This is a genomic window from Desulfoluna sp. CLI2B, assembly GCF_056847375.1.
The window spans coordinates 4,163,748-4,221,418 of sequence record NZ_CP186557.1 but is presented as its reverse complement, the minus strand read 5'-3'; the positions used below and the strand labels follow the sequence as shown (position 1 = coordinate 4,221,418).

General features: G+C 55.8%; 44 protein-coding genes, 2 tRNA genes and 1 pseudogene (2 of these 47 cut by a window edge). 25 read left to right on the top strand and 22 right to left on the bottom strand.

Features of this window, described 5'->3' with window-relative positions; translation table 11 throughout:
• From ACOYW2_RS19675 to ACOYW2_RS19660, 4 genes are all read left to right on the top strand, one after another.
• Positions 1–1,323 carry the 3' portion of an asparagine synthase-related protein gene (locus ACOYW2_RS19675; protein ID WP_482767672.1) on the top strand. It extends 264 nt beyond the left edge of the window, so only the last 1,323 of its 1,587 coding nucleotides appear in the window; the start codon falls outside the window, past its left edge; the stop codon is at positions 1,321–1,323.
• A 31-nt stretch (positions 1,324–1,354) separates the two neighbouring features.
• Positions 1,355–1,810 carry a hypothetical protein gene (locus ACOYW2_RS19670; RefSeq protein ID WP_482767671.1) on the top strand — a complete coding sequence of 152 codons (456 nt, stop codon included), beginning with the start codon at positions 1,355–1,357 and terminating at the stop codon, positions 1,808–1,810.
• Between the two features lie 405 nt (positions 1,811–2,215).
• Positions 2,216–3,214, top strand: coding sequence for an exo-rhamnogalacturonan lyase family protein (locus ACOYW2_RS19665; RefSeq protein WP_482767670.1), 999 nt, complete (start codon positions 2,216–2,218; stop codon positions 3,212–3,214).
• Between the two features lie 29 nt (positions 3,215–3,243).
• Entirely contained in the window at positions 3,244–4,800 is a 1,557-nt protein-coding gene (locus ACOYW2_RS19660; protein WP_482767669.1) for a hypothetical protein, read from the top strand.
• Positions 4,801–4,870: 70 nt separating this feature from the next.
• On the opposite strand, the gene ACOYW2_RS19655 is transcribed toward ACOYW2_RS19660, so the two are convergent.
• Positions 4,871–5,584 (bottom strand): CPBP family glutamic-type intramembrane protease, encoded by a 714-nt coding sequence (locus ACOYW2_RS19655; protein WP_482767668.1) that lies wholly within the window; start codon positions 5,582–5,584, stop codon positions 4,871–4,873.
• A 193-nt stretch (positions 5,585–5,777) separates the two neighbouring features.
• The gene (locus tag ACOYW2_RS19650) at positions 5,778–6,497 is read right to left on the bottom strand and encodes a PEP-CTERM sorting domain-containing protein (protein ID WP_482419643.1); all 720 of its coding nucleotides are present in this window, start codon (positions 6,495–6,497) and stop codon (positions 5,778–5,780) included.
• Between the two features lie 749 nt (positions 6,498–7,246).
• On the opposite strand from ACOYW2_RS19650, the gene ACOYW2_RS19645 reads away from it, so the two are divergent.
• Together ACOYW2_RS19645 and ACOYW2_RS19640 are read left to right on the top strand one after the other, a co-directional pair.
• Positions 7,247–9,490, top strand: coding sequence for a tetratricopeptide repeat protein (locus tag ACOYW2_RS19645; protein ID WP_482767667.1), 2,244 nt, complete (start codon positions 7,247–7,249; stop codon positions 9,488–9,490).
• Between the two features lie 258 nt (positions 9,491–9,748).
• Positions 9,749–10,789, top strand: a complete 1,041-nt coding sequence (locus tag ACOYW2_RS19640) for a hypothetical protein (protein WP_482417707.1) — start codon at positions 9,749–9,751, stop codon at positions 10,787–10,789.
• Positions 10,790–11,113: 324 nt separating this feature from the next.
• Here ACOYW2_RS19640 and ACOYW2_RS19635 read toward each other — a convergent pair whose 3' ends face one another.
• The 3 genes and pseudogenes from ACOYW2_RS19635 to ACOYW2_RS19625 form a co-directional block, all read right to left on the bottom strand.
• Positions 11,114–12,589: an FG-GAP repeat domain-containing protein gene (locus tag ACOYW2_RS19635; RefSeq protein WP_482767666.1), complete on the bottom strand. Its 1,476-nt coding sequence runs from the start codon at positions 12,587–12,589 to the stop codon at positions 11,114–11,116.
• A 25-nt stretch (positions 12,590–12,614) separates the two neighbouring features.
• Positions 12,615–13,505, bottom strand: a pseudogene (locus ACOYW2_RS19630) (PKD domain-containing protein); the annotation flags it as partial.
• Positions 13,506–13,659: 154 nt separating this feature from the next.
• Positions 13,660–14,433, bottom strand: coding sequence for a hypothetical protein (locus tag ACOYW2_RS19625; protein WP_482767665.1), 774 nt, complete (start codon positions 14,431–14,433; stop codon positions 13,660–13,662).
• Between the two features lie 942 nt (positions 14,434–15,375).
• On the opposite strand from ACOYW2_RS19625, the gene hemW reads away from it, so the two are divergent.
• The gene (hemW, locus tag ACOYW2_RS19620) at positions 15,376–16,539 is read left to right on the top strand and encodes a radical SAM family heme chaperone HemW (protein WP_482767664.1); all 1,164 of its coding nucleotides are present in this window, start codon (positions 15,376–15,378) and stop codon (positions 16,537–16,539) included.
• 150 nt (positions 16,540–16,689) lie between these two features.
• Here hemW and ACOYW2_RS19615 read toward each other — a convergent pair whose 3' ends face one another.
• The 3 genes from ACOYW2_RS19615 to ACOYW2_RS19605 form a co-directional block, all read right to left on the bottom strand.
• A complete protein-coding gene (locus tag ACOYW2_RS19615) occupies positions 16,690–17,895 on the bottom strand; it encodes a DUF2333 family protein (RefSeq protein WP_482767663.1) in 1,206 nt (401 codons plus the stop codon).
• 246 nt (positions 17,896–18,141) lie between these two features.
• Positions 18,142–20,058, bottom strand: coding sequence for a selenocysteine-specific translation elongation factor (selB, locus tag ACOYW2_RS19610; RefSeq protein WP_482767662.1), 1,917 nt, complete (start codon positions 20,056–20,058; stop codon positions 18,142–18,144).
• Between the two features lie 29 nt (positions 20,059–20,087).
• Positions 20,088–20,261, bottom strand: a complete 174-nt coding sequence (locus ACOYW2_RS19605; protein ID WP_180139707.1) for a hypothetical protein — start codon at positions 20,259–20,261, stop codon at positions 20,088–20,090.
• A gap of 400 nt (positions 20,262–20,661) precedes the next feature.
• On the opposite strand from ACOYW2_RS19605, the gene ACOYW2_RS19600 reads away from it, so the two are divergent.
• The 7 genes from ACOYW2_RS19600 to ACOYW2_RS19570 all read left to right on the top strand — a co-directional run bounded on the left by ACOYW2_RS19600 (position 20,662) and on the right by ACOYW2_RS19570 (position 27,201).
• A tRNA-His gene (locus ACOYW2_RS19600) sits at positions 20,662–20,737 on the top strand.
• Positions 20,738–20,745: 8 nt separating this feature from the next.
• Positions 20,746–20,822 (top strand) — tRNA-Arg (locus tag ACOYW2_RS19595).
• A 323-nt stretch (positions 20,823–21,145) separates the two neighbouring features.
• Positions 21,146–22,501, top strand: coding sequence for a winged helix-turn-helix domain-containing protein (locus tag ACOYW2_RS19590; RefSeq protein ID WP_482767661.1), 1,356 nt, complete (start codon positions 21,146–21,148; stop codon positions 22,499–22,501).
• Positions 22,495–23,904: a LuxR C-terminal-related transcriptional regulator gene (locus ACOYW2_RS19585; RefSeq protein WP_482767660.1), complete on the top strand. Its 1,410-nt coding sequence runs from the start codon at positions 22,495–22,497 to the stop codon at positions 23,902–23,904. Before ACOYW2_RS19590 ends, ACOYW2_RS19585 begins: the two co-directional genes overlap by 7 nt.
• A 206-nt stretch (positions 23,905–24,110) precedes the next feature.
• Entirely contained in the window at positions 24,111–25,553 is a 1,443-nt protein-coding gene (locus ACOYW2_RS19580; RefSeq protein WP_482767659.1) for a reductive dehalogenase, read from the top strand.
• 15 nt (positions 25,554–25,568) lie between these two features.
• The gene (locus tag ACOYW2_RS19575) at positions 25,569–25,865 is read left to right on the top strand and encodes a hypothetical protein (RefSeq protein WP_482767658.1); all 297 of its coding nucleotides are present in this window, start codon (positions 25,569–25,571) and stop codon (positions 25,863–25,865) included.
• A gap of 403 nt (positions 25,866–26,268) precedes the next feature.
• Complete coding sequence (locus ACOYW2_RS19570; RefSeq protein ID WP_482767657.1) at positions 26,269–27,201, top strand: FMN-binding protein; 933 nt, start codon at positions 26,269–26,271, stop codon at positions 27,199–27,201.
• Between the two features lie 283 nt (positions 27,202–27,484).
• On the opposite strand, the gene ACOYW2_RS19565 is transcribed toward ACOYW2_RS19570, so the two are convergent.
• Positions 27,485–29,638, bottom strand: coding sequence for a hypothetical protein (locus ACOYW2_RS19565; RefSeq protein ID WP_482767656.1), 2,154 nt, complete (start codon positions 29,636–29,638; stop codon positions 27,485–27,487).
• Between the two features lie 38 nt (positions 29,639–29,676).
• Positions 29,677–30,717: a hypothetical protein gene (locus tag ACOYW2_RS19560; protein ID WP_482767655.1), complete on the bottom strand. Its 1,041-nt coding sequence runs from the start codon at positions 30,715–30,717 to the stop codon at positions 29,677–29,679.
• A 27-nt stretch (positions 30,718–30,744) separates the two neighbouring features.
• Here ACOYW2_RS19560 and ACOYW2_RS19555 point away from each other — a divergent pair, with 27 nt between their 5' ends.
• On the top strand, positions 30,745–30,999 hold the full coding sequence (locus ACOYW2_RS19555) for a hypothetical protein (protein ID WP_482767654.1): 255 nt from the start codon (positions 30,745–30,747) through the stop codon (positions 30,997–30,999).
• A gap of 243 nt (positions 31,000–31,242) precedes the next feature.
• Entirely contained in the window at positions 31,243–31,710 is a 468-nt protein-coding gene (locus ACOYW2_RS19550) for a hypothetical protein (RefSeq protein ID WP_482767653.1), read from the top strand.
• Positions 31,711–31,867: 157 nt separating this feature from the next.
• Here ACOYW2_RS19550 and ACOYW2_RS19545 read toward each other — a convergent pair whose 3' ends face one another.
• Genes ACOYW2_RS19545 through ACOYW2_RS19535 form a run of 3 tightly spaced genes read right to left on the bottom strand, consistent with a single transcriptional unit; the run spans position 31,868 to position 34,059 of the window.
• Positions 31,868–33,019, bottom strand: a complete 1,152-nt coding sequence (locus ACOYW2_RS19545; RefSeq protein WP_482417695.1) for a beta-ketoacyl-ACP synthase III — start codon at positions 33,017–33,019, stop codon at positions 31,868–31,870.
• Positions 33,016–33,291 (bottom strand): hypothetical protein, encoded by a 276-nt coding sequence (locus ACOYW2_RS19540; protein WP_482767652.1) that lies wholly within the window; start codon positions 33,289–33,291, stop codon positions 33,016–33,018. The genes ACOYW2_RS19545 and ACOYW2_RS19540 overlap by 4 nt, the downstream gene beginning before the upstream one ends.
• A 12-nt stretch (positions 33,292–33,303) precedes the next feature.
• On the bottom strand, positions 33,304–34,059 hold the full coding sequence (locus tag ACOYW2_RS19535; RefSeq protein ID WP_482419627.1) for a hypothetical protein: 756 nt from the start codon (positions 34,057–34,059) through the stop codon (positions 33,304–33,306).
• 2,037 nt (positions 34,060–36,096) lie between these two features.
• Here ACOYW2_RS19535 and ltrA point away from each other — a divergent pair.
• Positions 36,097–37,374: a group II intron reverse transcriptase/maturase gene (ltrA, locus tag ACOYW2_RS19530; RefSeq protein WP_482767651.1), complete on the top strand. Its 1,278-nt coding sequence runs from the start codon at positions 36,097–36,099 to the stop codon at positions 37,372–37,374.
• A 156-nt stretch (positions 37,375–37,530) separates the two neighbouring features.
• Here the strand turns inward: ltrA and ACOYW2_RS19525 are convergent, their stop codons facing one another.
• Both ACOYW2_RS19525 and ACOYW2_RS19520 read right to left on the bottom strand, forming a co-directional pair.
• Complete coding sequence (locus ACOYW2_RS19525) at positions 37,531–39,723, bottom strand: M14 family zinc carboxypeptidase (protein WP_482767650.1); 2,193 nt, start codon at positions 39,721–39,723, stop codon at positions 37,531–37,533.
• A 593-nt stretch (positions 39,724–40,316) separates the two neighbouring features.
• A complete protein-coding gene (locus ACOYW2_RS19520; protein WP_482767649.1) occupies positions 40,317–41,558 on the bottom strand; it encodes a hypothetical protein in 1,242 nt (413 codons plus the stop codon).
• On the opposite strand from ACOYW2_RS19520, the gene ACOYW2_RS19515 reads away from it, so the two are divergent.
• Entirely contained in the window at positions 41,542–41,682 is a 141-nt protein-coding gene (locus ACOYW2_RS19515; RefSeq protein ID WP_482767648.1) for a hypothetical protein, read from the top strand. The genes ACOYW2_RS19520 and ACOYW2_RS19515 overlap by 17 nt on opposite strands.
• Positions 41,683–41,733: 51 nt before the next feature.
• On the opposite strand, the gene ACOYW2_RS19510 is transcribed toward ACOYW2_RS19515, so the two are convergent.
• The 3 genes from ACOYW2_RS19510 to ACOYW2_RS19500 all read right to left on the bottom strand — a co-directional run bounded on the left by ACOYW2_RS19510 (position 41,734) and on the right by ACOYW2_RS19500 (position 44,713).
• Positions 41,734–43,014: a TRAP transporter large permease gene (locus ACOYW2_RS19510; RefSeq protein WP_482767647.1), complete on the bottom strand. Its 1,281-nt coding sequence runs from the start codon at positions 43,012–43,014 to the stop codon at positions 41,734–41,736.
• Positions 43,015–43,029: 15 nt separating this feature from the next.
• Positions 43,030–43,530 carry a TRAP transporter small permease gene (locus tag ACOYW2_RS19505; RefSeq protein ID WP_482767646.1) on the bottom strand — a complete coding sequence of 167 codons (501 nt, stop codon included), beginning with the start codon at positions 43,528–43,530 and terminating at the stop codon, positions 43,030–43,032.
• A gap of 190 nt (positions 43,531–43,720) precedes the next feature.
• Positions 43,721–44,713, bottom strand: coding sequence for a TRAP transporter substrate-binding protein (locus ACOYW2_RS19500; RefSeq protein ID WP_482767645.1), 993 nt, complete (start codon positions 44,711–44,713; stop codon positions 43,721–43,723).
• A gap of 710 nt (positions 44,714–45,423) precedes the next feature.
• Here ACOYW2_RS19500 and ACOYW2_RS19495 point away from each other — a divergent pair.
• From ACOYW2_RS19495 to ACOYW2_RS19475, 5 genes are all read left to right on the top strand, one after another.
• Positions 45,424–45,978 carry a hypothetical protein gene (locus tag ACOYW2_RS19495; RefSeq protein ID WP_482767644.1) on the top strand — a complete coding sequence of 185 codons (555 nt, stop codon included), beginning with the start codon at positions 45,424–45,426 and terminating at the stop codon, positions 45,976–45,978.
• Positions 45,935–46,774, top strand: a complete 840-nt coding sequence (locus tag ACOYW2_RS19490) for a HAMP domain-containing protein (protein ID WP_482767643.1) — start codon at positions 45,935–45,937, stop codon at positions 46,772–46,774. Before ACOYW2_RS19495 ends, ACOYW2_RS19490 begins: the two co-directional genes overlap by 44 nt.
• Before the next feature lie 9 nt (positions 46,775–46,783).
• Complete coding sequence (locus ACOYW2_RS19485; RefSeq protein WP_482767642.1) at positions 46,784–48,145, top strand: response regulator; 1,362 nt, start codon at positions 46,784–46,786, stop codon at positions 48,143–48,145.
• A 126-nt stretch (positions 48,146–48,271) separates the two neighbouring features.
• Complete coding sequence (locus ACOYW2_RS19480) at positions 48,272–49,252, top strand: response regulator (protein WP_482417688.1); 981 nt, start codon at positions 48,272–48,274, stop codon at positions 49,250–49,252.
• Positions 49,253–49,349: 97 nt separating this feature from the next.
• Positions 49,350–50,516 carry an ABC transporter substrate-binding protein gene (locus ACOYW2_RS19475; RefSeq protein ID WP_482767641.1) on the top strand — a complete coding sequence of 389 codons (1,167 nt, stop codon included), beginning with the start codon at positions 49,350–49,352 and terminating at the stop codon, positions 50,514–50,516.
• A 1,357-nt stretch (positions 50,517–51,873) separates the two neighbouring features.
• Here ACOYW2_RS19475 and ACOYW2_RS19470 read toward each other — a convergent pair.
• The 4 genes from ACOYW2_RS19470 to ACOYW2_RS19455 form a co-directional block, all read right to left on the bottom strand.
• Entirely contained in the window at positions 51,874–52,062 is a 189-nt protein-coding gene (locus ACOYW2_RS19470) for a hypothetical protein (protein WP_482771110.1), read from the bottom strand.
• A 47-nt stretch (positions 52,063–52,109) separates the two neighbouring features.
• Positions 52,110–52,616, bottom strand: a complete 507-nt coding sequence (locus tag ACOYW2_RS19465; protein ID WP_482767640.1) for a Fic family protein — start codon at positions 52,614–52,616, stop codon at positions 52,110–52,112.
• Positions 52,617–53,618: 1,002 nt separating this feature from the next.
• Entirely contained in the window at positions 53,619–53,753 is a 135-nt protein-coding gene (locus tag ACOYW2_RS19460) for a hypothetical protein (RefSeq protein ID WP_482771060.1), read from the bottom strand.
• Between the two features lie 387 nt (positions 53,754–54,140).
• Entirely contained in the window at positions 54,141–55,166 is a 1,026-nt protein-coding gene (locus tag ACOYW2_RS19455; RefSeq protein WP_180139892.1) for a sigma-54 interaction domain-containing protein, read from the bottom strand.
• A gap of 816 nt (positions 55,167–55,982) precedes the next feature.
• On the opposite strand from ACOYW2_RS19455, the gene ACOYW2_RS19450 reads away from it, so the two are divergent.
• On the top strand, positions 55,983–57,503 hold the full coding sequence (locus ACOYW2_RS19450) for a GumC family protein (RefSeq protein ID WP_482419612.1): 1,521 nt from the start codon (positions 55,983–55,985) through the stop codon (positions 57,501–57,503).
• A gap of 1 nt (position 57,504) precedes the next feature.
• Positions 57,505–57,671, top strand: partial view of a polysaccharide biosynthesis tyrosine autokinase gene (locus tag ACOYW2_RS19445; RefSeq protein ID WP_482767639.1) — the start only. 700 nt of this gene lie beyond the right edge of the window; 167 of the gene's 867 nt are visible here — the first part of the coding sequence; the start codon lies at positions 57,505–57,507; its stop codon lies off the right edge, out of view.

Here is a 57,671-nt window from a genome sequence, read left to right as displayed (position 1 = left end):
CTCTATTATGTCGCTCACAATGGCACGCTCTACTTTTCAAGCTCCCTTAAGGTGATGGAGGCGCTGGAAGAGATCCCCAAGGTCCTGAAATTCAGGCAGTGCATTGAAAAGTGTTCGCTGGGGTACACCCTTGGGGCCAACACCATCTATGAAGACATTCGCGTGTTGAGAGACGGTGAGCACCTCAAAGCCGAGGGCGATACATGGTCCACGAACCACTACTTTAAGTGGGGCTGCTCTTTTTTCATCACCCAAAAGGACGCCGGCCAGCTTCGAAAGGAGGTGTACGATGCTTTTTTTGAGGCAGTGAAAAAACGAGCAGTTCACAGGGATGAGGCCCTTGCCTTCTTGAGCGGCGGCCTGGACTCCAGATGCATTGTCGCTGTGCTGAGTGAGCTGAATAAAAAGGTCTATGCCATCAACAGCTATGCCGCACGCGATCAGGACAACGTGTTTGCCGAGATGTACGGAACCGCTGCCCGGGTGCATCGGTATGTCTCTACAAAACGGGAAGGACGGGTCGACAGCACGGAAAAGCTCCTGGCATCCACCATTGGCGAGGCAGAGGCGAGGGAGCACTGGGTTCAGAGACTTCCGGCAATTTTTTCCGGTGACGGGGGAAGCGTGGGGCTAGGGCATGTGTATATCGACTCCGCGTTGAATGCGCTGATGGAACGCGATGAGTCCGCAGGGATCGAGGCATATCTCCAAGGCAAGCAATTCCCCCTGGGCATATTGCGTAAAAAGCATAAAAAAGCCTTTGAGAACTCCTTGTACGAAAGTGTCTCCAGGGAGTTTGGCGAACTCAAACAGGTGGATCCGTCCAGGCGACTCTATGTTTTTCTCATGAGAAATGACCAGCGGTGTCACCTGCACGGCTACTTCGATAATATCGATGTGTACCAGAAAGAGATGCTGCTTCCCTTCTTTGACAGCGACTTTTTGGCCCTCATTGCCCGGGCACCAGTGGATGATTTTCTCTACCACACGTTCTACCATGAATGGCTCCGGCTGTTTCCGGCCCACGTTACCGCCGTCCCGTGGCAGACATACCCGGGGCATGTGCCCTGCGATGTCCGGTTCGAAAAAGAGCTTTCGGACCAGTGGGAGCAGAAAGCACGGGGCCGTGCCCTGGGGCACTCCCTGTCACTGCTCTCCCCCCGCAAGGCCTCCTCCAGGCTGGATGCCTTTGTGCCGAAATACAAGCGATTCAGTGTGCCTCTCCTGCAGGCTGTTGCGTCTCAGCGTTACGGGTATTTATCAGATATATTTCGGGATCTGTCGCTCATGTGTGCCAGGGCCACGGAAATCGATTTGTCGTAATATTTATCTTAATACACTAAGAAAGGAACCCATGATGAGTTACGATTTTGTTGTTCGGAATTGTGTTGGAACCGACAAGTATGAAAGCTGTATCGAAATTTCTGGGCCTCAAGGTGTGGAGAGGTTTTGTTTCGGGTATGTTGTAGATAAGTTCTCATGGCCAATGTTTTTCAATAACGACGGCGTGCTTTTTGGTGCAGCGGAGGCAACGTCGGATCCGTTTTTCTTCGCTCTCGTTTATGGCCTGGGAGGGTGGCAGGGGCCGTTTACTGGTGGCAATGGTACGCACTGGGTCAGCAGCAACAAGGCCATGATGAGTTTGGGGTGGACAGAGTATCCGTTTCCTGAGGAGTCAAACGGGTTCGGGCAGTGTAAGCTGACTGCATTGGACCTCGACTCTTCGGGTGTTGCAAGTGCCCTCATTGAATACGAATGGGAGGGGGGCACCAGTCATTCCGTCCATAAGAAGTGGGCCACCAGGGTGTAACGAGATCATGATGATACAGGAATTTTGATTTTCGAGTGGGACGGCCGGGTGGCCAAGTTTTTCCGACCGTCCCATAAGTGGGAATTTATTCCCCTTGTACTTGAGTCTTTTTGGGAGCATCGTTTTGATGTCAAGTCAGCGACTATTTTGGATTGTACCTCTTTTTCTGGCTGTATGCCTCATGCCCCTTACGGGGCATGGATTTTTGGAGAAGCCGATTCCCGTCACGGTCCATGAGTTGCTTCCGGAAGGTGTGTCGGGCCTTGATCGGGCAAACGAAGTCGTCTCCTTCGGCATACCGCTCATGGACTCGGATGGGATCAAAGACATCGGGGGTCTTGGCCTTACCGGGGCCTCCCATTATCAGTTTCGTCCCCTGCACAGATACGGAAACGGGAACATCCAATGGGTGTTAAGTGTACAGCCGCCGGAGGATCTGGGGCCAATCACCCAGGCACTGCACAGGGGACGGGAAACAGCAAGGGGCCGAACCTGGCTCGGGATACAGGGGCAACGATCACGGTGGATACGGGAGCCGCTGTCTTTACGGTAAAAAAAGCCCATTTCAATGTCTTTGACTCGGTGCGAAACGGGGACTTTGATTATGTAAAGGGGACTGGGGCCATCACAGCCCGGAGCGGAACCAGGACCTATGCCTCCAATCGCGACCCCATGTCCACGGCCGTAATCGAAGAAAACGGTCCCGTGAAAGCCGTGGTAAGGTGCGATGGCCACCTGAAAGATGAAAGCGGCGACTGGCTGTTCGGGTATACGCTGCGAATCTACTTTTATCGGGGGGCCGGGCGTACACGCCTTGATCTGATCCTCAAAAATGCCTCCTATGCATCGTACTCCATGAAAGTTTTTGAGTCGGTGCAGGTAGAGATTCCCACGACGCTCACCTCACCGGACTTTATTTTTTCAACAGGCGCCGATGAAGAGACGGGTGGTTCCGTAGACGGTTCCGCCACCTTGTATCAGGGGTTCAGTAATTACAAGTACGTTGAGTATATGGGCGGTGTGGATAAGCTCAAAGGAGCCGGCCGGTTCCTGATAACGGCTTGTCGGTCGTCAATGGGGCTCAGGTCATCAAGACCCTTGGTAATGAAGCGGACCATACCGAAGGTTGGGGAGCGGTATCCAAGGGCAACAGACGCATCAATTTCGGAATCCGCAACCTCTACGGGATGTGGCCTGCCGGGTTTACCCTATCTGCTGATGGGGCCCTTTCTCTCGATGTCTATAGCCCTTATAATTCAAAAAAAGATATTAAATTCGCCTTTTTTGCACACGACAAACGACAAATGGTTCTGGATTTTACCACTCCGGAAACCGCTCCAAGGCATTCGTTTTATTCTCTGCAATACCCCCTGTTCGGCAGAGCTGATTTTTCTCAATACGTGAGGACAAAAGCGATTTACGGTGAGGATCGCATGGCCACCGACAAGGAAGTCCGTGATTTTTTTGCCCTGGTCGGTCATGGGGACTACGAAATCTCAAATGTCGATACCCTTCGGCGTTATTACACCTGGGGGATGGGGGGCGGACCGAACCAGTATGACCACCAGCTCTGCAAGTACATCCACTATTTGAGGTCAGGGAAGGGGGGGGCGTTTCTGGCTGCCTTAAACGATGACCATCACAAAATGTTCGGCTCCACCCTCCACTCCGATGATTTTAATTTTTACATTGACGGCCCCACTTACTGGACCAACAACAACGCAACTTATCCTGAAAGTCAGGGGAAAGAGGCCTTCAACTCCAAGTTCTTCGACGATGAGCACAGCCACGACATCTCTGTACCCATCGGGTATTTCCTGACGGGTGACGAAGCCATGATGACGGCCTGGGCAGACCATGCCGAATACACAGCCTACAGGCAGGGCACCAGTATTCCAAACTGGAGCTATTATGAAGGGGTGTTTACGCGGCCCACGACCAGGGTTATGTGCCGTGCCCTCAGGCGGCTCGGTGCCTTGTCTCAATACCTGAAAGATCCGTCCTATTACAGGTCCAGGGCCAGGTTGATGGTCCGGCAGGTTCACAGGCTACGATCCGACAGGCAGGATGATATGAAAGATGGGTGGGATTTGGACAGGGGGTTTTTCTATCTGTCCAGGGATGGAAGTCGGCCAAAGCTTGAAAGATGGAACAAGCTGTTTATGACCAACGACATTTTCCCCAACAGCCTGTGGTGTTATCAGCCTGAGGTCTTTGATGACCCCTTGTACTACGAGGATTATGAAGATTTTATGCTGGGCATGGCATGGCATTCCCTGGATGAGGTGTTGGACCTGGTCCATCAGCCGTATCTCTTTGCCCTTGATAAGGCAAATTTCTATGATGAAGAGATTACGGCCGAATACCCCCTTACCTTTCTGATGTCCCTGGGGTATGAAAAGACAGGGGATGAGACCTTTTTAAATGCGTATCAGCCCCATATCGGGCGTCTTATTACCTATCAGTCCAGGGAGAGGGGATACACCCCGTATATGTCCCGCTTTATCGATTTTTACTACCATCGTGACGTGGCGGTTGGCTATGTTGAACCTGCAGGAAACGGGTGCGTGGACATGGGTAATTCAAGATCGCCCCACATTACGCGACAGGGCTCCAGCTATACCTTGAACTGGATCACCCCAAAAGACGGTATCGCTTCGTATCAGGTGAAGTGCGCTCCGGTCCCCATGGTGGAACGTCTCCATTTTGATCAGATGACCAGGACGTTTGAGTATGATCCGGCAGAGTACGATAACTTCTGGGCCTCACTCAATGTGGGGGGGGGACCGTCTCCGTCGTCCAGGGCCGGGTCGTCCGAGACCTTTACGGTGGATGTGGCGGAGGTCATGGCGCACTACAACCAGCGCTACGAACTGGCAGAAGGGGACGCGTGCTATCAATCCTATGATCCGGACACGGATTACTACTTTGCCGTCAAGTACACTCTCAAACCCCATTATGTGCAAACGCTGCCGTGCCCGGCCCCGTAGGAGCAGCCCATACCCGTTCTGCTGCTCACGGCATGCACTTGGTATGGAACAAGCGAGGCCGGAAATTTGGTTACCACAGGGCCCAGTGGCCCCAATGGCGGACATACAGGGCCAGGGATACGTTGGTGACGGCGTGGGCTGATACCAAGGAGATCATGTCTTTTCTCCTGATCCACACAACAGACAGGAGAACTCCGTAAACCAGGGCTGCCGACCACTCAAAGGGGCGGTGGCCCAGGGCAAAGAGAAGAGACGATAAAAAAATCGCCGAAAGGCTCCAGTCCCCCGGGGCGATGTCGGCCACGTTACAATCATCAAGGGCTTCACTCAAGGGCGAGTGAGAGCCCTTTTTTGTTGCCTTTTGCCACTGGAGAATCAGGCGAAAAAGGTAGCCGCGTACAAGGAACTCTTCAAAGACGGGAACCAGAAGGGTGGCGGCTGCAAGGCGGAGAAAAAAAGCCCGGGGCGTCCAGGGTGCATGGATATCCTGGGGGGCAAAGGGGATGGAGAGGACCACCCAGAGGGCACATCCAAAAAGGCCTGCCATGGCTCCCCAGAGCATCGAGATACCGATGGACTTGGGGCCTGTTAAGGGAATGTATCGTCTCCAGCATACCGCCAGGGCCACAGGGACAAGGGACAGCCTCAAGGCATAGATGGCCTCTTGGGATTCTGTCGTAAAGGGGATGAGGACATACAGGGCGTAAGGTGCAAGGTAGTACAGGAGGAGGGTTCGGTTGCTTGTGTGTTGTGCGCAGGGATGGACCGTTGTCTCTTTTTCCATGGGTTCCTCTGTGTGCTGAATCGATAACGCGTGGACCTGTCCTTGTTTGAGGCAATGGGGTTGCGTCGATAACGGATAGCGCTGTGGGTGAATTCTACCATGGCAGTCCGGTAAAAGAACAGCAAAGAGAAAAGGAGAATGGGGGACCCATTCTCCTTATTCTCTTGCTATTTCTCAGGCCGAACGCCCCAGCCTATTTTTTTGTGTACTTGCGCCGTCCAAGCCCGGCAAGGCCGATGAGACCCAGGCCGAGGAGAGCCAGGGATGCAGGCTCAGGCACGGGGTGAATGTCGATGGCCATGATGGCCATGTCGTCCCAGCCTCCGCCGGGACCTGCCCCGATCTGGTCGTCCAGGTAAATGCGGGCCAGGTTGGGGTCTTTGAACTCAATGGCGATGTGGTCTACGCCTTTTTCACTGTCGGGGGAGTTGAGCTCCGACTTGGTATAGAATTCGTAGTCCGCAACGGGGTCGGCGTCATCGGTATAGACGCTGAAATAGAACCCGAAGGTCTGGTCGAACTTCACGGCACCGCCCGGCTCGCCAAGGGCATCGAAATCGTTTTCCGTGTTGATGTACCAGTCCATGCCCACTTTTTTGAAGAAGGCCTGGGCTTCGGATCCCACGGCGTCGGATTTGCTGAAGAGCTGGAATTTTTCCGTGATGGTCGGGGTCTCGGCTGAGATGTTATCCACGGCAAAGAGCCCGAAGTCGGCGTGGTATCCAGAGTTCTTGACCGTCATGATAAAGGTGCTCTCGCCGTCTTGGCCTGTGGTGTAATCGGTCAGGGACCAGTAGGGTGCGTCGGTCCATGAGTACCCAGGCGTGTTTTCCATGGGGACGGCGTAAACGCTCCCGGCCACTAAAAACGTGGCCAGGAAGGTGTAGACCCAGGTTTTGAGCTGGTTTTTCATGCTGCTTCTCCTTTTTTTTGTCGTAAGGTTTTGAAGGTGAGTCGTGCATCGTGCGTTGCGTTATCCAAATTCTAAGGCTCAGGGTCGTCCATCAGGTCATTCGGTAAGGGCGCAGGGTTTTCGCGCCATCATTGTCGAGGTGAACGTGGCTGTCATAAAATTCGGATGAACGTTGATCGTTCGCGGAGTGCGTCGATCTTTTCGCCGAATAGGTAAGCACTATTGGTGCCAGTGTGCTTCATGACCTTCAGAATTATCTTCAACGGACGGCAAAAGCAGGTTTTTTTGACGGAAATAGCATGAGTCATAAAGATGTCTCTTTTTGTCTTCTTGTGAACCGGACCACATAGATTTCTGTGTAGTTATGTAATGGCTTTCATATTTTGCTTTTTTAAATAAAAAGATTGACACAAAGGGCGCGGGGATCATATCAATTTGGTTTGGTATTACTTGTCGTCACACAGTGAACAATCCCTGATATATAACGTGGCCCGGCACCTGTATGACACCGGAGCTGTGAGCAATTCTGAAACCATAAAGTGAAAAGCCGGTATGCATAAGGGCAAGCGGTCTTCATTCCCGGTGAGCTATTTTTCCCGGCGATTTTTGCCAAAGGCATTTCCATCCAGCGGATAGAACCTCTGCCGAATGATTCAACCGACATAATCAACCGATGCCGATGAAGCATTTTTCATACTTATTACGGGGGAAGAATGATGGTATTTAAGCGTGTTGTGATGATGTTGTGTGTGGTCGGACTTTTCGCGACCGCCTGTGCCTCCGACAGCGAAAAGCGGGATGCGTATTATGAAAAGGGTCTTTCATACGTTGAAGAAGGAAAGGCGAGGGAAGCCCTTCTGGCCTTTAAGAACTGTGTCAAAATCGATCCTGGCTATTCCAAGGGATGGTACGAAATCGCGACCATCGCCATTGAGCAGGGGGACCCGAAAAGGGCGTTTCGGGCCTACCTGAAGGTGGTGGAGAAAGAGCCGGGTCACGCCGGTGCACATTTTAACCTGTCCAAGCTCTACCTGCTGGCACGAAAGACGGATGAGGCCCGCAGGCATATTGACCAGGCCCTTGCCGCAGAACCGCAACATATCGAGTACCTCATGGTTTCCGCCGCGATTTTTTCGGTGGATGGCCTCGTTGACGAGGCCTTGGAACTGTATGAGCAGGTCCTGACGCTGAACAAAAAGGATCCCCGCCCCCTTCTGGGCATGGCGCGTTTGAAGGCCGGGATCGGGGATTTCTCCGCCGCTGAGGCGTTCCTTCGGCAGGCCATGGCCACCGAGCCGGAGGCCATTCGTCCGCGTCTTGATCTGGTCAGCCTGCTGACACGCAGCGAGCAGTATGACAAGGCTGAAATCGAGATGAAGGCCATTGTGTCTGATCACAGCGACGATCCAGAGCTGCTGATTGCCCTGGGTGATTTTTACGTGGCACGGGAAAAATATCCGGAAGCGGAGCTTGCCTACCGGGATGCCGTTGCCAGGGATCCCAAAGCCTTTCGACCGGTGATGAAACTGGCCAGGTACTATCAGGTGAGGGACGATGCGGAGAAAGCCGAGGCTATGTATCTCAAGGCCCTTGAACTCAAGCCCCAGGATGCCGGGGTCAAGGTGACGGTGGCCAGGTTTTACGCAAGTCGCGGGGACTTGGTTAAGGCAGGGGATATGGCTGCAAAGGTTCTGGAAGCCTCGCCGGGGTTTGTCCCCGCCTTGAGCCTGAAGGGGGAGCTTGCGTTACGCGGCAGGCGCTTTCAGGATGCCCTGGATGCCTTTTCGGCTGTCATTAAAGAGGACGCGACCAACGCCGAGCCTTACTATCTGCGTGGGGTGGCCGGCATGGGGCTGGGAAAAGACGACCTGGCCAGAACAGATGTGCTCAAGGCCCTGGAGCTGAACCCGAACCACCTCAGGGCCCAGGTGGCTTTGGGCGAACTCTATTTTAAAGGGCGTGAGTTCAAGCTTGCAAAGGAGAGCCTGGAAAAGGCCCTTGCCAGGGCCCCGGGCCTGTTCAAGGCACATTTTCTCATGGGACAGGTCCTGGCCTCCATGGGCGAGCATGACAAGGCGCAGCAGGTGTACGCCCGTCTCAAGGAGGAGGCGCCGGACAATCCCGCATTGTTTTACCGCTCCGGGATGCTTTTCATGGCCCGGGGCGAGATGGATCGAGCCCTGGAGGATCTTGCAACGGCCCGTGCCGTGAATCCGGCCCTCATGGATGTGTTCGGATCCATGGTGCGCTGCATGATGGCCATGGACCAGGAGGCAGAGGCCCTTACCTTGTGCCGCGAGCAATTGACGGTTGTGGAAGGGACCCCGGCTGCCACGGGCATGGTGCATTGCATGATGGGTGATATCTACGCGGAGAAGGGGGATTTGGCTCGGGCCGAGGAGGCCTATCTGGCCGCTGTCGGAGTCAGCTCAAAGATCATTCGTCCCTACTACGGGCTGGCAGCGGTCTACCACAGGCAGGGGGATACCACCAAGGTGATGGCGCAGCTCAAGGGGCTGAGCGATAAAAAGCCGAAGGATCCCATGCCCCATGTGCTCATGGGCATTGTCAGCGAGGGCGTAGGGGATGTGGAGACCGCCAAGGCGAGCTACCGTAAGGCTCTGTCCCTGCGCGATGATATTGTGGTGGCGACAAACAACCTGGCTTACATTCTTGCCGACGCCGGTGAAGAGATCGATGAGGCCCTGGAGCTTGCCAGGACAGCCAGGAGCAAAGCCACCGACGACCCCAGCGTCATGGATACCCTGGGGCTGGTCTACTACCGCAAGGGGCTTTACGACAGCGCGATTTCCGAGTTCAGGGACAGCCTTTCCAAATTACCTGAAAATGCCCTGGTGGCCTATCACCTCGGGCTGGCCCTTCATGCCAGCGGAAGAACAGAGAAGGCACGGGTCTCCCTTGAGCGGGCCCTGGCTCTTAACGCCGACTTCAAGGGGGCGGATAAGGCCCGGGAGATCTTGGCCATGGATTGATAATCCGTGTGGTCGAGTCGTGGTCCCCGCCTGTGGCGGGGACCATTTTTTTTTAAAGGCCTGCTGGCCGAATCGTTTGTCGGTTTAGCGTGGACTCGTTAACTCTTCCCCGTGGCCTGACGTGGCCTTGAGCTGAGTGAACCCATGAAATACCTTCCGTTTAAGCAAATTGTGTTTTCACTGATGTTGCCCGCCCTGATGTATGTGTGGTTTGTTCCCCTGTGTGAGAAAGGCGTTACAGCGTATCATCGGCCACGCATGACGGAGGTGCTCCTTCACAGCGACCGGTCGCTTCTGGAAGGGGAGGTTGGGGTCAAGGAGGTGGTTCGGGACAACCTCGGGCGGTATGTGGAGACGCATCTGTCCCTGGCGCTTTTTTCAAGCCGCACCATTACGGTGAGGACCGGCGGTGGTGAGCTGGTTTTTCCCGTGTCTGAGATTCAATCCTCACCCCTGGATGATCGGCAGGTTGTTGCCGCTGAGAACTACCGCCTTCTTGAACGGGGATTGAAACTGGAGATAACCCTGTTTACAGGGCCGGATGCCCCGCTGTCTGTCATGGCCCTTGCGCTGTTCAGCATCCTGGCACTTTTGGCATTGTATCGGGTGTATCGCAAGCAGGTTCGTTACAGCTTCCTGGAGCGGATTGATCGGGAGCAGGCCATAGCCTCTTTGGAGGATGGGCAGAGGGCGGCCCAGGAGGAACTCGACACGTTGAGTGCTCGCCAGGAGTCTCTTCAGGGAGCCCTGGAGCAGGCGCGGACGGCCCTGGTGGAGTCTGCCGAGAGCCAGACGGGCATGGAGGAAGAGATCGAGGTTCTGGAATCCCTCATTGAGGAGAATGAGGCACAACTCATTGCACAAAAGGGTGAAATCGATCGGTTGACAAGACACATGGCCGAGCAAAAACAGCCCGTAAAAGAGAAAAAAAACGGAAAACGGGCCCACCGGGAGAAGGAGCGCATCGCAAGGCGCCTTTCAACGCTATATAAGCACCTTAGTGTTCATGATCGGGCGATCCAGGGGTTTCTGGCCCTGGATGAGTCCATGCGCCTGAAGTGTGAAGAGTTGATTCATCAGCTCAACGAAGACCCCGCCGGGGTGCCGGTGAAGCGCAAAGTCTTCGGAGGCAAAGGGCTGGACACCTTTCTGGAGGCGGAGTTTGCGTACAAAGGCAGGCTCTACTTCATGCGTCTTCCCGGGGGAAAGGCGGAGGTGGTGGCCATCGGGACCAAGAACACCCAGGCAACGGAGCTAGGCTACCTGCACCGCATCAGTTCCGGGATGAAATCGGCGTGAGGTGACCCGCACCAAGGGCATCAGGTTACCCAAAAAACAAAATAGCCGTCATTATCCGGCTTGCCTTCCATGGTTATAAAGTGACCGGCAAAAGAGTGCCTCCGGCGGATCGTTTTTTGGAAAAAGCTACCGCCTTCGCCAGGGGCTACGACGCGACAAGCCTCAAAAAAAACAATGCAGAGCATGTCGAAATGATTTCGGCGGCCCCTGGAAAGACTCACTTAGGACCTGTTTGTCAGATCCAGCGCACAAACCCAGGAAAAAGGTCTGCCTCCGGCAGGGATGCCGGAGGCATAAACGGAACAGCTGTTTATGGGGGCGCCTTTACTTGCAGCTTTTCACAAAGCATCCCCCTCCGGATGACCCGGCTGCTGCAGGGTCATCATCGTCTTCTCCGGGCTCCTCGAAATCGGCGGTGTAGTTGCCCATGCCCACGGCGATGAGGGGTTCTCCTTCGGAGGCAAAGGCAGCAGGTCGGCTTTCGCCGTTGGCCTTGTTGTAGGGCTCGGAACCCATCTTTCCCCATTGAAGAAGCTTACCGTCTGCCCTTAGCGCCGGGAGCCGTCCCGCCGGAAGGGTGGCGTCACCTTCCACGGGCCCCAGGCCGACAATCAGTTCATGGGTGCCGTCATTGTTCATGTCCAGGCATGTGGGGCGGGTTTCACCCGTTATGGTGTTGTACCCTTCCCAGTCAACCTTCAGCCATTTGAGGTGGGTGAGGGTGTCGTCTTCCCATTGGACAACCGCCATGTTCCCATCGCCCCCTTTTCCGAGTCCGATAATGATTTCGTCTTTTTCGGGCTCACCTACCTCTTCTTCCTCTATTTTACCGCACGTGGGCCACGTCTCGCCGTTTTGCGCATTGTACTCCTTCCAGTCGATTTGGCCCCAGGTGATGGTGTCAAAGGGGGCTGCCAGGTCGGCGCAGGAGGTCCTTGACAGGACGACATAGCGGCCGTCAGGGGAGACAGGGCTCTGGTCGCTGCTTCCCAGGCCCACGATGATCTCCATGCAGTTGTCGCCGTCCATGTCACCGCAGGCAGGGCGGGTTTCTCCCACGGCCAGGTTGTACTCCTCCCAGGGGAGTGTCGTTGTGGTTTCAAAAGTGACATGCTCCCCGTCAAAGGAGAAGATGGCGATACGCCCCCCTCCTCCTTTGCCAAGGCCCACCACGATCTCATCTCTGCCGTCGTTGTTGAGGTCGCCACAGGCGGGCCAGGTCTCCCCGTTGAAATCGTTGTACAGGGTGTATTCCCCTTCGGGGAGGCGTCCCCAGGCCAGGTGCTGGTACGTGGGGGAGACAACCTGAAAGAAGCCCCCGGGAATGGCTGCGTCGTCTTCCACAGGGCCCAGGCCGATGATGAGCTCGGTGTTGCCGTCTCCGTCCAGGTCTCCTGACGCCACGCGGGCTTCTTTGGTCGCCTTGCGATAATTCTCCCAACCCACGGTGAGCCACATCCGGTGCTCCATATCGCAATCAATGATCTCGACGGACGCATGTGCCGGTGTGGTCTGGGGCTCGATGGGGGTGAGGGTGTCCCGGACAGTGCAAGTAGCTACGCTGGTGTTTCCGTCTGTGTCCGAAACGGTCAGGGTAAAGGTCAGCTCGATATCCTGTGGCAGGGATCGGGGGGCGATAAAATGGGCCATGGCCTGATCCGGGGTGTCGAGGGTGACATCGGGGCCTCCGGTCTGGCTCCAGTGCCAGCTCGGGGGGCAGCCCTCGGGAAACCGGGAGGCACTTCCGTCCAGAAGCCACCTTTTCCTCACGGACAACCTGATCGCCCCCTGCGTCGGCATGCAGGGGTTTGGTGATGGTGATTACAACGGTATCGCTGTCTGCGAGGCCTTCCGTATCGGTGACCAGAACCTGGAAGACCAGCTGGACGCTGTCGTTTTCACCAAGGGCAGGGGCCGTAAAGGTAGGCTTGATGATTGACGTATCTGACAAGGTCACCGGTGGCCCCTGGATCTGGGTCCACTGGTAAGAGGCAATACCGTCATCCGGGTCGCTGGAGGCCTGGGCCGTGAGGGTGACCGCTTGCTCTTCCAGGACAAACTGGTCGGGCCCTGCATGGGCGTTGGGGGGGCGGTTGTCCAGGGCAAACTGCACCTCGGCGATGGCTGAATCCGTGGCCCCGTCATCGTCCGTGACCGTCAGCTGGAATGTGAGGATGACGGGCGTTTCCGGTTTGTCCGGGTTTTCAGGGTCTTCCGGCTCTACCGGTTTTTCCGGCATGATAAAGGTTGCTGTCTTTGTATCTTCCCCTTGGAGGGTGACCCCCGGGTCTTCATAGCCGAATACCTGGCGCCAGTGCCAGGCGACGATGCTGCCGTCCGGATCGCTGGAACCTTCTCCGGACAGGGTGATGGTTTGTCCCTCTACGGCAATTTGGGGCGGACTTGTGATGACATCCGGGGCAGTGTTTAGCGAGCCGAAGGTGGCGGAGATCTCCTGGGAGTAGGCGGCCGCTACGTTTGCTTCGTTGTAGGCCCTTACGGCAAAATAATAGGTGGTTTCCTCTTCAAGGCCTTCCACCGTATGGCTCATGACAGGCGGGGAACCGGCTGGCTGGGTAATGATGGCATGGCCGGAATATTCTTCTTCGGTGCTCGTGCGCCATGAGAGGCGATAGTGCCCGGCAGAGTCGCATGGGGTCCAGTGGACGGTAACTTCCCCTGCAAGGGCTGCCCTTGGGGCGCAGAAAGTGAACATGCACCACAGCAAAAGGGCGCCGAAAGCACCCCATAGCCCGGAGTGAGCCTGGAGCGGACGGGATGTACAATGGTTCAGCCATGCCGAAGCATGGCCCCGGGGATTTTTGGTTAAAAACAGGGGGAGGTGGATGCGGGGGGGGCGTTGGGGGCTATCAAGTCTGTTCATCATGGTCTCGCATGTCGGGTCGGAGTGTTTTGGTTGGGGTGAGTTCATCGGGCATGGATCCCAGGACAGGGACGCCCAAGTGCTCGATGATCTGTTTATCTGATTTGTATGAGGGGTCCAGTGCTTCGATGGTTACCTGGATCAGGACAAAAACAAGGAGGCCCCCGGCAAAGCAGATGAGGGCCGGAATGAGCCGTGAGGGCTCCCAGATACGTCGGATGGTTCGAGATGTGTAGGTTATCTCCGGGGCGCTTTCCATGGGGGGAGGCGCGGGAATGCCCAGGCGTTTATATCCTTCCTGGATACGCCGGAACAGGGTGTTTCCGTAGTAGGTCACCAGGCGTTCCCCGGTTTCACGGTTTTTTCCGATGTAGGTGACGATGGCCTGGCCTTCTTTACTGAGGTCTATGGTCAGGTTATGCCTGGCTTCTGTGTAGAGTGCAGTCCGTTGGGCCTGGGTCACGATGGCCTTGTATCCCAGGGGGTAGTCGAGGATCAGGTGGGGGAAGAAGTTTCCCTTGATGAACCGGGCAGCCTGTTCGGGGGAGGCGGTGATTTCGGAAAGGGTCATGGCCTCCGTGGGGGATTCGGGGGCTGTGACCGGTGCATCGGCCGGAGATGGAAACGAAAGGGAGACGGCAAAGGTATGGGGCTTGTATGCCATGGCCACAAGGTAGAGGAGGGGTAGGGCAATGGCCAGGCTCAGGTACCTGCGGTTTCTATTGATTCGATACAACATCCGTTTGATGTAAAACAGCATGGTGTTCCTTTCTGTTGTGTATCGCGGTCTGGGCTACGGGTGATGATACATGGTGTGGCTTTAGCCCGGATGTTTTACAGGTCGAGTGCACTCATTTGCTGATGCTTTTGCTTGTTTTAAAACTCGGCTAACGCAGAATATGGATGCACTACACTCTTCCTAAAGATGAGAAAATCGATCAGTGAACCGTGTGGTGTATTTTGTCTTTGTAACATTACTGAATGTAGTTGCGTTGTTAACCATCATGGCTGGCTTATTATTTTTGATATGGTCGTTTGCTCATGAAATACCCGGGTTAACGTTGCCTGATAGTAAAAATGCATGGATTGCGTATGCAGGTGAAGCCTGCAAAATCGGCTCAAGGGGTCCGGGGGGATATGCTAGTTTGATATACTTTTTTTATTTTTGTTCGGGCTCTTTTCCTATGGTGCGTTCAGACGACGCATGTCGCGTGTCTATATCGCTGAAACGGCAAGGGGAAACGCGTTCACGTGCATGATAAATACACGGGATGGCGCGCGTGTTGTGCTGTCTGGATATACTAGCGGAAGGATATGGGAATGTCCATACATTTTCAATGCTTTTTTGTGGCGGGTGAGTATTTTTTTTACTTTGGTGTCTCTTGCGGGTGGCGTGAAAAATCAGCGGTTCTCGTGGCCGTGGCTGGGAAAGAAATAAAGAGCGGAGGCGGCGACGCGTGATATTCCTTGCGATGCGGCGAATCGGGTGGTGATCCATAACAAGTCGCCGTTGAGGAAAGGAGTCGGAAATCGTTTTTCTTTTTCGGCATTCTCGAACGGGGTTTTGCTTTTTAGGTGGTGTGTGGCGGTTTCCTGAACGGTTTTATGTGGTCCCTTGCGGCACTTTTCTGTGGCGGTCCCCAATCATGGGCTGATATAGGAAGCGTATGAACCCATCACCCCAAAGGGAGACGTTTGCCCCATGAACCCCGGTCTCTATATCCATGTTCCGTTTTGCCTTCGCAAATGCCCGTATTGTGATTTTTATTCCGAGTCCTCCCTGTCACAAAAGAAGGCGTACCTTGAAGGGGTTGTCCTTGAGATGGACCTTGTGGCCAAAGACCTTTGCGAGGAGGCTCCCTTCGATACGGTCTACTTCGGCGGGGGGACCCCATCCCTTCTCAAACCGTCTGAGGTGGCCCGGCTCCTTGAGGCGGCCCGCAGCCGGTTCTCTTTTGGGGAGGACGTGGAGATGACCCTGGAGGTAAACCCCGGGACAGTGACCCCGACAACACTGGCCGGTTTCAAGGAGGCCGGGGTGAACAGGCTTAACATCGGGGTGCAGTCCCTTGATGACGGCACGCTCTCGTTTTTGGGGCGTCTCCACAGCGCCGGGGACGCAATGGCTGCTCTGGAAGCGGCGCGTGAATGCGGGTTTTCCAATATCGGGGCTGATCTCATTTACGGGGTACCGGGTCAGGAACTGGCTGCGGTGCGTGCGGATGTGGCGGCCCTTCTCTCCCACGCCCCGGAGCACCTCTCTTGCTACATGCTGACCCTGGAATCCGGAACCCCCCTTTATGTGCGCCACGGCAATCGTGATTTTTCAATGCCTGGGGACACCGAGCAGGGGGCTTTTTTTGGTGCGGTTTCGGATGCCCTGACGGAACACGGGTACCTCCACTACGAGGTCTCCAATTTTGCCAGGGGGGCCGGTTTTGTCTCCCGTCACAACACCAAGTACTGGGAGATGGCCACCACGGTGGGGCTCGGCCCGTCAGCCCACGGATTTTATACCGGAGGGGATGCCCGTGTGAACCCCGTGCGGCGGTGGAACGTGGCCCATATCGGTACCTGGCTGGAACATCTGGCCAGGGGAGAGCGGCCCGTGGAAGGGGAGGAGGCCCTGGATCGGGAGGCCATGATGACCGAGGCGCTTTATCTGGGGCTGCGGCGCATGGAAGGGGTGGACTTGGGGGCGCTTTCCCGGCGTTTTTCACAGGATCTGGTCCAGGTGCTTGCGCCGGTGGTGAAGGGGTTTGTGGACGAGGGGCTCATGGTGTCCAACGAAGGGGCGGTCCGCCTGACACGAAGAGGTTTTGCCGTGGCCGACGGCATTGTGCTGCGTCTCCTGCAGGCCCTGTAAGGAGAAGCTCTATACTGTTTTCCGGAATCAAAAAAGCCCGTTGCCTCAATAATGAGACAGCGGGCTTTTTGTTTGACAGCAGTATCGAGTCAGCGCAGGCTACCTATCACCTATCACCTATCACCTATCACCTATCACCTATCACCTGTATTAGGTGCTCATGGTCTTGATGACAAACTGGATGTAGGCCCGGGCGTGGCTGATGAAGGCGGCCATGTTGGCTCTGTGGTTGGCAAAGAAGCCGCTGTAGTCGCTCTCCTGAACCACAAGGGGGTCAAGCTCGGTGGCGTGCTGGAGCATCAGCACGGCGTGGTGCAGGTCATTGGCTGCACCGCGGGAGTCCAGGACCGGTGCGAAGTCCACCATGACGGCTTCCAGGATGGTGGCCATGGCCCTGGAGACGCCCTGGGCATAGTAGAAGTAGTCGTCGGCCTTAAAGGTGCTCACCGGGGCGCCGCTCTCTTCATGGGTCTTGACCAGGTCGTCGTCACAGTCCCCCAGAAGGTTTTCGTAGCTGCTGAGCAGGGGGATGAGGTTGTCGGCCCGGGAGTGGAAGGTGGCCTTGTTCCTGTTCAGGCGCTCCCTGTAAGTTTTCAGTTCGTCGATGGCCTGGGCGTAAGACTTTTCAGGTGCGGGGAGCCAGTATTTTTTCGGGTCGTTGTTGAACTTGGCTCGGGCCAGGTTGAGGTTTTTATCGAACTTGATGGTGCTGCCGGTTCGGGCGATGCGTTCCACGAGTTTTTCCGTGGTGCGCCGGGTGACCTCCAGAACGCCGAGCTGGTAGTTTTCCACGTTGTCGGTGAAGAGGGTGAGGAAATCGTTGGGTCGCCAGCCCAAAGAACGCTGGGTGAGCTCGTAGTCCAGGGGTTCGATGAGGGCTGTGACAAAGGCGGTGCCCCGCACGGCGTTGGGGAAGAGGTCAGCCACATCCTGTTCCAGGGAGCTGTGGCCGTCTTCGGAGGCTGATCCGTGGGCCTGGGTGTCCACATGAAGGGTGGCTTCGTGGTCCTGGGTCGCAGCGCCGCCGTGGACGGCTGCCGGGGTGCCGTGGGTGTCGGCGACGGCGTGTGCCCCAGGTTCCGCCGCCGTGTCATGGGATTGCTCGTCAGCAGCGTCCTCTTCCGGATGGCTCGTGTCCAGCATTTTTTTAAGGGCGTGGTCGGCGGATTTCAGGGTTGGGTTGTTGTCCACCACCTGGTGGTAGGGGGACGGGTGCTCGTCGCTGCCGGTGAAGAAGTAAAACAGTTTGGCGCCGCCCCAAAGCACCACGAGGGTTGCTATGACGGCAAGGCCGACCCGTGAAAGGATGTATATCTTGAACTCTTTGCTTAGCTTGTTTTTTCCGGGATCACTCATGGTTTCTCCTTCTCTGCGGGGACATTCGATGACTGCTTGTTGATGACTCGGTTAGCGACAGGCAACAGTATGCACATTTTTGGGGTAGAAGTCAAAAATCTAAGGTGTGGTGAAAGTGAGCTGCGGAGTAAGTAAAACCCCGGTGATCACCGGGGTTTTGTCGGGACGGGATTTACGGGCTGCCGCGGCAAAAAAAGGCGTCGCCCCGGTTTCTTCCGGGCCGGGGCGCAAAGGTTAGTGGGGCTTTTAACTGCGACCCCTGAGCTGCCTGGCATCTCCCACCCGGATGGTGAGGTTCATGCCGTCGTAGTGCTCCAGAAGGGGAATGAGGTACTTGCGGGAGACCCCGCCGGTCATCTCCTTGAAGTCCGCTGTGGACATTTCGGTGTTGGACTCAAAAAAGGCCATGACCCGGGACTTGAGTCCTTCAAGGGCCGGCTGGTGAAAGTAGAGGTCCTCTTTGACCTTCATCAGGACCCCCTCTTTAATAAGGAGGAGGAGGACGTCCTTGGCCTTGTTCACGGGAACCCCCAGCGACTCGCACAGGGCCTTGAAGTAAGGGGGCGTCAGGGCGGTCTCGGTGTAGGCGCTCACAATGTCTTTTTTCAACTGCTCCTGGTCCACCTGAAGTTCCACGGTGTGGGAGGCGAGCTTGACGGTGTCGGCGGTGAGGACCACGGCGTTTTCACCCACCAGGTGGTTGAGGGTGAGGGTGAAGACCCGGCTTCCCAGCACATCGGGGAACTTGGACTTGAGCTCCTCTTTGGGCATCCCCTCCTTCAGGGGGTTGGCCTTGTGGTACTCGGCCAGGTACTCCTGGGCGATGTCGGTGAGGCGGGTGAAGGTCTCGCCGTGGATCAGCGTCCGGGTCTCTTTGTCCGTCTGGATGACCACGCGCTTGGAGAGGAGCCCGGACAGGGCCCCGGTGAGCTGCTTCTCACTGCAGTTGGTCATGAGCTTCAGGTCGGAAAAGGGCAGACCCGCGTAACCCGCCTGGACCACATGGAAGGAGATGATCTCCGGGAGTTCGTTTTCCATGAGGCCGGAAAGGCCCGTGATGACATCCTCTCGGAGGCGTTTGTGCTTCGGGGGGATGGGGTTCAGGATGCGCCCGCCGCCGATGGTGCGCACCGGAGAGTAGCTTCGGATGACGTAGCGGTCGTCCTTGATGCAGGCCACGGGCTCTTCCAGGCGCAGCTGGACCGCTGCGGTGTCTCCGGGGTCCAGGGTCTCCCGGTCAAGGAGGATCAGGTAGCCCAGGACCTCGCTGGTGCCGGTGTGCAGGCGGATGCGGGTGCGGTTCTTCAGGGGCTTTTTGGAGCTGGGCAGGTAGAGGAACTCCACGTCCATGAGGTAGCTGGGCTTGATGTCCCCGGGGGTGGAGACCACCTCGCCGCGTTGGATGGCGCTTTTTTCCAGGCCCTGGAAGTTGATGGCAGTGCGCATGCCTGAGGAGGCGGACTCCACGCTGTCGCTGTGGACCTGGATGCCGCGGACTTTGGACTCGGTGCCGGAGGGGTAGATGGTCACGGCATCCCCCACGGAGATCTTTCCTGAAATCACCGTGCCGGTGATGACGGTGCCGAAGCCCTTCATGGTGAAGACGCGGTCCACGGGAAGACGGAACACGGAACTGGTGCGGCGCTGGGGCACCACGGTGGACAGCTCGGTAAGGCTCTTTTTCAGGTCATCCATGCCCTCGCCGGTGACGGAGGAGACGGGGATCATGGGGGCCCCTTCTAAAAAGGTGCCTTCGAGGAACCCGGCGATGTCCTCCTGTACAAGCTCCAGCCACTCTTCGTCCACGAGGTCGGTCTTGGTGAGGACCACCACGCCGTGGGAAATTCCCAGGAGTGAGCAGATTTCCATGTGCTCGCGGGTCTGGGGCATGACCCCTTCGTCTGCGGCGATGACCATGGCCACGATGTCGATGCCCGTGGCGCCTGCCACCATGTTTTTCACAAACTTTTCATGGCCGGGGACGTCCACGATGCCCACATGTTGGCCGTTGGGCAGGTCCATGGCGGCAAACCCCAGTTCAATGGTGATGCCCCGGGTCTTCTCTTCTTTAAGCCGGTCCGTTTCAATGCCGGTGAGGCTGCGGATGAGGCTGGTCTTTCCGTGGTCTATGTGTCCGGCCGTGCCGAGTATAATCTGTTTCAACGACCCTTTGCTCCTCTTTATATGCACATCTATTTGGTTTTTCGGTGACGCCAGTATGCGGACAAATAGCTCAGGCCCAGCAGAAGCAGGCCCAGAGCTGCGGAATAGACGATCCCCTTGCCCGGGTAAAACAGACGCATCAGCAGCGTCCCGAAAACAAAGGAGAGAACCGCACGTATAATAAAAATGGTCACTCGTTCCATATAAGTGCACCTCAAGGCGATGATTCGCCGTCCGGGTTTCATGTGTCGGGGTGGATAAACGCATGCCGGGCATGCATGAAATCTCTGCCCCTTGGCACGGTTTCATACCTATTATAGTTGGCTGGTGGGGGTCAATAGGCAATGTCCGGAACAGGGCAGGCCCAAAGCTGCGGGCCGATGAACCACCGGTCTCTTTGGGGTGCCCCGCGGCCCTGAAACGCCCTTCTTCGGGCCTGCTCCGGATTTTCTTTCCAGTGCTTGAAATGTGAGCTCAGGCGTATCGGCGCACAAATTCAGGGGCTTGTTGACGGAGCGGGAAAAGGCGGGGAATTTTTTTGCATCCATGCTTGAAAAACCCTTGTCATGCCCAGATTCATCGGGTATAAGTCTCTTGTTTTTGGTGAGCGTAGCTCAGTTGGTAGAGCCCCGGATTGTGGTTCCGGTTGTCGCGGGTTCAAATCCCGTCGTTCACCCCATACACTTTGCGCCTGTAGCTCAGCTGGATAGAGCGCCGGACTTCGAATCCGTAGGTCGCAGGTTCGAATCCTGCCAGGCGCGCCATTTGGAAGACCAAAGCCCCTTCTGCGGAAGGGGCTTTTTTGTTTTGGTCAAGCCCTTCACATTCCACGGGATCTCTGTGGTATTGCATGCCAAGGATTGTCTTGGGATCGCCTTTCGTTTTACCTCTCTGTGGTCACCCCATCCCCCGTTTGAAACCCTTTGTGTAATACACTCCAGCCAAAAAAGTGGGGCAGGGGTGGGGCAAATAGTCTCGATTCCCAAAAAAAACTGGGGCCACATTGGATGGCCCGTAAATCACGCCGTGATGCCCCGGGGAAAGAGATAGGAGAAAACTCTGTGGGTATGGTATATATTTGGCCGTTTTGCAGATCAAAGGAAAGGTTCAGGATATTACGATGGATGCACTGCTGATAACCAAATTCCATATGCCTCTTCTTCCGGATGAGGCTGTCCCAAGGCCACGCCTGAGCAACAAGCTGTCATCCACGGCCAGGGTATCCCTTATCTGTGCCTCTGCGGGATTTGGAAAAACGAGTCTGGCCATTGCCTGGCTCAGCCGGCAGGCATGGCCGGTGGCCTGGCTTTCACTGGATGAAAACGATAATGAGGCGCATCGTTTCTTCAGCTATCTGCTCACTGCCCTGAACCGTTGTGTGCCCGGGGTTGCCAATAAATCCCTTGAGCGTTTGTCCTCCCCTGCTTCGCCTGACGTCATGGCTGCCATGACGCAATTGATCAATGACCTGGAGCGGGCAGGCCGTCATGTTGTCCTGGCCCTGGACGACTACCACCTGATTGAAAATCAGGAGATTCATGCTGCGGTCGGTTTTTTGATCAATCACCAGCCGCAGCACCTGCACCTTATTCTCATCAGTCGCACAGAGCCCCCGTTGCCCATTGCCAGGCTCCGCTCGAAAAACCAACTGAATGAGATCGGAACCGAGGAGCTGCGCTTCAACACGGAAGAGGCCCGCTGTTTTTTTAATCACTCCATGTCCCTTGGTTTGACAGAGGATCAGATTACCAAACTGGAGAAGCAGTCCGAAGGGTGGATTACGGGATTGCAGCTCGCGGCCCTGTCTTTGAGGGAACGCCTGGACGCAAATGGATTCATCGACAGCATGTCGGGAAAAGACCGGCATATTGCGGACTACCTCGTCAGTGAAGTTCTTGCTCATCAGGATCGGGAGATACAAGAGTTCCTGATGCAGACATCCATTCTTAAACGGTTTAACGCAGATATCTGCGACGATTTGCTTGGCATTACCAACAGCCAGCAGATCCTGGAAACACTGGAGAGGGGAAACCTCTTCATTGTCCCCCTGGACAGCAACCGGTGCTGGTACCGGTATCATCACTGGTTTGCCCAGATGCTCAGCAATCGCCTTCGCACGTGCGGCAGGGAAGCGGTCACTGGCCTTCACCGGCAGGCAGCAAGCTGGTTCATGGCCCACAGCATGTGGGAGGAGGCCATTGATCATGCGCTGGAGGCAAAGGACTACGACCGGGTGATCACGCATCTGGAAACGCACATCGACCGGATACTGGCCCGTGGGCATTTCAATATCTACCTTCAGTGGTTTAAAAAGGTGCCTGCAGACTACATGCCGTTGACCCTGACTTTGCACCAGTTGTTCTTTTTCTATGAGATGGGGGAGTTTGAAGCCTTTGATCAATGCCTCCAGCGTATCGGGACGCAGCTTGGCCCCCTTTGGTAACAGCAGGCCGACGGCGGGGAGTAACATCCGAGCAGCGAGGTATTTTTTTAGCCATCAAAGGTATTCGCAGCGCCTCTTTGTTTGCCGTGGATGAAGCAAGGGGCCATTTTCATGACGCCCTGAGTCTGCTTCCTGAAGAGAAATGCTTCTGGCGAACCCTGGCACTTGGTGGCTACGGATTCTGCCAGCGGGTCAGCGGTGACCCTGACACGGCAATACAGATTTTCAGAAAAGCTGTCTCCATGGCTTTTAATGAGAATCTCTCTTTTTGCTTTTTTATGTATTCCATAGCGTTGGCAAAGCTCTATATGGAATATGGCCAACTCCAACAGGCGCTGGAAACCTGCCGAACACTGGTGGTCTATCAGGGGGCCGACCATGGAGATGTTCCTTTTTCAGGACTTGCCCATGTTGTCATGGGACAGGTGTACTACCACTCAGGCGAACTTCTCCAATCCGAAAAATACCTCAAGCGCGGGCTGAAAAAGATCATAAAAGACGGTGACGTCTTTTCCGTGAACAGTTGTGTGCTTGCTCTGTGCCTTCTGGACCAGGGCAAGCCGGATCAAGGCATCGAGGCCATGGATGAGATGAGAGCTTCCATTGGCAACTTGGCACCACCGGATTCCGTCACCCTCATGGCTGCATCGTGCAAAACCCTTATCCACACACTGAGCGGCGAGCCAGTATCGACGGATAACGGATTTTTGCCCCAAGGGGGTCGCGATCTTGCCGGTAAGGAATATCCCGACTTGTCCCCCTTGAACTTTCAGGGCATCTACCGAACCGGTCAACAACCGTTGACATGTTATTCAAATGTCATCCAGCTTTTTGCTGCCAAAATAGCTGTGGAAACCCATAGAGCCGATGAGTCGCTTACCATACTCAATGAGCTTGCATCAACATTCGATGACAAAACCAGTCTGCTTTTCAGGGCGGACGTATTGATCCAGATGGCCCTGGCCCATCGCCGGCTTGGCAATGAGGTCCTGGCGGTGGAGAGCCTGGAACGCGCCGTGCTCCTGGTTGCGCCTGAACACTATTGTCAGATATTCATTCGGGAAGGCCTGCCGATATACGAGCTTCTGAAGCAGGTCGGCAGGCAGCTGGGCCCCGATAACCAGGATGTAATGGGGTTTATCGAGCTCATGATGGAAAAAACAGCCGAGCTCTCCCGGCCCGTCAAATCACGGCATGCTCCCTTTGACCTGACACCGCGTGAGCTGGAGGTGCTGGCCTGTCTGGCCAAAGGCGCGAATTACGCAAAAACAGCTGCGCAGCTCTTTGTCTCTGTGAATACCTTGAAAACACACATCAAAGGGATCTACAGCAAACTGGCTGTGGGCAATCGCACCCAGGCCATCAACAAAGCCAAGGATTTCAGGCTTCTCCCGCCTTCGTAATGGCCGTGGATAAAGCGGCGCTCTTCTCCCACCACCGCCTCAATACATCATGATGCCCTCACCCTTTTGTGTGACGTCCGGCTATCTGCAAAATCACCCTCTGGGGTGATTTTTTTTCTCCCGTCTCCCTTTACTATGAACAGAGACAACATACACACGCAGGGGCACCCCCTGCAGATTTTTGTTCATGACTGGGAGGTGGAAATATGAGTGGGTCGGGTTCTCGAAAATCAACCTATCACTCGACAGTGGGGCGTCGCGATTTCATGAAGATGCTCGGGATTGGTGCCGGAGCTGTGGGCGCCGGGGCTGTCGGCCTCGGCTCAACGGCCGCACCGGCCTTTGCCGATCTGGATGAGATGATGGCATCGCCTTATGCGGAGCGCAACTTGCCCTGGTGGGTCAAGGAGGTGGATGAGCCCACCGTGGAGATTGACTGGGAGCATATGGAGGTTTTCCCCGGGGTCCATAAAACCCTGTTCAATCCCGATGGGTGGGATAACAAGAAAGAGTACATGGCGATTCACGCGCGCAACATCGCCTCCACAACCGAGAAGGTGAAAAAAAACGTAACGGGCTATTCCATTCGCGACCGTGCTCTGGGAGACGCCAACTGCTGGGGGTGGGGAGCACTGAGCTCCATCGCTCCGTCGTGGACCGGTCCTGAGGTGGAGTCCTTCAACGGCTGGGAACATCCGACCATGCTGCGCCAATCGTGGGGATTCCGGTATGAAGGCACGCCGGAGGAAAACTCGCGCATGGTGCGCGTTGCCGGGCGCATTTTCGGTGCTGCCGACATGGGCTTTGTCAAACTCACGAAAAAGACCAAAAAACTCCTTTATGGGAATATCCGCTTTGAGAAGGTTGACAGGGGCTACGATGCCGGAAACGGTACGGTCGTCCTGCCCGATAAGGACTTGTGGGTTATCTGTGCGGTCATCCCTCAGTCGCTGTGGATGGCTCAGTACACAGACCGCATGAGCTGGGCTTCGGCCAACACCGCCGCTTACTCCAGGGCAAATATCTACTCCAACCGCATCAATGTGTTCCTGCGCGGCCTCGGGTACCAGCACTACGGCGGAGATACAAGCGCCATTGGCCGTAGCGTGGGCTTCGGCATCATGTCCGGCATGGGGGAGTACGGTCGTGCCGGTATCCTTGTCAGCCCCCAGTGGGGCACCAACTTCCGTACGGTCATGCTCACCGTAACAGACCTTCCCCTGGCAGAAACCAAGCCCATCGACGCCGGGATCATGAACTTCTGCAGGGTCTGCAAGAAGTGCGCAGAAATGTGCCCGTCCGGCGCCATTCCGAAAACCGATGAACCGTTCTGGGGGGGAGACAAGTCCTGGCAGGCCAGAGGCATCAAGGGGTGGTATCAGGACGCCAAGAAGTGTTTTGCCTACATGCTCGGCGGCGATCCGGACTGCAGCCGCTGCCAGGCGGTCTGTCCCTTTACCAAGTTCGATGAAGCCGTCATGCATGACCTGGTTCGCATGTCCATTGCCAAAGCCCCGGCCCTCAACGCGGCCATCCGGAAGATGGACGACGTCTTTGGCTATGGTCAGGAACCGCCGTTGGAGAAGTCTCCCTGGGATGTCGATCCCATGGATATTCCCCTGTACGGTCTCGACAAATCACGCTCTTAGGAAAAGGAGAATGTCATGCGTATCGTTAGCTGGAACTGGTTCTGGTATGTGTTGCTCGGGTTTATCATGGGAGGGGGGGCTGCTTACCTCTTCACGCTGCTCAAAGAGAAATGCGTGAGGCTGGTCTGGTATGAATGGGTCCTGACCCTTTTGGCGTTTATCACCTTTATGCTTCTGGGGCAGACCTTCATTGGCTCCTTCAACGAAGGCGAACCCCGGGCTGCCTGGTTAAGCGTTGTTTTTATGGGGCTGCCCATCGTCATCATGGCTGTCGTGACGTTGCGGTCGGTTCGTGCCAGGCTGGATGTATAGGCAAGAGATCGGGCCCTTCTGATCGCAAGCTTCTGTTCCGATGGGCGAGCCCATGGAACACGGATGGTCTGCGCACCGGGACCAACAGGCCGAGGGCAGAAAGGGCCCCAGGGTAAAAAAAGATGTCATCTGAATCCACGATAGAAAAGAAAAAGTCGACCTGCAGCCATCACCGCTCCCGAAAAAGGGAGCGTGTATTTGCCGTTGTGGCCATGCTTCTCATCATTGCGGCCTGGGCTGTGGGGTTTACGTTGGAACATGCAGATACAGAGTCTTATCTGTATCAGGCCATGCCCGGGGCGGACCGCCTCGAACAAACATCCCAGGGAAGCTATGCAGCTTATGGGGCTGGCCAGCTGATCGGCTACATAGGCGTCGGGGAAGGAACCGGTTACGGGGGGCCATGAGCGTGGCGGTGGCAACGGATCTTGACGGCAAGATCACGGGGCTTGCTGTGATTCGTCACAGGGAGACGCCCGAGTGGTTTAAACGCGTTGAAGAAAGCGACTATTTTTCCTGCTTTATCGGGAAAAAATTCAGCGATCCCTTTGGGCTTGGCGACGATATCGACGGCGTCAGTGGAGCGACGTACACGTCCCGGGCAGCGGCGCAGGCGGTCCTTGAGGGCAGCCGGTTTGTGGCTGAGAAAAACCTGGGTTTTCCGGTTTCAGCCAAAAGACCCGTAAATGTTGTCTTTGGCCCGCCGGAGGCGGTGCTGCTTGTGCTGTTTGCCCTTGGCTTCCTTGGCCGTCGCAAATCGTTTCGTCACCAAAAAAAGGTGCGCTGGCTCAGTATGCTCACCGGCATGATCGTCCTGGGATTTATGTATACCAACCCGTTGACCCTGTCCCTTGTCAGCAAAATGCTGTTAGGGTTCTGGCCCGATTGGCATACCCATCTGTATTGGTATGTGCTGCTCGGCGGAATCCTGTTTTGCCTGATATCGTCCGGTAAAAATCCCTACTGTGAGTGGTTTTGCCCCTTCGGCGCTGCCCAGGAGTGCCTCGGCACAATCGGCGGGGCCAAATCCCATGCCGTTCCACGGTATAAGCGTCTGCTTACGTGGCTTCAGCGAGGCCTGGCACTGGCGGCCATTCTCATTGCCATGGTGTATCGCAATCCGGGGATATCCAGTTATGAAATATTCGGCACCCTGTTTGACCTGAAGGGAAGCATTCTGCAGTTTTTCCTCTTGGGGCTGGTGGTGCTGGCGTCTCTGTTTGTCCGTCGCCCATGGTGTCGCTATCTTTGTCCGATCAAGCCGATTGAATCGTTGATCAGGCTCCTCAGAAAGTGGGTGAAAAGCTATGGCTCAGCCAAAACACACGTTCCGTAACGCAAAAGAGAGACTGAGTCCGTATTTTGTCCTTCTTGGGTCCCTTCTGATCATGCTCCATGTTGGAAAAAATCTGACAGATGAACTGCGGGAAACATCGCACATGGAGCCACCATCCTCGTGGCCTGCAGCGCAGTAAGCAAAAACCAGCACAAGCCAGGTACCGATAATCGGTCATCTTCACGGTGTTGTCGCCCAAGACCCGGGTGTTCTGCTTCGGGGGGAATACATCTTTTTTCATTGCCTCCGGCGGGTCAGCCGGAGGCAATTCAGGGCAGGCGTGTTACATCAAGTCCACATCCTTTGCTTCGGCGATTTTTACCAGGCGCTCTTGCAGATTGGGGCTGAGGTTGTCGATGATGTCTTCGAGGTCGATATCATCAAAGCCATGGGCTTCGAGGAATTCGTCGTCAGAGATACCGCATTCGATGAGGGTTTGGATGGATTCAAAAGCCGTGTCACCTCTTAAGTAGGTGTCGAACCGCTCCATCCAGGCCGCCTTGTAATCTATCTGCTGGAGCGCTTCCAGGTCCTCGATAAGTGCCTGCGGGCAACTATCATCCGTGATGAACAGATGATAGGCGGTGATGCGGTCGTCTTTTTTGTGCTCGTTGCACCACAGGCCGAATCGCAGCATCTTTGCATTGCAGAGAAACCTTACGCCCCGGGCGGTTTTTTGAATCACGCACCATTGGTAGTGGGTGTGTTGGTGGTCCTCTAAAATCTCGGCTTTTATCTCCTCGTAGCGATCTTCGGTGATGGCGTCGTCTGAGGGAGGGTATTCGGGCACGAGATAATCCGTCAACTCGTCGCCGGAAACCGATTCTTCGTCGTAGGGGATCTGATGTTGCTTTAACCGTGCTTCGAAATATTGGGGCAGGCGGGCGATGTTTTTTTCCAAGGAACGACGCACTTTGTCTAAGGCCATTTTATCGAGTTCTGCCGTGAGTCCCTCCTGGCTGCCCAGGACGCGGGTGGCATGGCGATAGATTTTCATCAGGCGTCGCCGCGGCAAGCGGTGCACACCTATCTGGAGCTCCGAACGGATCCCATCAAAGGGGGCATCCAGGTAAGGCGAGCTCTTTTTCATCGCCTGTGCGGGTGCGATCCCTTGGAGGTAAAGGGTCAACAATTGGAGGTAATGCAGTTGCGCAGCGGAGAGGTCACCCGGTCGTTCCGGGTCGATGTCATACACATCCCCATCGTCGTATATCCTGTAGAGCTGATAACTCCAATAGGCATCCTCTTCCAGGCCCAGGGGCTTTAAAGACGAGAGAGTGTCCATAAAAAGCTCCATATCGTCTATGTTTTCCAGTGCCGGCAGCATGCCGCTGAGCTGGGAAATCACCTTCATCGGAGCCATCTGAAAGGCGATTTTTAAAAACCTTCGGAAGATCTCCACCCCTTTGAGCGAGGGGATCTGCACAGCCCAGTAGGCCATGACCATGGCAAGGGTTGTCTCGTCCTGTGACCCATCAATCCATCCATACCGGGGCTGGTGTTTTGCAATCTCATCGTCGTCGATGTCTGCGTACCGGTTGAAGTACTTCACAAACGCATCCAGGGCCTTCTGGCCCGATTTCTTTTCAAATTCCCCTGTGCGGACATAGTGTTCCACCGGTTTCCAGTGGTGGTAGTTTTTAAGGATCTCTTTTTGGTGATTCTGCCGGTATTCGGTATCGTATACCGCATCTTTTTCGCTTTCGTACTCATCAAAAAGGGTCCATTGGCCCTGGCTCCCCAGGCAGGAGAGGATGAACCGGGGGCCGTAATCTTCAAGATACGCTATGGCTGCCGTGGTAAGGTCACCAAACGCTTTGTCCCGGTTATCCCGAACGGCGAGATAGCTGGCCATGACGGCGGCAGCTGGCGGGGAGGCCGGGCAGGTTTTTTTCCCTTTTTCCTCTGCTTTTGACTTTTCCAGGGAAAACCATTGCCTCAGGTAGGGGGCCGCCTGTTTTTCGTTTTCCTGCAGGAGCCTGAAGAATTTCGGCAGTGTTCGGTGGAGGTCGCTGAACTGGTACCAGTCCCTGATGTTGGTTGGCAGGACCTCGAATTGTTTTTTAAAGGTGGTGGGGAAACGCTCTTCCAACTCCTCGTCTGTGGCAATGTTCAGCTCGTCCACAAGCCCGCGACGGGTCTCGCAATAGATGGGGGGAGAGGCCATGCATCGGTGCATCACGTCGTAGAACCGGAAAATTTGCTCTTTTCCCAGGATGGGATCCTGCGTGAGGCACTCTTTTGCATAGGCGCCCATCTCCCTGAAAATCCACTTTTCCATGGGAGCATATTTTGCCTGCAAGGCCAGGTCGGAAGCCATGGCGCACTTGGCTTTTTTGGCCCCTTTTGCCAGGTCGGTTTTTTTGACGGCGTCCAGCACCTCCGGCCCTTCCCCCGTGGCAATGTAGTGCCAGAGGGCCTCTCCGTCCGGCAGCACCTTTGTGATCACCTCCTGCCAGGCATCGGCCTCCGGGGTTACCTGCTGCTCCTTTGCCCGGCCTTCCCGGTTTTTTTCTTGTTCTTTTTCGGCAAGGGATAAGACAATGGGGCTTCCAGGCGCTGTTCCACATCAGCCTTGAGCTCCTCGGCTTCCTCTTTGGCGTCGGAGGTCACAAAGGGCTGCGAGAGGTAGGCATCGGCGTCGAAATCATCGTCCCAGAAGTCCACGGTTCCCTGGACGTACAGCATCTCCATGACCAGGGTGCGAAGTGGGGTCTCGTTGTACTCGTCGAGGTCCTTAGAATACTGGAGAAACGGCATCTCTCGGTAACGATCCGCCAGCATCTGCTTGAATGTGTCGTAGGCGTCCGGGTGTTCCCGGAAGTGGGTGATCAGGTCGAAATTGCTTTCGATGGGGTCCCCGCTGTCGTCGTACCCGTCATAGGAGTCATACCCCAGCATGTTTTCCCGAACCGTGGCGTTGTCGGCATAGCAAAACGCCTTCAAGGTATCTTCGGTGATGCCCAGATTGTTTTTCCAGGCGGCCAGGCGATAGAGGGGTTCGTGCATGTGCTCGTCATCCCAGTACGGCACCAGAAAGCTGGCCAGCAGGTACCCGTATTTTGGGTAGCGGGTGGCGACGATGTGCAGGGGCTCGACCCCAAAGGGGGTCTCCACGGTGATCCACATCTCGGACGAATCGTTTAACCCGCGGGCATACTGAACCATGGCTTCACAGGTTGCCTTGATATCCTCTTCCAGCTCGGGATGGATCACGGCGCACAGGAACAACAGGTCTTCTCCGGTCATGGATGCCTGGAGGTTATCCATGTCGGAATCCTTATGGAAGTAGTAGGCGTCTTCCATGAGGTATTTTTGAAGGTCCGGATGATCGTCAAAGGCGGAAAACGGAATATTGTCACCGGTATGGTAAAAATGGGCAACACAATAGGAGGCGGTAAATGCGTCACCTGTTTGGATTAACTCTGTATATCGTTTTAACGCACGGCGCATGCTGGCAATATCTGCCGGGTGATAATTTATGGCATATTCCGGGGCGTTTTCTTCTAATCTCATGTGAACCTTTTTCGTTGAATGTTATTCATGAACATCACCAAGGATGGTGCTTCATTGCAAACCAAGCCAGACTTATCAAGGAGTTTTATGGTTAAAAAGCCGTTTTCTATTTGGGGATGTTTTAGCAAGGTGTTTGTTCGATATAAACAACGTCAGGAGAAGCAAAAGAGGACATTTGCAATAAGCGGATGTTCTTTGACCGTCCTGCTGTATATGTCGTCCCATGTAACTGAAAACGACCTTCGTAACGAAACATCACACATGAATCTGACCGCCTCGTGATTTGCAACACTGTAACCCAAATGCAGCACAAGTCTGCATTCAGGTTCGATTTCTTCCTTGTGTAAGATAAGCATTTTTTGTATTACGGGGTGGTCAAGGGCGGAGAAGGCTGTATGGGTGGGAAAATAGCATGATCAGGTATGGATCGTTTTTCTCTCTTTTTGCTGCTTTTGGATCTAAAAAGACAGTGTGTGCTGAGTTGGTTTTGTTATTGAATGTATGAGTAAGGATGAAGGTGTTGCAATGGGATTACTTGATAAGTTGAAGGCCGTGAAAAACGCCGTAACCGGCGGTGCGGCAAAGGTTTATGTAGAATGTGACGGATTTTCCTTTACCGAGCCTTTTACGGTGACGGTTGTTGCGCAAACCAAGGATGCTCCGGTGAAAATGAGCCGTGCTTATTTGAAGATTCAGGGCGAAGAAGAGGTTCAGGTGCCCGACGTGGACGTGGCCTTTGATTCCGATGGCGACGTAGAGCGGCGTACGGAGACGGTGCGGGCCTCCCATGTGACCGTAGATATGGAATACACCGTGGTTGATGGCCAGGAGCTTGAAGCAAATAAGACCTATCGCTGGGATGTTGAGGTGGAGCTCCCTGCCGATGCGCCGCTTATTTATCGGGGCCGTTTCTGCGAGCATACCTATAGCGCTTATGCAGGGCTGGACTGCTTCGGTAACGATCCCGATTCCGGCTGGGTAGCCATTGCCTAAAGGAGGCTCTCGTGACCACGGCCGATGGGTGTGGTTGCATGCCGTCTTTCGGTAACGCATAACAGGAAAAGGCCCGGGAAACATCCCCGGGCCTTTTTTATTCCCTGTGGCCCGGCACCCCCGCCTTTGGTGCCGGGTCGTTACTTACCCGATGGAATCACACGGCATCGAGAAGCATGTAGGCGTTGGAGAAGCGTCCGCTTTCCGGGATAAAGCAAAGAACCTTGTGGCCCTTTTTCAGGTTGCCGGACTTGAAGAGTTCTTCCAGCATCACGTAGATGGAGGCGGAGCCCGTGTTGCCCTTGGTGCTCAGGTTGGTGAACCACTTCTCGTAGGGGATGTGGAAGCCGATCTCCTGCATCCCTTTGTAGAGGGGCTCTTTGAAGAAGTGGGAAGAGAAGTGGGGGAGGAACCAGTCGATCTCGTCGGCGACGAGTCCCTTTTTCTCAACCACTTTTTTCAGGTGACGGTGAACGGCCATGTTCACGATGTTGTCGCCGAGGAGCCGGGTGTCCTGCTTCAGGGCAAAAAAGTCTTTGTCCACGGCTTCTTCAAGGGAGTTGGTCTGACGGAATCCCACCATTTTTCCTTCTTTGTTTTTCCTTCCCCCGGAGTACATGCACGTGTCGTAATCGCTGGCAAAGGAGATGTGGTCGATCCAGTCCACCTTGAGGGAGAGCCCTTCGGGGTTCTGTTCATTGGACATGTAGACGGCACCTGCCGCATCCGAGAGCATCCATCTCAGGAATTCGGCGTCAAAGATGAGCTCCGGGTTTTTGTCGATGTCTTTGGTGCCGTTGGTCTCTTTGTGCCTGAAAAAATTGGAGCGCAGGATGGACGAGGCGATTTCAGAGCCCGTGGTCACGGCATTCTTGGAAAAGCCGGACGCCACGTTCATGTAACCGAATTTAAGGGCGCTGATGCCGCTCAGGCAAATGCCTGCCGTTGAGATCACCTCACAAGGTGTGGACTTGAGCTCGCCGTGGACCATGAGGCCATGGCCCGGTGCCGTCACATCAGGTACGGTGGATCCGCAACACAGGCACTCGATGTCGCTGGCCGAAAACCCGTTGTAGGGCTTGAGCCCTTTGATGGCCTGGGCCGTGAGTTCCGCATTGGTGTGGGTCATCTCACCGGTGTCCTTGTCCACGGCATAGTATCGGGTCTTGATGCCGTTGTGTTTCAGGATCTTGTTGCGGATTTTCGACGGGGTTTCGTTGATCATACCAAGGACAGATTCCATTTCGTCGTTTCCAACAGGGGCATTAGGCAGTGCAACAGCGATGTCGTTGATGTAGACGTCTTTCATGGTTGGCTCCTTTGTGTTGAAGGTGAAACGTTATGGATTAACAACAATAACATCGGGTACGTATAAGGCAGAGCCAGGCTGCCAAGGATTTCCGGCTGCCGGGCAGGCTTTTTTACGCGCCCCTTATCCGTTGCAAAGGGGTTGTGAAGTGAGGCCAGATAGGCCCCCACGCGGCCCTGGAAAAAGAGCCGGAGCACCAGGCTTCCCACCAGGCACATGGGCACGATGACCAGAATCGAGAAAAACAGCGAGAGGAAAAACAGGAACTCCATCGATCAAGACCATCAGAGGCGGCCGGAGAGTCTCGCCAGCTTGGCCCAGGGCCAGAAGAGGAGCAGGCCGAATTTTTCCGGCAGCATGTATTTGCCGCTCACCTCCGGCACCTCGTCGCTCAATTTGACCAGGCGGCACTCGTCCAGTTCCTCTTTTTCCAGGGCCACGGCAAGGCGACTGCCAACGCTTTCCAGGGAGTCGATATCCCGGGAGGAGACCCCGGCGGCCGGCAGGGAGCGGATGACCTTTTTTCGCCCGGTGAAGAGCCACAGGGGGGTGGTGAGGAAGGTGGCTGAAGCGGGGCCCTGGTCGATGAGCACCACATGACCGATAATTCGGCCGCCAAGCCTTCTCACGAGGGTACTGGCCTGGAACCAGGCACGGTGCCACATGTTCCGGCAGGCATTGACCATGACCACGGGCGTTCCTTCAAGAACTTTAGCCCCTTTGGTGTGCAAAAATCCCAGCATGGGAAGGGAGAGTTTCAGGAACCACACATGGTACCCCAGGATGACCAGGTCGTAGTCCCCAGGTTTTAACTCCATTTCGGGTGTTTCCATGGCCGGCGGGACCTCGAGGTAGGCTTCGGGAAACACATCGAAGAAGCGGAAAAAGGTCCATGGGTAGGGGTAGGCCTTTTTAGGAGAGAGCACCAGGGTCTCGACCTCCACTCCCTCCAGCGCTTTGAGGGGCCGGGTAAGGGATTCCAGGCACTCCCCGAGCTGGCCGCTTTGGGAAAAATAGATACACAACACGCGTTTCATCATCCGACTCCTTCGTTTAAGGTCAAAATGGGCAAGGCTATACGTTGATGAAAAATGAATGAGGCACGTCTTCACACAGTCCGCGGTTCAACGCGTGGACTATCCCGTCTATGCACAAAGCCCACGGGGTCCATCTGGCTGCTCTTCAGGTTCCGGCCTTTGATGACGGGAAGGCGTTTACTCACCTGTGAGAGGCAATAAAAATGCCTCTTTCCCGGCCTGTGAGGCGTGTCGGCGTGACCCTGGGGCAGTCATCTTCCGGGGCGCCGGCTGGTGAACGCAATTGTCTTCGTCGTCATGGCTGCTGCCTCGCGTTGGTTGCGGGCTGAGCAATGGGCCTGATCGCAGGGAATAAATGATTTTATTTCAGAATGGAGAATAAGGAAGGATCGCCAACTTGACACACCTCGGGTGTGTCTATATATTGACTGGCAACAGTGAGAATACCTTTCTTATTCTCATGCCTTGGGAGTACAGGGTGTGGCCGCACTCTGTGCTCCTTCTTTTTTATCTGAAGCGTTTTGAATCAAGTTAAAATTAAGAAGGTGCCCCGGCAACGGGTGTCAACGTTATCGTTGTATTACAGGAGGGGCAATCGCGTATGCTTGGTGGTGGTACTTGTCTGGTGTTGCGAGGCTCAAACTGGAACATTTATTCGTTGTGTTCAGTTTATAGAGAGACGGTTTTTCTTTGTCAAGATATTTTGAATGACTTTTTTACTCTGCGCTTTTCGTGTGTGCTGAGTGGCGATTTTGTGCCAGTTTAAAAGTAGTTAAAATATGGCGCGGGTGGGGTTTTACTGTGTTTAACTATCTGTTTATATAGGGTATGTGCCTGGGTGGTGACGTTTCTTATGTGTGATGTCTAAAATTAATTGTTCCATGAATTAGAAAACGATAAAGGACAAAATTTATCTCTCCTAACGACGTTTTTAATTCGTCTGTTCGCATGGCGGTACCCTTAAGAAAGAGCATTTTGTTTGCTTTTTCATAATCATAAAGGGGCGGCGCCAGAAAAAGGATAGACCCACATAACGTGGGTTTTGGATCGGTTTGTGTTTCTCTTTTATTAAGATATTGTTTTATCTTTTTAAATTGTTAATCCTTGCTAAGTATGTGGGCGTGTCTGGGGGGGGGGCTGTTCTTTGTTTGTGTGGGGAAGGCTGTTGACAGTGTTTCGCAAAGGTGGCGATATCCGTCGCCGAGGGTGGAGATGTCATCAGTTCTTACGTACTGACGGGGCAAGGGCTTTGGCGTTTGCCTGCCGGAGAAGGCAAAACGGGCGACTCGGAGGAGTCGCCCGTTTTTTGGTTTGCCCGGCAAAGCCGGCACCCCGTCTGCTTGAAAGAGAGCAGAGATACCCCGTCCGAGGGGAAATCAATCCGAATCGCAAGGGCGTTTCTGGTAACGGAAGGGTCTGAAGGAAGCGATAGGGAGTGAACGGTACATAGCGCAAGCGAACCTGATACGGCTCGTGCAGTGGGTAAGCCTGCCAAATAAGGCAATGCCCGATACTCGGACAGACTGCAAGAGTGATTGAGGATGGGATCGTTCACAGGGACCGGAAATTAACCGGGGAAGCCCTGCAGAGTTCTAAAAAAAAAGATATCACCCAACAAGAGGAGACTCAAGGAGGGGGAGATGCTTTGCAGGGTGGCAGATGAGCCCGTAGTAGTGATGAAATCTCAGCCTGAGAAGCCCGGTAACGGAGTGGAGGAGAAAACAGAGATGATCAGCATCATGGACTGTTGAGGCTGCCGGAAAGCCAAAAGCGCCGACAGTTGCGAAGGGGTGAAGTTTAATCGAAAGCTTTGGAAGCAGAACGTGAAGATGAGCGGAGAACAAGCCGCCTGACGAGGCGGGCAAGTGGTAATGAAGTCCCCCTGGGAACAGGGCTCTTTAAGCAAACTGCTCTCATCGGAGTAAGCGACGCAGATGGCTGTACATTGCCGAATACGGATAGAAAGCAGGCAGGCGTTGCCGAAGACTCGAAACGCATCACCGGAACGATCTGACAGAAGAAGCGAAGCAAGAGGAAGAGATGGGAAAACGAGTCTGGTACAGCCTTTACGATCGGCTTCTTCATCAAGAGGCACTGACACGGGCATTCAAAAAGGTGAAATCGGCGAATGGAGCTCCCGGGATAGACGGGCAGTCCTGCAAAGATTTTGCCTTGGAACTGGACACAAATATCCAATCTCTTCTGATGGAACTAAAGGGGAAGAGTTACCTGCCGTCTCCTGTGAAGCGAGTCGAAATCGACAAACCGGATGGCGGCATCAGGAAAATCGGTATCCCTACGGTTCGTGACCGAGTGGTCCAACAGGCGTTAAAGACCATACTGGAACCCATCTTCGACCCGGGCTTTCATCCATCGAGCTATGGGTACCGCCCCAGTCGAGGTGCGCAGGATGCCATCGCCAAAGCAACGATGTTCATGCGCGATTACAACCTGAAATGGGTTGTGGATATGGATTTGAGTAAGTGTTTTGACACGTTAGACCACGACCTGATTGTTCAGGCAGTTCGAGAGAAAGTAGCAGATCGCAGTATCCTGAATTTGATTCGAATGTTCCTGACAGGTGGAGTGTTAACCTCCGGCGAACTGGAACCGACAACCGTCGGTAGTCCGCAGGGTGGCGTCATCAGTCCACTGTTAGCCAATATTTATCTGGATAAGTTTGATCAGTATATGAGGCGACGGGGGCATCGAATCACACGTTATGCAGATGATATTGTCATCTTCAAAGCGAGCAAGGCAGGGGCAGAAAGAGCACGGGAAGTGGCAACGGGCTATCTCGAGGTGAAGCTAAAGCTGACGGTTAACCAGAAGAAGACTCATATAACGAGTCTGTGGAAGGGAGTACCGTATCTCGGGGTGGTTATCGGTTCGAGGTACACCCAGGTGAAACCCGAACGAAAGAAGGCCTTTAAAGAAAAAGTCCGGAAGTGCACTCGACGCAACACCCCAGTGAATCTTGCGAAAGTCATTTATGATCTGAATCCTATTCTTAGGGGCTTTGCCAACTACTTTAAAGTGGCAAACTGCAAGGGATGGTTCAGGGAGATGATGGGGTGGATACGAAGACGCCTGCGAGCAATCCAGATGAAGTTATGGAAGAAACCTCGAAAGCTTCACCGCAGACTCAGGCAACTGGGCTACACCGGTGAGTTCGAGAACATCCGGATGAGTTCGTGGCGAAATGCGGCATGCCAACTGAGCCACTGGGCTATATCGAATAAGTGGCTTGAAAAACTCGGACTGTTCCAGATGGACAAGATAGAGACGGGAGTGCTTCCCCAGCCAATGCTGGGATAAGGTTGGACAGGAGCCGTGTACGAGGTCCGTACGCACAGTTCTGTGAGAGGGATGAAGCAGAGCTGATCACTCTGCTTCACCCTACTCGATTTTCGGGGGCCTTAGCCCGGATATTTCACGAGTATAGTGCATCCATATTCAAGGCTGCACGGTCCCTTACTGGTAGGACACGCTCAAGCTCACCCCGGAGAAGGCGGAGTAGGCCCGGATGCCGATGTAGGTGGCCCCTGCATTGGGAGAGGCATTGGTACAGGTTTCGTTGTTGCCCCATTTGTAAGGCCTGCAGTCGTAGTCGGACAGGGTTGGCTTTTCGCCGAAGCGGGTGTAGAGGTCCGCGTCGCCTGAGCCGTTGTCGATGTCAATGGTGAGGTTTGCTGCCCCTGCCGGGAGGATGACCTTGTAGTAGAGCCAGTCACCTTTTGCCGCGGCAAGGTCGGTGAGGGTCTCCCCGTTGGCGATGACCGGGACCCCGTCATCGGCTGTTACCACCACCTGCTGGGTGGCGTTGGCTGTGAGACCGTCGTTGTCGGTGACCGTGAGGGTCACCGTGTACGATCCTGCCGCGCCGTAGGTGTGTTGCGGGTTGGTCTGGGTACTGGTGGCCCCGTCTCCGAAGGCCCAGGCACGGGAGGTGATGCTGCCGTTGTCGTCGCTGCTTTCGTCGGTGAACTGGACGGCCAGGTCTGTGGCATCAAAGGTGAAGGATGCCGTGGGTGCCCCGGGTTGGGCCACGGTGAGGAAGAGGGCACTTACGGCGCCCCAGTTGTTAGCTGCATCTTTGGCGCGTACGAAGACCATGTGCTCGCCGGGGGTAAGGCCCGAGGTGTTCACGTTGCCGGTGATGCCTTCGGAGGTGGCGTTAAAGGAGCCATCGGCGGCATTCAGGGCGTGGGTCACGGCACCGGGGGCCCATGGGGGCGTGTCCACGGTGTATTCGGCAGCGGCGATGGCCTGGGAGGATTCCGTGCCGTTGGCGCTGCTGTAACGGGTGTCCACGGCCGTGGCTGTCAGGGTGCCGTTGGCGCCCAGGGCCAAGGTGATAATGTCCGGCCCTGCCGGGATTTTGTATGGGGCCCGGGCCACTTTGGCCGCGTAGATGAGTGCGGGAAGGTTGCCGGGGAGGATTTGGTTTTCATAGGTTGAGCAGGACTGGAAAAAAGCGGTGCCCAGCTCAAAGCAGTATCCGGCGATGCCCAATTCGCCGTAGGCGTAGTCGTCGGTGGTGCCGGTGGTGGGGTAGAGGCCCACGGCCTGCTGGGGGGTGTACCCGTTGAAGTAGGCGAACTTCCTGCCCAGGGTCTGGAGCTGGGTGCCGTTGGGGGCGGGGTTGCTTGTGTCGCCCCAGGGCCAGAGCACCAGCTCGCTGTAGCTGTGGATGTCGATGTACAGGCCCGAGGCGTCGTCGGAAACCAGGCCCCCCGGGGTGCCTCCGTTGTGATCCTCGAAGATGGCCTTCATGTAGTTCTGAACGGCCTGGGTTTCAGGTTCGGACGCCGCGTGGGAGCCCCGGTAGGTCTGGTCGCAGGTGTAGGTGCTGGCCCCGCTGCCGCCCCAGTGAAAGTCAAAATTGCGGTTCAGGTCCGCGCCGGGGGTCTGGTGGGCGCAGTAGTCGGTGTTGTGGTTTTTCCGCCAGGATGCACCGCCCTCGGCCTGTTTGCGTCCGTCGGGGTTGGCGTGGAGCATGAGATGGACTTCATGGTGATCCAGGATCCACCTGCTGTCCGCGTCGGTCTGGTAGGTGTCCACGAGGCGGTGGGCAAAGGCCAGGGCCAGGGGAGAGGTGGTGTACTCCCGTGCGTGGATGGCGCTGGTGATGAAGAGTTTGGGTTTGTCACCGGTGAGGGTCTTGTTGGTGAGCTTCAGGACAAAGAGGTCGTAGCCGCCGCTTGTGTTCTTTTTTTTCCAGGAATCCCCGGCATCGATGATCTCAGCCAGGTTGGGGTTGGCCGTGACCATGGCCTGGGCGTCGCTGAAGGTGGCTTCCACCGTTTTGTAGCAGGGGTAGCCGGGTATGGTGTCCGCTGATTGTGCGGACAGGGCCATGGGGGCTGCGGCGTCTTTCCGGTGGAGGATGTACCCTTCGTGGGGCTCGATACGGAACCCCAGGGACGTGAGGTACGCCTCGTCTTTCACGGTGGCATGAATTACCAGAAACCCCTCATCGTAATTGATCTCCGGCGGGGTGGGCTCAAAGGACTTGATCACGTAAAGGGCGACCTCTTTGTCCGTAAAATAGGCCTTGACGTACCGCCTTGTCTCCTCGCTCTTTGTCTGGTCGGCAAAGGCTGCGGTCCCTAAGGTCATCAGAAGAACACTCGCGAAAAACAGGCATAGACATTTGGATCTCATGCACATCTCCTTTTCGTTGGGTTAAGCGTCCGGTGCGTGGAACAGGACCTTTTTGATGGGCCGGAGACGCCCAAATGCATGGGGGTTCGACCCATCACGACAATCGGGGGGGAAAGATCGTAAGCACATCGCGAGGTGTAACGGTGACCCGAGCGCGATGTGCGTCATGGGTTTTCGCATTACCGGCAGGGCCATGGGGACTGGCGCCTGGTTTTTTTGTCTCTATACGTTGGTTTTCAACGGCTCTTGGGCCGGAGGCGTGATGCTTTTTTACTGATACCGTGAGTCAATGGCGGGAAGATTATAGCTTGTGTCGTGATGATAACAGGCATTTGATTTCGTTGGGTATTATATCGTCGTTTTTTTGGATGTCAAGGTGGCGGGACTGGGGTGAGGGGGGAAGGTGATGGCGGAGGAGTACGTTTTATGGTGGCGCCCGGAGCATCGCACTTCCGCGCGTTTAATAAAACGCGTGGGCGCGATGACACCGGGCACAACGGGCGAGTCGGGCGGCAGTGGCTTAAGGTTCATACGCTCTCAGGCCATATGCCGGGCCGTGATGGCGTGAACGCCGCCCGACCCCATGTTGCACCTTACTTTTCGGGGTAGAGGAAGGCAAAGGCCTCCTCTTTGAAAGCGGCTCTTTCGTGCATTTCGGCTGTGGCCTTGTCGATGTTGGCGGCAAGGGCAGGCACGGCGTTTTCAAGGATCGCCAGGTAGTGATCGGCGTCCTGGGCGGTAAAGGCCGGGATCTTCCAGGTTTTGACGGTCTGCTCCGAGACCACCATGGAGAGAACCGCGCACATGCCGGGCATGATGCCGCCGCCGCCCACCAGATTGTGGAGGTCAGAGGACATGAAGGTCACGCCTCCGGCGTCCTGACTGACGATGGTGGCCAGCTCGCCCACGATGCGGACTTTATCGCGCGCCGTGTCTGCTTCCGCAAGCGAGCTGCCCAGGGCGGCGATGCGTTCGCCCAGCTCACGGGTGCCCTTTGCCATGTCTCCTTTTCCCCTGGGAAAGGCGGTGTCGGAGTGGGTGCAGGGAAGGCCTGCTGCGTTGATCCCTTTGATGAGGGCGTCAAAGACCGAGGGGTTGTCCACCTCTTTGTTCATGCGCACCCAGAACATCTCTTCCCGGTTGTCCTTGAAGACGGCAGGGGCATAGGCCTTGCTCTCCAGAACAAAGGTGGGCAGGGCGTCCAGGCCCAGCTCTTTCATGACCCGGCCCTTGTCTCCGAGCATGACGTTGCCTTCCAGGTCCTCGTCCGGGCCCAGGCCGCCTTCGCTGGCGTTGATGACGGCCATTACCGAGACGGGAATATCGTCGATGTCCAGGACGGTACCGATGATTTTTCCCACCTTGCCGGGCATGTCCTCAACCCCGGTGACGAACTGTCCCGGGTATTTTTTTTCAAAGGTGTCCACCACGGCCAGGCAGGCGGCGGTCTGAAGGGCCACGGGCAGCTCCAGGACGCCCTGGCCGTAGATCCTCCCGAAGGCGGTGCAGGCCACGGTCTGGCTGTAGATGGCGTCCATGCCGATGGCAAGGCGGGCCAGGGTAGCTTCATAGGGGGTGATGCCCCGGCGGGTCCGGGCCGTGCCTGTGCCGCCGTCTTCAGTGGCGACGGTGACGGTGCCGGTCTCGATGTCCGCATCCACCGAGGCGATGGTGGTGCGTGCGGGAAAGGCTTTTCGCAGAAGGGCGGAGACGACGGCAAATCCTGCGGAATCGTCCTGAACAAACCCGAAGTTGGTGTGGACATGGCCCGTACCCACATGGCCGCTGATGCCTAACGTACCGCGGGATACGTTGCTTTTGGAAATCTTCATCATGCTGTCTCTTTTTTTAACTGTTGAGAACAAATATGCCGCCTGCGGTTTCGCAGCCGGCACAGGCGGTACAGAGAAAAACGACAAATCTGCCCCCGACTGGGAGCCGGAGGCAGATGCACGCTGAGTCGTTTCCCAGGTGTATCGGGGAAACGTCCGTAAAGGAGAGGCTTTTCTTTTACAGCCCCGGCAACCAGAGGGCCAGGCCTGGTACAAAGACAATGGCCAGAAGGGCAATGACCATGGTGAGCAGGAACGGAAGCACCGCCACGCTGAGTTTTTCAATGGACAGGTTGCTGATGCTGCAGCCCACGAAGAGGTTGACGCCCACAGGAGGAGTCAAAAAGCCCATGGAGGAGGTCACGATCATGACGATGCCGAAGTGGATCGGGTCCATGCCCAGGTGCTTGACCACGGGAAGGAGCAGGGGCGTCAGGATCAGGATGTTGGCCAGGGCGTCCATGAAGGTTCCCATGACAAGGAGGAATACCAGGATAATGGGAATCAGGATGTACCTGTTGTCCGAAATGCCCGTGAGGATGTCCACCAGCTGGTTGGGCAGGTTGTAGAACAGGAGGATTTGCCCCAGGGCCGTTGCTGTGGCCACCACAAGGAAGATGGAGGCGGTGGTGAGGGCGGTGCCCTTGAACACGTCGGCGACCTTGGTCCAGGTGAGGGTCCTCAGGATCAGGCCTTCCATGATGAGAGAGTAGACCACGGCAATCACGCCCGCTTCCGTGGGGGTGGTAAAGCCGCCGTAGATGCCGCCCAGAACAATGAGGGGAACCATCAAAGCAGGCAGGGCCGACTTGAGGGAGGAGAGTACCTCGGAGACAGGGGCGCGTTTTCCGGAACCTGTGAATCCGTATTTTTTGGACAGGATGTAGCTGCACAGCATGAGGCAGGCACCCACAAAGAGGCCGGGGATGACACCTGCGATGAAGAGGTCGCCTACGGAGACACCGGCCGTGGTGCCGTAAATGATCAGGGGAACGCTGGGGGGAATGATGACCCCCAGGCAGCCTGCAGCGGTGTTGACTGCGGTGGAAAAGGACTTGCTGTACCCTTCTTCCTCCATGGCAGGCACCATGATGCCGCCGACAGCGGCCACGGTGGCGGGTGCGGAGCCGGAAAGGGCCCCGTAAAACATGCTCGTGAGAACGGAGATGTGAGCCATGCCCCCTGTGATATGGCCCACCAGGGACCGGGACACCGCCAGCAGTCTCTGGGCCATGCTGCCCTTCTGCATGATCTCGCCGGCCATGATGAAAAAGGGAACCGCCATGAGGGGGAAGACATCCAGGGACGTAACCATCTTCTGGATGAGAAATTCATACGGAAGCAGGTCGCTGAAGGTCATCCCCACGGTAACGCTCAGGCCGATGGCGACCCCGATGGGCACGCTCAACAGGAGAAATGCCGCAAGTGAAACAAACGTTAAAATAATTGCCATATCCATTGTTCAGGGTCTTCCTTAATTGATTTCCATGATTGAAGGGTCGTACTTGCCCGTGATGACCCCCCAGAGTCTCTCCAGGGTACGCAGGGCCATGAGGCCTAAGCCCACCGGAACGCTGAGAAATACCCAGTACATCTGGATTTCAAGGGCAGGGGTTTTCTGTCCGGTGGTTGCTAAAAATTGGATAAATTTGATGCCCCAGAAAGACGCGCAGACACAGAAGACAACGGTGCACAGGTAGGCTGCGATGGTGACGGGCTTGGCAAACTTTCCCCCGAACATGTTTCGTATTACCGTGACCTCCAGGTGGCGGTTCATCTGGGTGGCGTAGCTGCATCCCACGTAAACGGCCCAGATAAAGAGATAGCGTGCCACCTCTTCGGACCAGTCGAGGGAGTTCTGGAGCACGTACCTGTTGAAGACCTGGACAACGGTGATGCCTGTCATCATCACCAGTGCCATGGAGGAGAAGATCTCCTCGGATCGGTTGATGATGGATTTGGCCGATTTTTTCATTCTGAGGAACTCCTGTGGCCAGCAATACCGGGCGAGTCCACCCGTGTGGGGCACTGCTGGGTTTTTGTTAATAAGGAACATTCAGCCTGGAGCTGTGTGCGGCAGGCCCTTTGGCGATACAGGGCACACATCAAGCCTCCGGCAGAGACTGCCGGAGGCCTGGTATGGGCTGAACAGTAATCCAAGAAGGTTACTGGGCGATGGTCGCCTTGGCCTGGTCGATCAGCTCTTTGCCGATGCGCTTTTCGAATTTTTTGTAAACGCCTTCGGTGGCTTTAGCCCAGCTCTCACGCTCTTCGGGGGTGAGAACGGTGACGTTGACCCCTTTGGCTTTAAGTTTGCCGAGGATCTCTTTTTCGCCATCACGGATGAGCTTTCGCTCATAGAGCTTCACCTCGTCGAAGGTGGTCAGGACGAGCTCTTTCTGCTTGGGAGTGAGGCTGTCGAGGAATCGCTTGGAGATCATGACGAGGTGGGGGCTGTAAAGGCTGTTGACGATGGTGACGTTGTTGTTGACTTCAGGGAAGTTGTTGTGCCATGCCAGGTTCAGGTCGATGTCGATGCCGTCGACGGTCTTCTGCTGCAGGGCGGTGTATACTTCGCCCCAGGAGATGGGGGTGGGGTTCATGCCGAGGCTCTTCAGGGTGGCGATGTGCGCCTTGGAGGGGGTGGAGCGGATCTTCAGGCCCTTGGCATCTTCGAGGGTGGCAACGGATTTTTTGTTGTTCCAGAGGTTACGGAAGCCGATTTCGATGTAGCCGAGGCCAACGATGCCGCTTTTTTCAAGGGCCTTGGTGGCGTTCATGCCGATGGGGCCGTCAGTGATTTTATCGGCTGAAGGGTAGTCGGGGAAGAGGAAGGGCAGGTCGAAAATCAGGAATTCGTCGGAAAAGGGGGCCAGGTTGGGGGTGGCTGCAGATCCCATCTGAAGCATGTTGAACTGGAGGCCCTGAACCACGCTGTCGAAGTTACCAAACTTTGAGCTGTCGAAGATATCCACGCGGAACTCGCCGTTGCTTCGCTCTTCGATAAGTTCTTTGAACTTTTCAAACGCCTGTCCCATGGGGTGCTGGGGAACGTTGGGGTGGGCGAGTTTGATCACGATGGGCCCGGCCACGGCGGTGGCGGTTGTTAGAAACAGGGCGATCATCAGGGTTGCGAAAATGGTCTTTAGTCTGGTCATCCTTGAACTCCTTAACTCCTTATGTATTAAAATGTCCGGGAGCCTCTCCTAAGCTTCCGGGCTGTACCGTCACGCATCCGGAACCATGTGCTGTGTACCGTTTGATCGTACGGTCCTTCGGATCTCATCCCCGTTGTTCGTGACGTCACGGGCCAGGCGGAGGCGCGGTTCGATACGCATCGAATTTTCGCGTCGGCCTTGGAGTAAACGTTCCTGATCGGGGGACATTTCTTCTTTCTATGAATCTTATTGACTGGTGTCATGATTCTTATTGAACACACTGTGTCTTCTTAATGCGTTATGATAGGGCGCTTCGGATCAAAACAAAATATGAATACAATGTCTAAAAAATACCCATTCAAAATAGGCATTATGATAAGGCTGTCGTCAGTTGAAGGGGAACGTGTTTTAGGCGGAAAATGGCATGATTTCGAAGTGCTGTCTCAACTGTCTATGTATATTACCATTTTGCATGATTGGCGTGAAGGATCGGTGCCTATTTTTTATGGGCATTTGGGGAGGACTTGATGGTTGTTCGGCTCAGTGCTGGTGTGCTATTTAGGTTGACGACAGTGCACCTGTGGGGTGCAAAACGGTGTTGGCTGTGTTTGACAAACAGGTTGTTGAACGACCGGAGCGCCTGGCTACCGTAAAGCGGCAGCAAGGTGACGGGTAGTGACGGCAAGGGCCCAAGCGGCGAGGATCGATCCATGGGGGTGAAAAAAAGACGGTTTATGCCCGGACTCTGGAGACAGAGCCTCATGGCTCGTCTGGTGGGGTCGTTTCTCTTTCTGTCCCTGACCATCGTGAGCCTGGTGGGGTACATCGGGTACCACCAGGCCACCGAAGCCCTCAAGGCATCGGTGTTCGACCGCCTGGACACCGTGGCCACCTTTAAAGCAGGGGAGCTGAACCGCTGGGTGGAAGACCGCATGCTGGATGTGGCCTTTTTTGCAAGCCTGTCCGACGTGCGGGGGCCCGCGGAAATTCTCCTGACGCACCCTTCCTCTGATCCGGCTTACGGGAAGGCCCACGCTGACCTGGCCCACGTCATGGACGATATTCTGGCCGGAAGGTCAGACCCCGAGGAGATTTTTATCCTCTCGGCCGTGGGGGGGCAGATCCTTGTCTCCACCGATTCATCCCAGGGAAATGTGCACCGACATCTATTTTACCCGGGGGCTCCAGGCCAACGCCATTCAGGGCGTGTATGCGTCACCCATGACCCTGAAGCCCACCCTGACCCTTGCCACCCCGCTTTTTGACGGGGCGGGGGAGCGGCGGCTGGGCGTGCTTGCCGCCCACATGAACCTGAGGCACATGGATCAGATCGTTCGCAACGCCGCAGGGCTGGGCCAGAGCGGTGAGTCCTACCTGGTGGATTCGCTTAATGTGTTTGTTTCGGCAGACCGGTTCGGGCGGCTGGAATTTCCCAGGGGTATCCACACCGAGGGCATCGATACTGCGGTGTCGGGCCTCAACGGCTCGGGCATCTACGAAAACTACGCCGGGGTGAAGGTGATCGGTGTGTACCGCTGGCTGGAGGAGCGGCAGCTGGCCCTGCTGGTGGAGATGAGCCTGGAAGAGGCCTTTGCCCCTGCCCGAAGGCTGGCCCGGAACATCATCGTCGTGGGGGTGGTTTCGGCCTGGCTCCTGGCCCTGGGGATCTACGCCCTGGCTCGCCAGATCGCGCGGCCCATCCGGACCATTGCCGACACGGCCGTTCAGGTGGCCGGAGGGGATCTGGACTCCACGGTGCCGGTGCCCACCGAAGATGAGGTGGGCCGCCTGGCCCGTTCCTTCAACCGGATGGTCGCAGAGGTAAAAAAACATCGGGATCATCTTGAATTCCGTGTTTCCGAGCGCACCGCCGACCTCAAGGAGGTCAATGCAAGGCTCCAGCATGAGATTGCGGTGCGCAAAGAGGCGGAAGGGGAGGTCCGTGCCCTGAACGAAGGCCTCGAACAACGTGTCCAGGATCGGACCTCGGAGCTCTCCGTGGCAAACGCCCTGCTTCAGCGGGCCAAAGAGTCTGCCGAGGCCGCGAGCCGGGCCAAGTAGCTGGCGAGGATGGACCACGAGTTGCGGACCCCGTTGAATATCATCCTGGGGTTTTCGCATCTGTTGAACCGGGACGAGCGCACCACCTCGGACCAGCAGGCGTCCCTTAAGACAATCACCCGGAGCGGGGAGCACCTGCTGGCCCTCATCAACGATATCCTGGAGATGTCAAAGATCGAGGCGGGGCGGACCACCCTGAAGCAGCATAGCTTCGACCTGCACCTGGCCCTGGAGGGCATCGAATCGATGATGCGCAGCAGGGCCGAGGACAAGGGCCTTGCCCTGACGGTGGAGACCTCCGTTGACCTGCCCCGCTATATAAGGTGCGACGAGACCAAGCTTCGCCAGGTCCTGGTCAACCTGCTGGGCAATGCCGTGAAGTTCACCGATGAAGGCGGCGTGACCTTGCGGGTCCGGCGCGGCACGGAGGCCTCTGAAGCGTCGCGTCTCTTTTTTGAGGTGGAAGACACCGGCGTGGGCATTGATTCAGGGGAGGCCGGCATCATTTTCGACGCCTTTTCCCAGGCCGGGGATGGTGAGACGGAACGGGAGGGAACGGGCCTGGGCCTTGCCATCAGCAAACAGTATGTGGACCTCATGGGGGGCCAGATTGCCGCCCAGGGCCTGGATGACGGAGGATCGCTTTTTCGGTTCGATGTCCGGTTCGACCCCGCGGATATGGAAGAGGTCAAGGTCAAGAGCCCTTCCCGGCGGGTAACGGGGCTTCAGCCCGACCAGCAGGCCTTTCGGGTCCTCATTGTGGAAAACAACCCCGAGAGCCGCACCCTGCTGACAAAATTGCTTACCTCCGTGGGCTTTGACGTTCGGGAGGCAAGCAACGGACGGGAGGGGGTCGACCTGTTTCACCAATGGCACCCCCACCTGGTCTGGATGGACCTGAAGATGCCTGAGATGGACGGATACGAAGCCACCCGGCGGATCAAGGCAAGCCCTGAGGGGCTGGCTGCCAAGGTCATCGCTTTAACCGCCAGCTCCTTTGACGAGCAGAGGGGCGATGCCCTGGCAGCGGGTTGCGATGATTTTGTGGGCAAGCCCTTTCGGGAAGACGATATTTTTGGGGCCATGGAGAGGTACCTGGGGGTGCGATACCTGTATGAAACAGGCGCCCAAGGGGCCGATGGGGCAGGTTCCGGGGACGAGGCGCCCCGGCCTGTGGCGGCCGCAGATTTGGGCGTGTTGCCCGAGGTGCTGATCACCAGGCTCTCGGATGCGGCAACGGCCTGTGATGTGGGCAGCGTGGCAACGATTATCGAGGAGGTCAGAGAAATCGATACCTCCGTGGCAGAGTCCCTGGCCGAACTGGCCGATGGTTTTCGGTACGATGACATTCTTGCGTTGATCAATGGGTAATGCACGGTGGGGCGGTCTCAGCCGTGTTGAGCCCGTCGATACTTTTTCAAACCCTGTTTGACCAACTTTTCAAACGTTTGGCCCCCGGCAGCATCGCCGGGGGCACGTGCATGCGGAGAGACCCAAATGGAGATGGACCACATGACGTCGGGGCACTGGAACCACGCCGAAGGAAACATCCTTGTGGTGGACGACAATCCCGAGAACTTGAGGATTCTTGTGAAGCTGCTCACCGAGGCCGGTTACAAGGTGCACGCCGCGGCCAAGGGCTCTCTGGCCCTGGGAGCGGTGGAGCGATCCCTGCCGGACCTGATCCTCCTTGACATCAAGATGTCGGGCATGGACGGGTACGAGGTGTGCCGCCGGTTGAAGGCAGACGGGCGAACCGCGGAGGTCCCCGTGATTTTCATCAGCGCCCTGGATGACGCCGAGGACAAGGTCAAGGGCTTTGGCCTGGGCTGCGCCGACTACATCACCAAGCCGTTTCAGCTTGAAGAGGTCCTGGCGCGGGTTCGGACGCACCTGGGGGTGTTCCGTCTGAAACGGCAGCTTAACGATAAGATCAGGCTCCTCCACCACGAGATCGTTGAACGCCAGCGCGTGGAGGCCATGCTCCAGGAAAAACATGATCAGATGGAGCAGGAGGTGGCCCGGCGCACGGCGGAGCTGCAGGAGAAATCCCGGCACCTCGAAGAGGTGAACCAGGCCCTCAAGGCCATGCTGGATCACAGGGATCTTGAAAAACGGGCCATTGAGGACAACATGGCCGCCAACCTGAAAAAATACGTGGCTCCCTACCTTGATCAGATGAGAAGAACCGTCCGGGAGGAGGAGCACAGGACCACGCTGACGATTATCGAGACAAACCTCAATGAGCTGGTGGTCCCGATCCGCAACAGCATCTCCTCGAAATACATGGATCTGACACCCACGGAGATCAAGGTGGCGGACCTGATCCGGCAGGACAAGGGGAGCAAGGAGATTGCCGAACACCTGAATCTGTCCATCAGTACGGTGGCCAATTTTCGGCACAACATCCGCAAGAAGCTGGGGCTTAACAACAAGAAGACCAATCTCAAAACCTATCTCTCCACCCTGGCCCCGTAAGCGGCACCGCCATGGGGGGATTGGGCTCGGCAGGTATCAGGGGACTGCACGCTCCTTTTCCGGGCGCGGCAACGGCAATGTTATGAAGGGAAAGACCATGTTGAATGTAAACTATTTTATATCCCTGCTCTGGTCCGCATTGGTGGTGACTCTCGTCTCTGGCGGGTTGTCGGGCTGCTCCTCCCCTTCGCCTCCGCCTGAGATACGCATCGGCGTCATTGCCCCCCTTACCGGGGATTCGGACGCCAGATGGGGAAAATCTTACGTGAACGGGGCCATGCTTGCCGTTGCCCGGCTCAACGATCAGGGCGGCCTCATGATAGACGGGCGAAAGCTTAAGGTCACCCTCACCTTTGCCGACAGTCAGGGCAACCCCCAGCTCGCCTTGAACGTGGCCCGCAAGCTCATTGCCCGGTACAACGTGGACGCCCTGGTGGGAGCCCCCAGAAGCCAGGTGGCCATCCCCGTTGCCGCCCTTGCCGAGAGTCGCCGCATTCCCTTTGTGACCTCCATGGCCACCCACCCTGCGGTGACCCGGGGCAGGCTGTTCAGTTTTCGGACCATCTTCAGCGATACCTTCCAGGCCGAGGTCCTCGCCCGGTTTGCCTTTCATGACCTGGGTGCCAGGCAAGCCGCTGTCCTGTACGAGGTGACCAGCGATGACAACAGCAGCCTGGCCGGTCTGTTCAAGTCCGAGTTCGAGGCCAAGGGGGGGCAGGTGGTGGCCTTTGAGCCCTATGTCTCCGGTGAGTCGGACTGGACCCGCCAGTTCGAAGCCATCCGCACCAGCGGCGCCCAGATCCTGTTTCTGCCCAATTTCGGCAACGAGGTGCCCCGTCAGGCCCGCCTGGCACGTGAGGCCGGTATCGGCATGCCCCTTCTCGGCGGTGACGACTGGTGGGGCATCGAGACCGGAAAGGACCGCGCCGCCCTGGAAGGGGGCTTTTTCAGCACCGACTACGCCCTGGATCTGGACAGTCCCCAAAATAAAGCCTTCGTGGCTGCCTACCGCGAGCGGTACAAAGAAGATCCCAACGACAACGCCGCCCATATTTACGACGCCCTTGGCCTGATTTTCAAAGTCATCGCAGAGCAGGGCCGCGTGGACTCCGAATCCCTTCGCCATGGTCTGGCAGGCGTCCGAAATTACTCCGGCGTCACCGGGACCATGCAGTTCAAAGGCAGCGGCGACCCCGTCAAAAGCGCCCAGATCATCCAGGTCACCGAGGGAGGGTTTTCCGTGGTGAAGACCATGGAACCGTAGCAACATCAGTGATATGCCTGCCCGAAGATAAATAATCCGGGCATGGTAATGCGTTGTGGACAAGGGGTCAAAGAGCGTTTTTTCTTTGAACCCTTCACCCCGCTATTCCTTTCATTTTTTCATGCTCCTCCTTGTAAATAGCCACCATGCGATCGATTTTGGCGTACTGCCGCGTCAAAAGATCTTCGGCAATGGTTCGGAGTCCCCACTTTTTAAAATCGACCTGAAGGCCGTTGCCGCTTGGGTTGTCTGTTCTGAGTTCATGGAAAACTGCCTACGAGGTCAGCAGGCGATGAACATCCTTGATGGCGTCGCACAGTTCCGCAATTTCAACCCCTGAGAACATTTCAGGGGTGGGTTGGGTATCGGGCAGGGTCATGATGGACTCCTTTTTGAATGGTGGATGGTGAGCGGTGAATGGTGAGTAGTGAGTAGTGAGTAGTGGCGGTGCTACCGTTATGTAATAATCGCGTCCAGCCACCGGCGCACGGCTCTCACCCCGTAGGGGTGATTCCGTGCACCATTCCCGGGACCGTCGGGCCGCTGAATATGGACGCAGCGATCACTGCCCGACACACAGCGTATCCCAACACCGCTTCCCCTCATCTTAGAATCAAACGAGGCATTTTTTTTGCGGCGGCCCATGCTCAAAAAGAGCACAGGTCCGCCTGTGACATCGGGAACGGGAAAACGCGCCTCAGGTGAGATCAGGAAGAGGAAACGGACGCAACACCACAACTGCCGGGGCTGTTCGAGAACGCGCAGAAATCCGAAGGGGCGTTTTCCCGACCGTTAATCAGAAACGCGCGCCTGCCTTGGCCATTGGGCACAGCAATCGTGTCTGTGAAGGGGTTTTCCGGGACCGTGTGATAAGGAAAATACGGCTTGAAATGGGGGTGGGGGTGGTGTAAAAAATCGCTTAGCCATGACGACCTCCGTGTAAGGTTGTTTTGGTCAGGCCTGGCAGGATGTTGCAGCATCCTGTCGGGTCGCACCATTGAGATGGTTGGATCAATCAATAACTAGTTATTACCGCTCACCATAATTTCATCTTTTTAGCCTGTCAATATTTTTCTCTGATAAATTAGTGTGTTATTCATTTCGATGGCCGTGGAAACCATGCTTTGCATGGTCGAGGGCAATGGGTGCGCTTTGCTGTTTTCTGCAACCCCCGTTTTTCTCTCGGTACCCATCGGGCACGGGAGCAACCGAGCCTGGTGGGAAAAGATATCGACCGATGATCGGCAGGGGGCCTTGGTCCAAAGGGTAGGCGTAGGCCGTGGGTATCTCATTTCGTTGCGGGATGGTATGTATTTATCGAGATGCGTGGGGACGACTTCAGTTCATAGCGATCGATTCACATCACAACACCCAACACGTGCCAGTACGGTTTGAATCCTTCCTCCACAACGGCCGCTATGAGTTTTAGAAAAGGCGTGTAATCCTCTTTTGTGTGCGCGGTATCAAGGGTTTCGTAATACTCCAGGCGTCTCTCCACCGGAAGCACCACGGGCGGAAAGCCACTCTTCATCAGCTCCAGGTTCATCAACAGCCTTGATGTCCTTCCATTGCCATCCATGAAAGGGTGAATTTTCACAAAATCGGCATGTACCCGCGCGGCCCGCTCCACGGGATGCAACCGGGGCCCCAACCGTATCTACTGATCAACTCGGTCATGGCGCCTTCTACCTGAAGCGCATCGGGTGGCGTATGGTCAGCCCCGGAAATGATGACGTTATTTTTTCTGTACACCCCTGCATGGGGGTCATCGATCTGCTTTAGAATCAGTTGATGAATGGACTTGATCTGCCACTGAGAAAGAGGCTCATTTTTCTGAACCAGCTCTTCCACAAAGAAGATGGCATCCCGGTGGTTGATCGCCTCAAAGTGCTCACGAATGGTTTTTCCACCCACCGTGATCCCCTCCAAAGCCACCTTCGTCTCCTTTAAGCTCAGTGTGTTGCCTTCAATGGCATTGGAGTTGTAAGTCCAGCGAAGGACAAGATCCTCATGCAGATTTTTCATGACCTCATCGGGCAGAGGCCTGTAGGCATCAAGGGTCTCTTTCATGAGATCAAGCGTGTTGAATATGTCGTCCATGGGGTGTCCTTCATTCGTTACGGCAGTATGGGCCTACTTTCTCGCCAGCAACATGCCAAGGTTACCGTTCCCGACCTCTTTGGTTGTTGTGATGTCGACTGAAGCCTCTTTATTAAGAGCCGAAACACCTTCATTTACATTGGCTATGATCTCTTGAACTTCAGCCTGATGGCGTTGCAAATAAGAAATAGCCGATTCTAAAAACGAAAACAATTCTTATAGAAACATTAACATCAAAGGAGAACCGTGAGCACCTCATTTTGTCAGGCGAAGACCCTCGCCAATGGATACGCCTTCAACTCGTAGGATGGGCAAAGGTGGTGCCGTGCCCATCGGCGTAATCTCTTCCGCGAGCTCCATTTTCCGGGCTGGGTGTATTCCGACAGTTCGCTGAGGGTTTTGGCCAGGCGTACTTCTTTTTTTGATATTTCTGGTTTGAGCTTTTCGTCGTCAAGCAGTGTCATGATTATGATCTGGTATTTCAATTCCCTTGCCTGCTGTAAAAGGATCGCTCCTTCTAACCGAGTCGTCCAGTTTGGGAAACCGATGGTCCGGGACTCCCAGTCCGAATATTTGTATTTCTTTTCATGTAAATGAAACGATGCGGACTGTGAGGTGTCTTTCAACAAGGGGGCATATCCCTTTTCAAGGGCATCACGTATGCTGCTGATTTGGGCTGCGGGGGCTGAAAGTTCCGAAAGGATGGTGTCTATGGTGCTTTCATCCATGTCAGATAAAGGTAGTTGCTGCCAGTTGTTGTTCTTTGCTAACGTAATAAGTTCATGTTCCGGATAGACTTTTCCTGCATAAGCTGTAGTGCAAAATTGACCAATAAATAGTGCCATACAAAGAGACGACAGGATCTGGATCGAGATAACCCGCAACGTATTGGATAGCCTTTTCGTGAACATAATCCTCTCCTTATCATGCTGGATACAGGTGATTAAAGCACTGTAGAATAAGTATGGTTTAATGCGCAGTCGACGACGAAAAATCGAATAACTATCGTGACCACGTCCGATGCGAACCCGTATCAACGTGGACAAAGGTAGAGTAAAGGCCAAGGCCACCAATTTTATTGGCTGACCATAACCTTTTACATAGCTTTTTGAGCTTGGGAAGAGTTGAGCACGAAATGTCAGCTGCGTTTCCTTTGACATGTTGAGAGTTTGAAATTCCTCACACTGCTGCGTTATGTGTTTTGCACCTATCCACGCTTGATACAACGTCAGCTTTCCATGGCATATTTATTCTTCGTCTGATGAGACTATTGGCGTATTTTGTCTGGGTTGTAGACGTTTTGCGGATTTTACTGCTTGGTGATGTAGTATGTGAGTAATAGCGCTTCTGGGGAGTATGTTCAAGTTAAACTGAGATGTTATCCTTTGGGGTGCTTCGGTTTCGGGTTTGTGAGGGGAGCACTAAGGCAGGGTGGTCTCGTGCTCAACCGGCAACATCGTCAACTTTAGGGGCATGCCACGATTAAATTACACAGGACGGGATCATCATTTTAAGGCATAGCCCTCAATTGGGCTCACTGATGTTGAGCCGGTCGATTTTGGTGAGCAGGGTTTTGTAGCTGATCTTGAGGATCTTGGAGGCGTGGGTCCGGTTCCAGTTGGTGCGGTCCAGGACCTTGGCAATGACCTCTTTTTCCACGAGGTCGGTGGCGTTTTTTCGGATGGCTTTGAGGGAGAAGGTCTCCATGGCCTCGGGGGAGTCGGCGGCCATGGCGCGGAGTTTTTCCACCAGGCCGTTTCCGTTGGCCGGGGTGGCGTCCGGGGTGGTGGGGGCGGGGTGTTCGTGGAGGATCTCCGAGAGGGTCTCGTCGTCGCAGCCGATGAGGAGGATGCGCTGCAACACGCTCACGAGCTGTCGTACGTTGCCGGGCCAGGAGAAGTCGCAGAGCCTGCCGTAGGTGTGGGTGCTCAAGGGGGCGATGACCCGGTCCGGATACTTGTCCTGATAGTGGCGGGTGTAGTGGGTGATGAGCTCGGGGATGTCTTCGGGCCGCTCCCGCAAGGGGGGGATGTTGATCTGGATCATGTTGAGGCGGTAGTAAAGGTCCTCCCGGAATTTTTTCTCCAGGATCCTCTGCTTGAGGTCGTGGTTGGTGGCGGAGACCACCCAGGTGTTGGAGGTGATGTTGGTCTCCGAGCCCAGGCGGCTGTACTCCCCGCTCTGGAGAACGTGCAGGAGCTTGGCCTGGAGGGGAAAGCTCATGTCCCCGATCTCGTCCAGGAAGAGAACGCCCCCGTCCGCCAGCTCGAATTTTCCCTTTCGCTTGCGGTGGGCCCCGGTAAAGGCTCCCTGCTCTACTCCGAAGAGCTCGCTTTCCAGGAGGGTGTCCGGGATGGCTGCGCAGTTGACCTTGACGAACTCTTTTTTGCGCCGTGGAGAGAGCTCGTAGAGCACCCGGGCCACCACCTCCTTGCCAACACCGGTCTCACCGGTGATGACCACGTTCAGCGAGGTGTCCTGGGAGACCAGGCGGATGATTTCCCGGATTTTCTGGATACTGGGGCTGGAGCCCACAAGGGGAGTGTCCATGGCGTTGCCCTCTTTGCTGTGTCCGGGTGCGTTAACGTGGCAGTATCGGGGAAGGGGAGATAAGGCGTGGAGCATCGGGTGAGGGGCCGACAGGCGCGGGCCATGCCTCGGGGTGAACCGGCGGGACATGGAGGCTCGGTGACGTCCGAGCGGGGCGCGGGTCGGGAAAGCGAGCAACACATCGTGAGATCAATGTCCCTAATACCGGCGGTGCCTTGCTGGGCCAGGGAAGGGTGACAGGATGTCCACCCGTATCCATGGGTCGCGAGGCGATTCCAGGCGGCTTTTTTGTTGTCAACGGATGCATCGGCAAGGCCGCCTATAAGGAATACCGATCTCCTGCGGCGCGCATCATTTCACAGGCGCCGATGGTAAACGCATGTGCATGAAAAATCATGCCGTGTCGTCATTTTTCAGATCATGAATAGTGTTGAATCTTGATAAATAATAGATTATTATAAATCCCATATCAAGCTCAAATTTCCCTGCCTGGTTTGACCTGAATTCTCCTCCTATCCGGTTGTTTCATCGTTTCCACTTGTCTCTTCCATGAGTCTGCTCCGTGCCGTTCCGCGGCATTGCGGGAAGCTTGCAAAAAAGGTGTCCGGCCTCGCGTCGGCTGCCCAGTGCGCCAGGGCTCACGCAGGACCCACCTGTCCTTTCCCACGCCTGTGGGAGAGTTGTCTACCGATACGTACGGTCTGCTGTCCCCTTATCCATTATTTTTCATCGACAAGACAAACAAACAAACGGACCTCGTCGCTCACCGGAACGGCCCCTGTGATCTGGAGCCGCCCAACGACTGCTGGAGGATATATGAAAGGTATCCGACGCGATAAGAACGACATGGAGTTCTACATCGGAATGGTCTCAAAGTGGTACTGGATCGTGCTGATCACCCTGGCCCTTTCCCTGAGCTTCGGCATTTACCGTGTGTTGACCCTGCAGAATTTCTACGAAGCCCAAACCGTGATCCTTGTCCAGCCCCGGAACCTTTCTCCGGACGTGGTCCGGACCATTGTCTCCGAAGAGACCAACATCCGAATCACCACCCTTGCCCAGCGCATCCAGAGCCGGACCAACCTGGAAAAAATCATCAGGGAGTTCAATCTGTTTTCAGGCGACTCCCAACAGGAGATGTTCATGGAGGACAAGGTGGCCGTGTTGCGGAAGCGCATCTCCGTGGAGTTGACCCGAGGACGCAACCGCACCGCAGACTCCTTTACGGTCTCCTATCGGGGGACGGATCCGGTGCGGGTGACCCAGATCACCGATGCCCTGGCCGCCAACATCATCGAGGAGAACCTCAAGCTCCGGGAGAGCCTGGTCCTGGGGACCAACTCCTTTCTGGAGACCGAACTCAAGACCATGCGGGTGAAGCTCGTTGAAACGGAGGCCAAGCTCAAGGAGTACCGGGAACGTTACATGGGCGGGCTTCCCGAGCAGCTGGAGAGCAACCTGAGCATTCTGGACTCCCTGAATGAGCGCCTCACCGAAGTACGTGCCGAGGTGAGGATGTCCAAGGACCGCCTGGACATTTTCCTGCAGCGGGCCAACCAGCCCGTGGACCCGACCCTGGATGAGGTGCCGGTGCGCTCCCTGACCAAGGAGCAGGAGCTGGCCCGCCTTCGGGAGGAGTTGAACTTCCGGTTGAAGCGCTACACCGAGTACCACCCGGATGTCCTGCAGGTGAAGTCGGCCATAGAGCAGCTTGAGGCGGAGCCAGACGAGGGGGCCGTGGCCCAAAGGCCGCAGACCAGGCCCTTGACGGCCTTTGAGCAGCAGAGGGCCGCGCTTTTGGCCGAGGTCCGGGCCAATGAAAAGGAACGGAACGATCTGATGGCCCAGATCCGGCTTTACAAAAAGCGCGTGGAGGACACCCCCAAACGGGAGCAGGAGCTGATCTCCCTGCAGCGGGATTACGATAATATCCGCAGCGCCTACCACTCCCTTTTGAACCGCCAGATCGAATCCCAGATCGCCGTGAACATGGAAAAGCAACAGAAAGGGGGCCAGTTCCGCATCATCGATCCGGCCCGTGTGCCGGAAAAACCCATGGTTCCGGACATGAAAAAGCTCATTCTCTTCATTCTGGTGGGGGGCCTGGGCCTGGGCTGCGGCATCGTGGCGTTGCTGGAGGTGACCATGCAGACCTTCCGGGGAACCGGTTCCGTGGAGATGTACACCTCGCTTCCCGTGATCGCCAATATCCCGACCATCCATGAAGGGTCGGGGATCAAGCGGTTTTTCGTGAAACGATTCATTCCCGCAGTGGGCGGCCTGACGACGGTGTGCCTGCTGGGGACCCTTTTGGGACTCATCTTTATCAAGGGGTGACATGATGGGGCATTTTTCCAAAGCACTTGAGAAAAGGGGGCTGGAACGCAGCGATAAACCCGAGGTCTCCACGACCACGACTGAGGCACCCGTGCCGGGGGCCACTGAGGGCCTGGCGACCCCGGATGAGGGGACCCCGGAGGCGCCACCCTTAGGCATCGCCGGGCA

Excerpts from the sequence above, each read along its gene's own strand:
- ACOYW2_RS19490 (WP_482767643.1), top strand. The coding sequence starts at position 45,935 with ATGACCCTGAAGCCCACCCTGACCCTTGCCACCCCGCTTTTTGACGGG.
- ACOYW2_RS19475 (WP_482767641.1), top strand. The coding sequence starts at position 49,350 with ATGTTGAATGTAAACTATTTTATATCCCTGCTCTGGTCCGCATTGGTG.
- ACOYW2_RS19665 (WP_482767670.1), top strand. The coding sequence starts at position 2,216 with ATGGGTGTTAAGTGTACAGCCGCCGGAGGATCTGGGGCCAATCACCCA.
- ACOYW2_RS19465 (WP_482767640.1), bottom strand. The coding sequence starts at position 52,616 with ATGGACGACATATTCAACACGCTTGATCTCATGAAAGAGACCCTTGAT.
- ACOYW2_RS19640 (WP_482417707.1), top strand. The coding sequence starts at position 9,749 with ATGACGGAGGTGCTCCTTCACAGCGACCGGTCGCTTCTGGAAGGGGAG.
- ACOYW2_RS19560 (WP_482767655.1), bottom strand. The coding sequence starts at position 30,717 with ATGAGATTAGAAGAAAACGCCCCGGAATATGCCATAAATTATCACCCG.
- hemW (WP_482767664.1), top strand. The coding sequence starts at position 15,376 with ATGAACCCCGGTCTCTATATCCATGTTCCGTTTTGCCTTCGCAAATGC.
- ACOYW2_RS19650 (WP_482419643.1), bottom strand. The coding sequence starts at position 6,497 with ATGAAAAACCAGCTCAAAACCTGGGTCTACACCTTCCTGGCCACGTTT.
- ACOYW2_RS19625 (WP_482767665.1), bottom strand. The coding sequence starts at position 14,433 with ATGCTGTTTTACATCAAACGGATGTTGTATCGAATCAATAGAAACCGC.
- ACOYW2_RS19505 (WP_482767646.1), bottom strand. The coding sequence starts at position 43,530 with ATGAAAAAATCGGCCAAATCCATCATCAACCGATCCGAGGAGATCTTC.
- ACOYW2_RS19470 (WP_482771110.1), bottom strand. The coding sequence starts at position 52,062 with ATGAACCTGGAGCTGATGAAGAGTGGCTTTCCGCCCGTGGTGCTTCCG.
- ACOYW2_RS19605 (WP_180139707.1), bottom strand. The coding sequence starts at position 20,261 with ATGGAACGAGTGACCATTTTTATTATACGTGCGGTTCTCTCCTTTGTT.
- ACOYW2_RS19520 (WP_482767649.1), bottom strand. The coding sequence starts at position 41,558 with ATGATGAAGATTTCCAAAAGCAACGTATCCCGCGGTACGTTAGGCATC.
- ACOYW2_RS19535 (WP_482419627.1), bottom strand. The coding sequence starts at position 34,059 with ATGATGAAACGCGTGTTGTGTATCTATTTTTCCCAAAGCGGCCAGCTC.
- ACOYW2_RS19660 (WP_482767669.1), top strand. The coding sequence starts at position 3,244 with ATGGCCACCGACAAGGAAGTCCGTGATTTTTTTGCCCTGGTCGGTCAT.
- ACOYW2_RS19510 (WP_482767647.1), bottom strand. The coding sequence starts at position 43,014 with ATGGATATGGCAATTATTTTAACGTTTGTTTCACTTGCGGCATTTCTC.
- ACOYW2_RS19495 (WP_482767644.1), top strand. The coding sequence starts at position 45,424 with ATGGGGGTGAAAAAAAGACGGTTTATGCCCGGACTCTGGAGACAGAGC.
- ACOYW2_RS19525 (WP_482767650.1), bottom strand. The coding sequence starts at position 39,723 with ATGAGATCCAAATGTCTATGCCTGTTTTTCGCGAGTGTTCTTCTGATG.
- ACOYW2_RS19450 (WP_482419612.1), top strand. The coding sequence starts at position 55,983 with ATGAAAGGTATCCGACGCGATAAGAACGACATGGAGTTCTACATCGGA.
- ACOYW2_RS19455 (WP_180139892.1), bottom strand. The coding sequence starts at position 55,166 with ATGGACACTCCCCTTGTGGGCTCCAGCCCCAGTATCCAGAAAATCCGG.
- ACOYW2_RS19540 (WP_482767652.1), bottom strand. The coding sequence starts at position 33,291 with ATGGAGTTCCTGTTTTTCCTCTCGCTGTTTTTCTCGATTCTGGTCATC.
- ACOYW2_RS19580 (WP_482767659.1), top strand. The coding sequence starts at position 24,111 with ATGAGTGGGTCGGGTTCTCGAAAATCAACCTATCACTCGACAGTGGGG.
- ACOYW2_RS19635 (WP_482767666.1), bottom strand. The coding sequence starts at position 12,589 with ATGCCGACGCAGGGGGCGATCAGGTTGTCCGTGAGGAAAAGGTGGCTT.
- ACOYW2_RS19500 (WP_482767645.1), bottom strand. The coding sequence starts at position 44,713 with ATGACCAGACTAAAGACCATTTTCGCAACCCTGATGATCGCCCTGTTT.
- ACOYW2_RS19480 (WP_482417688.1), top strand. The coding sequence starts at position 48,272 with ATGGAGATGGACCACATGACGTCGGGGCACTGGAACCACGCCGAAGGA.
- ACOYW2_RS19555 (WP_482767654.1), top strand. The coding sequence starts at position 30,745 with ATGAACATCACCAAGGATGGTGCTTCATTGCAAACCAAGCCAGACTTA.
- ACOYW2_RS19550 (WP_482767653.1), top strand. The coding sequence starts at position 31,243 with ATGGGATTACTTGATAAGTTGAAGGCCGTGAAAAACGCCGTAACCGGC.
- ACOYW2_RS19485 (WP_482767642.1), top strand. The coding sequence starts at position 46,784 with ATGGACCACGAGTTGCGGACCCCGTTGAATATCATCCTGGGGTTTTCG.
- ACOYW2_RS19545 (WP_482417695.1), bottom strand. The coding sequence starts at position 33,019 with ATGAAAGACGTCTACATCAACGACATCGCTGTTGCACTGCCTAATGCC.
- ltrA (WP_482767651.1), top strand. The coding sequence starts at position 36,097 with ATGGGAAAACGAGTCTGGTACAGCCTTTACGATCGGCTTCTTCATCAA.
- ACOYW2_RS19670 (WP_482767671.1), top strand. The coding sequence starts at position 1,355 with ATGATGAGTTACGATTTTGTTGTTCGGAATTGTGTTGGAACCGACAAG.
- ACOYW2_RS19615 (WP_482767663.1), bottom strand. The coding sequence starts at position 17,895 with ATGAGTGATCCCGGAAAAAACAAGCTAAGCAAAGAGTTCAAGATATAC.
- ACOYW2_RS19570 (WP_482767657.1), top strand. The coding sequence starts at position 26,269 with ATGAGCGTGGCGGTGGCAACGGATCTTGACGGCAAGATCACGGGGCTT.
- ACOYW2_RS19575 (WP_482767658.1), top strand. The coding sequence starts at position 25,569 with ATGCGTATCGTTAGCTGGAACTGGTTCTGGTATGTGTTGCTCGGGTTT.
- ACOYW2_RS19655 (WP_482767668.1), bottom strand. The coding sequence starts at position 5,584 with ATGGAAAAAGAGACAACGGTCCATCCCTGCGCACAACACACAAGCAAC.